At 52.8% G+C, this 57,671-nt stretch carries 44 protein-coding genes (2 of these 44 running past the window's edge); 18 read left to right on the top strand and 26 right to left on the bottom strand.

Annotated elements, in window-relative coordinates; translation table 11 throughout:
• On the top strand, positions 1 to 877 hold the 3' portion of the coding sequence (locus AAC086_RS03225; protein ID WP_339775213.1) for a bile acid:sodium symporter family protein. 74 nt of this gene lie to the left of the window's left edge; only the last 877 of its 951 coding nucleotides appear in the window; the start codon falls outside the window, past its left edge; it ends in the stop codon at positions 875 to 877.
• Between the two features lie 137 nt (positions 878 to 1,014).
• Here the strand turns inward: AAC086_RS03225 and AAC086_RS03220 are convergent, their stop codons facing one another.
• The 5 genes from AAC086_RS03220 to AAC086_RS03200 all read right to left on the bottom strand — a co-directional run bounded on the left by AAC086_RS03220 (position 1,015) and on the right by AAC086_RS03200 (position 10,646).
• Positions 1,015 to 3,534 (bottom strand): hypothetical protein, encoded by a 2,520-nt coding sequence (locus AAC086_RS03220; protein ID WP_339775210.1) that lies wholly within the window; start codon positions 3,532 to 3,534, stop codon positions 1,015 to 1,017.
• A gap of 28 nt (positions 3,535 to 3,562) precedes the next feature.
• Positions 3,563 to 5,509: a hypothetical protein gene (locus AAC086_RS03215; protein WP_339775207.1), complete on the bottom strand. Its 1,947-nt coding sequence runs from the start codon at positions 5,507 to 5,509 to the stop codon at positions 3,563 to 3,565.
• 204 nt (positions 5,510 to 5,713) lie between these two features.
• The gene (locus AAC086_RS03210; protein WP_339775205.1) at positions 5,714 to 7,945 is read right to left on the bottom strand and encodes a ricin-type beta-trefoil lectin domain protein; all 2,232 of its coding nucleotides are present in this window, start codon (positions 7,943 to 7,945) and stop codon (positions 5,714 to 5,716) included.
• Between the two features lie 214 nt (positions 7,946 to 8,159).
• A complete protein-coding gene (locus tag AAC086_RS03205) occupies positions 8,160 to 9,140 on the bottom strand; it encodes a helix-turn-helix transcriptional regulator (RefSeq protein WP_339775202.1) in 981 nt (326 codons plus the stop codon).
• Between the two features lie 129 nt (positions 9,141 to 9,269).
• Positions 9,270 to 10,646 carry a PLP-dependent aminotransferase family protein gene (locus AAC086_RS03200; RefSeq protein ID WP_339775199.1) on the bottom strand — a complete coding sequence of 459 codons (1,377 nt, stop codon included), beginning with the start codon at positions 10,644 to 10,646 and terminating at the stop codon, positions 9,270 to 9,272.
• Positions 10,647 to 10,924: 278 nt separating this feature from the next.
• Here AAC086_RS03200 and AAC086_RS03195 point away from each other — a divergent pair, with 278 nt between their 5' ends.
• Positions 10,925 to 11,311, top strand: coding sequence for a DUF983 domain-containing protein (locus tag AAC086_RS03195; protein WP_339775196.1), 387 nt, complete (start codon positions 10,925 to 10,927; stop codon positions 11,309 to 11,311).
• A 102-nt stretch (positions 11,312 to 11,413) separates the two neighbouring features.
• Here AAC086_RS03195 and AAC086_RS03190 read toward each other — a convergent pair whose 3' ends face one another.
• From AAC086_RS03190 to xylF, 4 genes are all read right to left on the bottom strand, one after another.
• On the bottom strand, positions 11,414 to 12,697 hold the full coding sequence (locus AAC086_RS03190; protein WP_339775194.1) for an ROK family transcriptional regulator: 1,284 nt from the start codon (positions 12,695 to 12,697) through the stop codon (positions 11,414 to 11,416).
• Between the two features lie 344 nt (positions 12,698 to 13,041).
• Positions 13,042 to 13,854: an ATP-binding cassette domain-containing protein gene (locus AAC086_RS03185; RefSeq protein WP_339775192.1), complete on the bottom strand. Its 813-nt coding sequence runs from the start codon at positions 13,852 to 13,854 to the stop codon at positions 13,042 to 13,044.
• 12 nt (positions 13,855 to 13,866) lie between these two features.
• Positions 13,867 to 15,132 (bottom strand): sugar ABC transporter permease, encoded by a 1,266-nt coding sequence (locus tag AAC086_RS03180; protein ID WP_339775189.1) that lies wholly within the window; start codon positions 15,130 to 15,132, stop codon positions 13,867 to 13,869.
• A gap of 97 nt (positions 15,133 to 15,229) precedes the next feature.
• Positions 15,230 to 16,261: a D-xylose ABC transporter substrate-binding protein gene (xylF, locus tag AAC086_RS03175; RefSeq protein WP_339775186.1), complete on the bottom strand. Its 1,032-nt coding sequence runs from the start codon at positions 16,259 to 16,261 to the stop codon at positions 15,230 to 15,232.
• A 238-nt stretch (positions 16,262 to 16,499) separates the two neighbouring features.
• Between xylF and AAC086_RS03170 the strand changes: the two genes are divergently transcribed.
• Together AAC086_RS03170 and AAC086_RS03165 are read left to right on the top strand one after the other, a co-directional pair.
• On the top strand, positions 16,500 to 17,261 hold the full coding sequence (locus tag AAC086_RS03170; protein WP_339775183.1) for an SDR family NAD(P)-dependent oxidoreductase: 762 nt from the start codon (positions 16,500 to 16,502) through the stop codon (positions 17,259 to 17,261).
• Positions 17,262 to 17,354: 93 nt separating this feature from the next.
• The gene (locus tag AAC086_RS03165; protein WP_339775180.1) at positions 17,355 to 19,517 is read left to right on the top strand and encodes a dihydroxy-acid dehydratase; all 2,163 of its coding nucleotides are present in this window, start codon (positions 17,355 to 17,357) and stop codon (positions 19,515 to 19,517) included.
• Positions 19,518 to 19,635: 118 nt separating this feature from the next.
• On the opposite strand, the gene AAC086_RS03160 is transcribed toward AAC086_RS03165, so the two are convergent.
• From AAC086_RS03160 to AAC086_RS03145, 4 genes are all read right to left on the bottom strand, one after another.
• Positions 19,636 to 20,394 carry an ABC transporter ATP-binding protein gene (locus AAC086_RS03160; RefSeq protein WP_339775177.1) on the bottom strand — a complete coding sequence of 253 codons (759 nt, stop codon included), beginning with the start codon at positions 20,392 to 20,394 and terminating at the stop codon, positions 19,636 to 19,638.
• On the bottom strand, positions 20,391 to 21,383 hold the full coding sequence (locus tag AAC086_RS03155) for an iron chelate uptake ABC transporter family permease subunit (RefSeq protein ID WP_339775175.1): 993 nt from the start codon (positions 21,381 to 21,383) through the stop codon (positions 20,391 to 20,393). Before AAC086_RS03155 ends, AAC086_RS03160 begins: the two co-directional genes overlap by 4 nt.
• Positions 21,384 to 21,427: 44 nt before the next feature.
• On the bottom strand, positions 21,428 to 22,504 hold the full coding sequence (locus tag AAC086_RS03150; RefSeq protein ID WP_339775173.1) for an ABC transporter substrate-binding protein: 1,077 nt from the start codon (positions 22,502 to 22,504) through the stop codon (positions 21,428 to 21,430).
• Between the two features lie 174 nt (positions 22,505 to 22,678).
• A complete protein-coding gene (locus AAC086_RS03145; RefSeq protein WP_339775171.1) occupies positions 22,679 to 23,788 on the bottom strand; it encodes a mandelate racemase/muconate lactonizing enzyme family protein in 1,110 nt (369 codons plus the stop codon).
• A 70-nt stretch (positions 23,789 to 23,858) separates the two neighbouring features.
• Here AAC086_RS03145 and AAC086_RS03140 point away from each other — a divergent pair, with 70 nt between their 5' ends.
• The 5 genes from AAC086_RS03140 (at position 23,859) to AAC086_RS03120 (ending at position 27,791) form a co-directional block, all read left to right on the top strand.
• A complete protein-coding gene (locus AAC086_RS03140) occupies positions 23,859 to 24,032 on the top strand; it encodes a hypothetical protein (RefSeq protein ID WP_339775169.1) in 174 nt (57 codons plus the stop codon).
• 271 nt (positions 24,033 to 24,303) lie between these two features.
• On the top strand, positions 24,304 to 25,284 hold the full coding sequence (locus tag AAC086_RS03135; protein WP_339775167.1) for a GntR family transcriptional regulator: 981 nt from the start codon (positions 24,304 to 24,306) through the stop codon (positions 25,282 to 25,284).
• Positions 25,285 to 25,715: 431 nt separating this feature from the next.
• Positions 25,716 to 26,777, top strand: a complete 1,062-nt coding sequence (gene rfbB / locus AAC086_RS03130; protein WP_339775164.1) for a dTDP-glucose 4,6-dehydratase — start codon at positions 25,716 to 25,718, stop codon at positions 26,775 to 26,777.
• On the top strand, positions 26,774 to 27,685 hold the full coding sequence (gene rfbD, locus AAC086_RS03125; RefSeq protein ID WP_339775161.1) for a dTDP-4-dehydrorhamnose reductase: 912 nt from the start codon (positions 26,774 to 26,776) through the stop codon (positions 27,683 to 27,685). Before rfbB ends, rfbD begins: the two co-directional genes overlap by 4 nt.
• On the top strand, positions 27,666 to 27,791 hold the full coding sequence (locus AAC086_RS03120) for a sugar phosphate nucleotidyltransferase (RefSeq protein WP_339775160.1): 126 nt from the start codon (positions 27,666 to 27,668) through the stop codon (positions 27,789 to 27,791). The genes rfbD and AAC086_RS03120 overlap by 20 nt, the downstream gene beginning before the upstream one ends.
• 56 nt (positions 27,792 to 27,847) lie before the next feature.
• Here the strand turns inward: AAC086_RS03120 and AAC086_RS03115 are convergent, their stop codons facing one another.
• On the bottom strand, positions 27,848 to 29,053 hold the full coding sequence (locus tag AAC086_RS03115; protein ID WP_339775159.1) for an MFS transporter: 1,206 nt from the start codon (positions 29,051 to 29,053) through the stop codon (positions 27,848 to 27,850).
• Between the two features lie 316 nt (positions 29,054 to 29,369).
• On the opposite strand from AAC086_RS03115, the gene AAC086_RS03110 reads away from it, so the two are divergent.
• The 4 genes from AAC086_RS03110 (at position 29,370) to AAC086_RS03095 (ending at position 38,265) form a co-directional block, all read left to right on the top strand.
• Positions 29,370 to 30,149 carry an FCD domain-containing protein gene (locus AAC086_RS03110; RefSeq protein WP_339775157.1) on the top strand — a complete coding sequence of 260 codons (780 nt, stop codon included), beginning with the start codon at positions 29,370 to 29,372 and terminating at the stop codon, positions 30,147 to 30,149.
• Between the two features lie 603 nt (positions 30,150 to 30,752).
• Positions 30,753 to 31,646, top strand: a complete 894-nt coding sequence (locus tag AAC086_RS03105) for a hypothetical protein (protein WP_339775155.1) — start codon at positions 30,753 to 30,755, stop codon at positions 31,644 to 31,646.
• 59 nt (positions 31,647 to 31,705) lie between these two features.
• On the top strand, positions 31,706 to 32,251 hold the full coding sequence (locus tag AAC086_RS03100) for a hypothetical protein (protein ID WP_339775152.1): 546 nt from the start codon (positions 31,706 to 31,708) through the stop codon (positions 32,249 to 32,251).
• Positions 32,252 to 32,373: 122 nt separating this feature from the next.
• Positions 32,374 to 38,265: an SDR family NAD(P)-dependent oxidoreductase gene (locus AAC086_RS03095; RefSeq protein WP_339775150.1), complete on the top strand. Its 5,892-nt coding sequence runs from the start codon at positions 32,374 to 32,376 to the stop codon at positions 38,263 to 38,265.
• 64 nt (positions 38,266 to 38,329) lie between these two features.
• Here AAC086_RS03095 and AAC086_RS03090 read toward each other — a convergent pair whose 3' ends face one another.
• From AAC086_RS03090 to AAC086_RS03035, 12 genes are all read right to left on the bottom strand, one after another.
• Complete coding sequence (locus tag AAC086_RS03090; protein ID WP_339775147.1) at positions 38,330 to 39,130, bottom strand: ABC transporter ATP-binding protein; 801 nt, start codon at positions 39,128 to 39,130, stop codon at positions 38,330 to 38,332.
• Positions 39,124 to 40,191 carry an iron ABC transporter permease gene (locus AAC086_RS03085; protein WP_339775144.1) on the bottom strand — a complete coding sequence of 356 codons (1,068 nt, stop codon included), beginning with the start codon at positions 40,189 to 40,191 and terminating at the stop codon, positions 39,124 to 39,126. Before AAC086_RS03085 ends, AAC086_RS03090 begins: the two co-directional genes overlap by 7 nt.
• Positions 40,188 to 41,324, bottom strand: a complete 1,137-nt coding sequence (locus AAC086_RS03080; RefSeq protein WP_339775141.1) for an ABC transporter substrate-binding protein — start codon at positions 41,322 to 41,324, stop codon at positions 40,188 to 40,190. The genes AAC086_RS03085 and AAC086_RS03080 overlap by 4 nt, the downstream gene beginning before the upstream one ends.
• Positions 41,314 to 42,552 carry an MFS transporter gene (locus AAC086_RS03075; RefSeq protein ID WP_339775507.1) on the bottom strand — a complete coding sequence of 413 codons (1,239 nt, stop codon included), beginning with the start codon at positions 42,550 to 42,552 and terminating at the stop codon, positions 41,314 to 41,316. Before AAC086_RS03075 ends, AAC086_RS03080 begins: the two co-directional genes overlap by 11 nt.
• A 33-nt stretch (positions 42,553 to 42,585) precedes the next feature.
• Positions 42,586 to 44,961: a TonB-dependent receptor gene (locus tag AAC086_RS03070; protein WP_339775138.1), complete on the bottom strand. Its 2,376-nt coding sequence runs from the start codon at positions 44,959 to 44,961 to the stop codon at positions 42,586 to 42,588.
• A 168-nt stretch (positions 44,962 to 45,129) separates the two neighbouring features.
• Positions 45,130 to 46,089, bottom strand: coding sequence for a FecR domain-containing protein (locus AAC086_RS03065; RefSeq protein WP_339775136.1), 960 nt, complete (start codon positions 46,087 to 46,089; stop codon positions 45,130 to 45,132).
• 280 nt (positions 46,090 to 46,369) lie between these two features.
• A complete protein-coding gene (locus tag AAC086_RS03060; RefSeq protein ID WP_339775134.1) occupies positions 46,370 to 46,900 on the bottom strand; it encodes an RNA polymerase sigma factor in 531 nt (176 codons plus the stop codon).
• Between the two features lie 185 nt (positions 46,901 to 47,085).
• On the bottom strand, positions 47,086 to 47,958 hold the full coding sequence (locus tag AAC086_RS03055; RefSeq protein ID WP_339775131.1) for an isocitrate lyase/PEP mutase family protein: 873 nt from the start codon (positions 47,956 to 47,958) through the stop codon (positions 47,086 to 47,088).
• A gap of 5 nt (positions 47,959 to 47,963) precedes the next feature.
• Positions 47,964 to 49,394, bottom strand: coding sequence for a TRAP transporter large permease (locus AAC086_RS03050; protein WP_339775129.1), 1,431 nt, complete (start codon positions 49,392 to 49,394; stop codon positions 47,964 to 47,966).
• Positions 49,391 to 49,879, bottom strand: coding sequence for a TRAP transporter small permease (locus AAC086_RS03045; protein WP_339775127.1), 489 nt, complete (start codon positions 49,877 to 49,879; stop codon positions 49,391 to 49,393). The genes AAC086_RS03050 and AAC086_RS03045 overlap by 4 nt, the downstream gene beginning before the upstream one ends.
• A gap of 143 nt (positions 49,880 to 50,022) precedes the next feature.
• Positions 50,023 to 51,012: a TRAP transporter substrate-binding protein DctP gene (gene dctP / locus AAC086_RS03040; protein WP_339775125.1), complete on the bottom strand. Its 990-nt coding sequence runs from the start codon at positions 51,010 to 51,012 to the stop codon at positions 50,023 to 50,025.
• Between the two features lie 234 nt (positions 51,013 to 51,246).
• Positions 51,247 to 52,176: a LysR family transcriptional regulator gene (locus tag AAC086_RS03035; RefSeq protein ID WP_339775123.1), complete on the bottom strand. Its 930-nt coding sequence runs from the start codon at positions 52,174 to 52,176 to the stop codon at positions 51,247 to 51,249.
• Positions 52,177 to 52,314: 138 nt separating this feature from the next.
• Here AAC086_RS03035 and AAC086_RS03030 point away from each other — a divergent pair, with 138 nt between their 5' ends.
• The 5 genes from AAC086_RS03030 to glpD form a co-directional block, all read left to right on the top strand.
• Positions 52,315 to 53,283 carry a TAXI family TRAP transporter solute-binding subunit gene (locus tag AAC086_RS03030; RefSeq protein ID WP_339775121.1) on the top strand — a complete coding sequence of 323 codons (969 nt, stop codon included), beginning with the start codon at positions 52,315 to 52,317 and terminating at the stop codon, positions 53,281 to 53,283.
• A 63-nt stretch (positions 53,284 to 53,346) separates the two neighbouring features.
• Positions 53,347 to 55,212, top strand: a complete 1,866-nt coding sequence (locus tag AAC086_RS03025) for a TRAP transporter fused permease subunit (RefSeq protein WP_339775120.1) — start codon at positions 53,347 to 53,349, stop codon at positions 55,210 to 55,212.
• Positions 55,209 to 56,546, top strand: coding sequence for an acyclic terpene utilization AtuA family protein (locus tag AAC086_RS03020; RefSeq protein ID WP_339775118.1), 1,338 nt, complete (start codon positions 55,209 to 55,211; stop codon positions 56,544 to 56,546). The genes AAC086_RS03025 and AAC086_RS03020 overlap by 4 nt, the downstream gene beginning before the upstream one ends.
• 3 nt (positions 56,547 to 56,549) lie before the next feature.
• Positions 56,550 to 56,861 (top strand): hypothetical protein, encoded by a 312-nt coding sequence (locus tag AAC086_RS03015; protein WP_339775116.1) that lies wholly within the window; start codon positions 56,550 to 56,552, stop codon positions 56,859 to 56,861.
• Between the two features lie 754 nt (positions 56,862 to 57,615).
• Positions 57,616 to 57,671: the beginning of a glycerol-3-phosphate dehydrogenase gene (glpD, locus tag AAC086_RS03010; protein WP_339775115.1), read on the top strand. Its footprint extends 1,486 nt past the window's final position; only the first 56 of its 1,542 coding nucleotides appear in the window; the start codon lies at positions 57,616 to 57,618; its stop codon lies beyond the right edge, outside the window.

Genomic DNA, 57,671 nt, shown 5'->3' with positions numbered 1-57,671 from the left:
TTCGATGAGTGCGGGAATTGTCCCGTTGCTGACCGTGATTATGCTGTCAATGGGGCTGACCCTGACAGCCAGGGATTTTGCCAACGTTGCCAAAAGCCGCAAGGCACTGATTGTTGGCGTGTGTTTACAGTTTCTGATTATGCCGGTAGCTGCCTGGCTGGTGGCAAAACTGTTTGGCTTCGATGACGATTTAACGGTTGGGATGTTGCTGGTTGGCAGTGTGGCAGGCGGCACATCGTCCAATGTGATGTGTTATCTGGCAAAAGGCGATACCGCGCTTTCGATTTCAATGACAGCAACTTCAACCATCATTGGCGTGTTTCTGACCCCGGTTCTGGTCGCATTTCTGGCGGGTCAAAGCATCGATGTGCCGGTTCAGCCAATGTTGATGGCACTGGTTAAAGTGGTTTTGCTGCCGGTCGTGATTGGCGTTGTCTTAAACGAAATTGCCGCCAAATGGGTTCGCAAAATCGATATGATCTTTCCCTATGTGTCGATGTTTGCCATTTTGTTGATCATAGCGATTGTCGTGGCACTTAATGCGGGCACCATTGCCAGCGTTGGTTTGATCGTTGCGTGTGCCGTGATCCTGCACAATGCCATTGGTCTGTGTCTTGGTTATGGTGTCACCGCACTTTTGGGGTTCGACCGTAAAATCTGCCGGACCATCGCCTTCGAGGTTGGCCTGCAAAATTCCGGTCTTGCCACCGCACTGGCCATGAAGTTTTTCAGTCCTGTTTCCGCCCTGCCGGGAACGTTGTTTAGCGTCTGGCACAATATTTCCGGCTCGCTTTTGGCCGGGTATTGGAGCCGCAAACCACTTGACGGTTCAAGCGATAAGGCATCGTGGGAAAAAAGTGGGACAGAGTCTGCCTGATCAAACATCGTAAGGGCCGGAGGTATGCGTTTTAAAACCTCCGGCCCCAATTTTCCAACCTGAAAATAGGGATCAATCGGCCACAGGTGTTCTGCCTGTAATGTGCTGCCCCGACTTTGGCCTGGCCGACGACAATGTCAGTTTTTTGCTTTTTTGATGGCGCCAGCTGATCCATCGCTGACCCATGGGCGGCCGTCGCCATCAACAGCGACATACTGGGCCGAAATATTATTCACCTTATCAAAACTTTGATTGATGCCGTTCCATTTGCGCAGGGTATTGTAGATTTCGCTGACGTAAACCGTGCCATCTTTTTTCCCGACACCGATCCAGTTTGCCTTTTGTCCACGCGCAGGGCGGGGGGAGAATTTTTTTCCCGTCCATTGTTTGACATTGTTGTTTGTATCAATGATCCAGACATTATTTCCCGGCCCGACAGAGACCTTGAATATGTCGCCGTTGGTGCTGAATTTTGTGAATTTTTCGGAATTGGCCGGTTTGCTGTAAAGGTATTTACCTGAACCAAAATCAAATATGGCAAAGACGGTTCCGTCCGGGCTAACTGCGACCCCGGCGACAGAAGCACCGTTAACCGTGTATTCCTTCCAAACGCGGTTTCGTTCCCGAATTAATTTCCGTCTCTGGTTAACAGAGGCATCGGCCCAGATATCGCCGTTAGGCGCAATATCGAAATTATTAATATTGGCGTGATCGGTTTCAAATCGGGTATTGGCATCCACAAACTGTTTTGTTCGGGGATTATATTTTTCAACGGCATCATAGCCCGCCGCCCACACGATGCCATCATTGTCGCTGGCAAGGATGCTATATTGACCGGAACTTAAACCCGGAGCCGGAACGGTTTCAAAGACGATGTTTTTTGAAAATGTGAAACTTGACGTGCTGTTGTCGGTGACCGTTCCCGTGGCACCGGTGCCTGTGGTGCCGTTTTCCGCTGTCGATGCCGCCACGATCTGATCGCCGGTTTCATCGCGATCAAAAAATGTTGCCGCCAACACTTTGCCAGATACGGCGGTTAGCCACGGATACCCCATCGGACCGACGGCGACAGTGGCCGGTATATGGCCTGGTGTTTGGATAATTTCGAAATTTCCATCCTTGTTCAGGCGCATCAGACGGTTGATGCTGGAAACAATATAAACGCTGCCATCCGGGCCGACCGAAATGGCGTTGGCCTTTTGCGGATAGATCTTGCAAGGGGTTACATCACAGCGTTGAACAAGTTTGTCCTTGCGGATGGTCCATGCTGTACCGTCCGGGCCCGTTGCAACATAAGCCACACCAGTGCCCGGGATCGGTTTAAAACGGGTTTTTGCGTCATTAAGTTTAAAAAGGCGCCCGGCGGCGTTAGACGCCAGGACTGTGCCATCAAACCCGACCGACAGATCTGATGCCGTTGCGTTATAAATTTGTCGCCATTGGTTGCCGTCATGGCGAAATACGCGTCCAAGTGCCGATATCCCCCAGGGGTGACCTTGGGCATCAACGCTAATACGCATTAATGCACCGGGGAAACTGTCGAACTTGTTTTTTCGATTAGACCAGCGCAGAATATTGCCGCCACGATCAAGGCCAAAGACGCTGCCATCCGCACCAATGGCGATACTTTGCGCTGTTTGCCGGGTGTCAACAAAAGTGATGCTGTCATTGGTGGTAACCGTAACAGGATCGACATAGCCAGGGGCAGACGCGGATGATGTGCCGGTTTTATCGGTGCGCTGATCCGGTGTTGTGTCGGAAACAACCGGGTTGGCTTCGACATTGGTGGCCACCGGAGCGAAGACAGTCGGAACCGGTGCCGTGGGTGTCAGGGCAATGACGGGCCTGGCCTGTTCGACGGGGGCCTGTGGTTCGCCGGGGCTGTTTTCTTCTTCTGTTTTTTCATCGGCTTGCAAGGTGCCATTGGCAAAAATAGCCCCATCTTCGACAACAGCCCATATCTTGTCGTCCGGGGTAACGGCAACGGCAGTTACATCTGCCACGCCATTGACCACGTCCCAGTGCTTTGCCGTATTGTTCCATCGCCGGATCACACCTGCCATGTCGGCAATGACCGTGCTACTTGCACCCCCTAACGCAATATCACGCGCAGCACCAGGCAACGGCATCCAGGCTTTGCCATCAAATGACTGTATTTTGCCGTCTTGGGCAATCACCCATGGCTGGCCTTTGTCATCAATGGAAATGCGTTTGGCCGTTCCTTCTACAACCTGCCATTCACTGCGCAGCGAATACCATTTTTTAATTTGCCCGTTGGCCATGGCGATAAAGACATTGCCGTTGACGTCGGCGGCGACATCGACAACATCAGTCGCTTTATCCTCCCACCATAGGCCATTGTAATAAAATACTATACCTTCCGCATTAACCGCCCAGGGCCGGTTGCCCAAAGCCGCAGAAATACGTACAAAATTGCCTGACATACGCCGCCAGCGCTGTTCTGTCCGATCCCATCGCCAGGGGGTTCCGTCGGTGCCAACTGCGTAGGCCTGGCCATCTGCGTTAATGGAAATATCTGTTGCCGTGCCAGGCATGGGTTGCCAGGCTGGCTTGTTTTGGCCTTGTGCGCGTGATTGTTGCGGCAACAAAACCATGACAAAGGCAAGGAATATCCATAGCTTTTTTAAATGGTGCATCGTGCAGTGCCCAACTTCACCCTGAATTTTAAAATGCGGCAGTGATCTGGTTGCCAAGCAATCTGTTGCGGACAGAGGCAATATGCTCCTGTCCCTTCGGATCATTTTGCCATGCTTCAATGTTGACATCGCCAGCCCGGAATTCCTCAAAGAAGTCCTGCCCTTCAAGTTTTTCGCGCAGTTCGTCGAATGTCGGGCGCGGCGTGTACCAATCGCCATGTCGTTGTTCGAGATGCTTTAATTCACGTTCCAGATCGGTCATTTTTTCATTGGTTTTGGCCCGGTCTGCCGCATCCTGACGGGCATATGTCGGTCGACGCGGGGTCATCAATATCAGAATGGACCGTTCAAATTGCCGTTCGACCCTTTGCGAGAAAAGGTAGTTCACCAGCGGAATATCCATCAGGCCTGGCACGCCATTGGCCGATTTTGATGTTTCACGTTCACTTAAGCCACCAAGAACAAGTGTTTCGCCAAATTTCATGGTAACGGTGGAATTGACATTGGTTTTGGTTGTATCGAGGCGAAATTCAAAGACGACCGAATTTGACGGGTCGGTCAAAAATGTGCGTTCAGCAACCACATGCAAGCGGATCATGTCGTTTGGCAGAATTTCGGGGGTTACGGCCAGTTTCACCCCGACTTCCTTTTGCACTGAAACACTGTCGCCATTACCGCCAGAAACCGCAGCGGCGAGAATTTCTGTGCCAGAAAAAAACTCGGATGTCTGCCCGGCTTGCGCCACCAGACTGGGTTTTGCCAGGATCTGGTTGTTGGCATCGGTTGAATTTGCAATATTCAACGAATATGTTACCGCCGGAATGCTGATTTGGCGGGTAATTGTCTGCGTACTTTCTGCCAGGCCCGTATTAAGAAAGTCTTTGGTTCGGGTGCTGCCATATCCAAACCCGGCGGCTCCGGTCAGGGGGTCGCCAAATTGCAATTGCAAACCGTTTAGCAGGTTTATACCGCGCGAGTTACGCACATCTTCCTGCGTGCCAATCAGCACGACATCAACGACGACCATTCCGGTATCGATGAATTCCCCACTGACATTGCCAACCTGCGCCGGGTCCGGGGTCTGCCCGGTTTGCCCTTCATACGGGTTCGATGTTCCATAGGGGGTATTATCTGAACCATAGGGGTCGGCGGGGGGCGCATCGGGCGGTGGCGCAGGGTCATAATAAGGTTGAGCGGGGTCGGGGTCGATATAGGCATCGCCGTTAAACTGGGCTTCGATGATTTTGGCATCAGAATCATAAAAAGACTGCCAGCCCGCAATTCGGCGTTCAAGATTTCGGTTGGCATCAACACTGGTAACGGCATTGCGATAGGCCGATGCAAATTCCTGCGCGCCTTCCCGGTCATCCATTGCCGACAGTGAAAGGGCCGCAGCCTTGAGAATGCCGGGATCTTTCCTGGTATCGGGCGCAACTTCCATCAAGTGGCGCAATGCGGCCTCGGCTGTTTTGGGATCACGTGCATAATAAGATGCAGATGCCAGGCTATAAAGAACAGCGGGGTCATCACCGTGATGAACGGCAACGGCCACAAAACTTTCCTGAGCCAGCCCATATCGACGCTGATCCATATAAAGCAGGCCCATTTGATAGCGTGCTGAAAGATTACCCGGATCAAACTTCAACGATTGTTTGTATCCCTGTTCGGCCAGTTCAAATTTGGATGCATCCCCCTGAACCCCCATCAGGTGATAGGTCAAACCGTTTAAAAACTGCAAATCCGGGTTGGTAACGTCAAGTTTCAGGGCCAGGTTGATCAGCCGGGATGCCTCGGTCAGCTTGCCGTTTTGCAGGGCTTCGACACTTTGACGCACCAGCAAACGGATCGCATTTTCTCCGGCGGGTAAATCAACGACTGTTTTGGGTGTTTGCCCGGTTGTTGTCGCTAACGGTCCTTGGCCAAGCCCCGTTGTTTGACAGCCTGCCAGCGCAACAAGCGATACACCCATCATCATGTTGATACAAAATCGTCTATGATTTTTGCATTCTGACTTACGCGAATAATATACCATTTTAAGTTCCCCATTTCCCCGGATCTGCCCCGAAATCAGCTTATTAGGTCGGGACATGTTTTTATCGTCACGATCAGATCGGGGCGGTTCATGCTGCATTATGGAAATGCACCATGATCCGCCGCCAACCTGTTGATTACAGAATGATTACGATTGCGACCAAACGCGCCAGATCTGCGATGGCGTTTGTTTAATCCGACAGGCCCCAAGCGTTACCGCTGATCCCTTTGCCGGTTTTGCATCATTGACGTTCAGGCACATACGGGGGCCAGGATTGACAAGGCGAATTTGCCCCATTTTTTGCAAAGCCCAGGTTTTTACTTTCGCAACCTTGCATTTCCTGAGCATGACCTCTGCATTGGCAGACGGCCTTGCACCCTGAATGCTGACGCAATAATCTCCGGTGACATTAAGCTCGCCCGATGCCTTGTTGGGCGCGATCCATGGTGTATCGGGTGCTTTGCAGTCGCCCAGTGCCAGGCGTGCTAAATTGTCGCCCCGATTGCTCAGGCACAGGCCCGGTATTGCGGTAAATTCAAACCGAAAACCGCCTTCGGGTTGTTTTGCCTGTTGGGTCGGTGCGACAGTTGTGTTTGACGTGCTGCTTGATCCAATAACGTTTGAAGACAAAGGCTTGCCGCCTGAAATGGTCGGCATTGGTGGCGCTGCATCGCGTTTTTCGTTTTGAATAGAGGCCAGTTTTGTCCGGAATTCTGGGCTGGGCGGCGTTTCAGCATTGGTTAAAGCCATCCAGTGAAACAGGAACTGTTCCTGGCCGGTTTTTTCCTGCAACAGCAAAGCAATGTCGGCCGGTTTGCTGGCGATGTTTTCGGCCTGGCGAATTTTACCTTCGGTTGCTTCGATCTTGATATATTTATCAAGTTCCATTGCCACCGTGATGGCCGTGCTAACAGCGGCAAGAGCGGGGCCTGCCGCGGCACTCACGAGCCGTGAGCCTGTGACGGAAAGTTTACCCAGTGGTGTGGCGATTTTTAAAAGGACATTTGCTGCCTTGGCACCTCGAACATAAGGCGCAAGCAACTTGAATGATTTTGCCAGGAAAATTGTCCCAACACTGGAACCCAGGGTTGTCGCCATCGACCCTGCCTGCATTGTTGCACTGACAATTTTGTTGAAATCAGGCGGGGTGTGTACCGCGCCGATAAACATTGTCATGTTGTTTTTGGATCGCGTCGCCTGGTCCACCGTTCTGGTCTTTATCCAGATGTCAAAAGCCTGTCGGGTCTGTGCGGCGATAAATTGACGGTTCCACTGAATTTGCCTTCCAAGATCTTCCAGTATTTTCTTTTCAGATGCGGTGCGCCTGCCAGCCGGTTTTTGGGCTGCATCAAGGATTTTCCCGGCAATAACAGCGGCGAGGACTTCGCTCTTCCACGGTTCGTTGTCCAAAATCAGCCATTCGGTTTTGGCAATGTCTTCCAGATTGGCGCCTTTGACGCGGCCCGCACCATCGGCGATCGTCGCATCAATTTCTGTGCGGTTCCGGATCAGCTCAATCGCCATGTCTTCCACCGCAGGACTAACCCCGAACAGGCCCGGCATGTCGCGGGTTGGCGTGATCCATTTCATTTCCTGGGTTTCACATGCCTTGTTGGTTTTAACACCATAAACAGTACGGATGAAGTTTTGCGGGCAGGACCAGCACGTACCCCCATCAATAAAATCAAAATGATCACCAGCTTTGCACGTTAAGGCTTCGATTTTGTTGGCAGGCTGGAAATCAAGAACCTGAACGCAGGCTTTGGCACCCGTGACATTGTTAGCGGTGCGATTAAAACCTTCGGGGCAGGTCCAGCATTCGCCGCCATTGCGCGGATCGGTAAAAGCACCGGGCGGGCAGGCGCGACCTTTGAAAGTGGCGCTAACGGCCTTTTTCAAAACTTTGCCACAGGCATTCCATTTATCAACACCGGCGGCTGTGCGCCCGTAACCCGACGGGCAGGTCCAGCATTCGCCGCCATTACGTCCATCCATAAACGACCCTGGCGGGCAGCTTTTTTTCTGAAGATAGGTGGCGGCAACGCTTTGTTTTGAAACCTTTCTATCGCAGGCTTTTTCGCTGGTGACAGCTTTTGCATTACGATTATAGCCGGTGGGGCAAGTATAACACGACCATGTACCAATATCGAAAAACGACCCTGGTGAACATTTGCCAACAGCCTTGGATACAAATTGGGCCGGTTCAAACCCGCAGGGCGGTTGTAATTGCCCGTTTTTGCCAAGGCCACCGCATTCGGAATAACCCTGTAATTGTTTCCAGTTCGGGTTGGCCCGGGCCGTATGTGCCCAGAACCCGCATATCATTAGAACTATTATTAATAGCCCAACCTGTTTTAGTTGTGCCCTCAGATCAGTCATCTGCATAGCCCCCGATTTATCTGATCCAGAACCCTGCCAATGGCGGCATGGTTGACGCCATTTTGGGTTTTGACGAGATGAAGCAGGCTTCACCCGTAATATGTTTGTCAGGGATAGGGGGATAGCAGGCGGGTATCCATGTGAAAAAACGGTATCAATCCGTTTCCTGACCATAAGTGGATAGAGATTGCGTGACGTGGATAGCGGGGGTCAATTACTGCTTTTGACGGAGCGTTTCAGACGGCAATACACCAAACTGACGCGCATAGTTTTTTGCAAATCGCCCCAGATGAATGAAACCCCATTTTAGCGCGACATCGGAAACGGTTGTCCCGTTTTCGGCGGCAAGCAAGTCGCGATGGGCGTGGATCATGCGCATCGATCTGACATAGGCCATTGGCGACATGCCATAGGATGTATTAAAGGCCGCCTGTAAGGTTCGATAGCTGCAACCGGCATGTTTTACCAGATCATCAAGCGTGATTGGTGTTGATGCATGGGCATGGATGTAGTCGCGGGCGCGTTTGACGTATCGTGGAACCGCCGAGGATTGAGGCGTGTTATGTAATGCTGCTGAACAGGAGTTTGGCAGCAACATCAGGATGTTGGTTAACAGTAAATCGCGAAAGCCGTTTAAAATGATATCGTTGTTCCGGGTCTGAAACGGATTGTCCAGCGCATTGGCGATGTAATGCAATGTCTCGCGGATATGGCGCCCGCCCGGGGTGCGAAAATCCAGCCCGGTCTCAAATTCAAGATCTTCGACCGGTTTGATATCGTCAATCAGGTTGCGGCAGTGGCGTTGTAAACTGTGTAACGGCAAGTGTACACCAAGGCACGAGAACTTGTCTTCGCAGGCCGACATGGGTTTGCGCATATCGCGCATCAGCCCTTTATCGATTGAGATGTCATGGTCCTGCCCCTGATGATTTACCGCGCCCACACCGTTGGTCAGGGCAAGCAGGAAAAGCGACCTGTTATCGCTTTCCGGGGCCTGGATTTGCAGGCGGACGTCACCAAACGATGCATGTATGAAATTTAGGTCGCTAAAAGAAGCCTGGTGAATAACAGCATCAACTTCGCCCATTTTTCCAACAACATCAATGGTATCAATGCAGTTCAAATCAGAAAGCAATGCGCGCGTTTCATGAAGATTGCGGGATGCTAAAACCTGATGGCTTTTAAGGTATGTCATCGAATTGTCCCATAGTTGGCAATCTGGATCACATAATGAATCCTTGGGTTATATTGTGCTGCCAGCGCTATGGGGCTGATCTGGATAATATTGGCTTTATAAGATGTAAAAGTATTCCATTTAAACGCTTTAGACAATTGTTTTGATAGAAGACATACCGGGTGCCAAAAGGCGTGCCAAAAGGGCAAGCCCGTTTTCCAGTATAGTGCGGTCCGGCGTGACACCTAGCGAAATTCTAACGGCATTTGTCGTGTTTGGCCCAACTGCAAATGCCGACGCCGGCACAACGGCGACACCGGCCCATTCAGCCTGTCGGGCAAAGCCGTCGGCCTGCCAGTGATCGGGCAGGTGTAACCACGCATGATGACCATTGCGATCCGCCGCGATTGCGGGGCCCAAATATTGTGCCGCTAATGTTTGACGTGCCACATTTTCCGCGCGGATTTGCCCGATGATTTTCGCAAGCAGGCCTTCTGCGATCCAGCGGCTGGCAAGAGCACACATCAAGGGCGGGGGCATCAGCACGGTGGCACGCAATATCGCCGCAAGTTGCCGGGCTTGCGCTGTACCCGGTGCGACGACATAGGCAACTCGCAAGGCGGGCGTTGCACATTTGGAAAGGGTGGCGATATGCCATGTAATATCAGGGCCAAGGCTGGCCAGTGCGGTTGTTTTGGTTTTTAACAGTGGCCAATAAGGATCATCTTCAAGGATGGTAACGCCATATTTTCGCGCCAGACGCACCAGATCGGCCCGGCGGTCATCGGGCAGGGTGGCGGTGGTCGGATTATCAATATTGGGAACCAGATAAATCGCCTTGGGGGCGTTTTCAACGCAGGCCTTTTCAAAGGCATCGGGAACAATGCCGTGACAATCCATACTCAGACCCAGCAGGTGCAGGCCCATTTGCACGGCGATCGCCTTTAACCCCGGATAGGTCATATCACCGGCAACCAAAACATCGCCGGGTTGCAGCAGTAAATTGCAAATTGCATAAAGTGCTGTTTGCGCGCCGGCGGTTACCAGAATACGATCCGGGTCCACATTTTCAATGCGCGGCTGTAACCAGCCAGCGGCGACTTTACGGTCAAAATCCGACCCGCTGCTATCTTGATATTGCAAGTTTAGCATGCCGCCTGCGTGCGATAAAATGTCGGACATGCCTTGGGCAAAATGTTTGCGGAAATCCATGCTTTCAAGTTGAGGCGGGGTGTTCATGCCGAGATCGACAAAGGGCTGGCGTTGACTGACCACGCCGCCAACTTCAAATCCCTTGCGAACGAACGTGCCGCGCCCCGGGCTGGCATCAACAAGGTTTCGCCGCCGTGCTTCGTTAAACGCGCGGGTAACGGTGGTTAAATCAACGCCAATGGCCTGGGCAATAACACGCTGGGACGGCAGCCTTTCGCCGCGCGCGACCAGACCGTTTTTTATGTCGTCCTCAAGGGCATCAACAATACCGACATATTTAAGTCGGGCATTTTCTTTCACCCATGGCTGCCACATATGCTTGCCTTATTGTATGTCTTTAATGCCTGCAATGTTTATGTTATGCATGCATACAAGTACGCGATTACGTGGTGAAACAGGATGATGTTTCGGCGAAAAGTTATGCATTTTCAAGTTTATAATTATCTATTAAATATCTGATATATTTTATGAATGTAACAAATTTTTGAGAATATATAACTTTAATGCCACAGCTTGATACCATCGTCGCTTCATTTATAACATTAACCCATACAATGTCCATACATTAATGACATTATACCGGAGAACCTGGCATGTTGAACGATGATGAATGGCCGCCGATCCCGCCAATCAAGGTTGGTATCCTCGGCAAATGTCCGCGTTGCGGGCAAGGCCATATGTTTGATGGGTTCCTCAAAATCGCTAAAAATTGCGAGGTTTGCGGACTTGATTTTTCTTTTGCAGACCCGGCAGATGGCCCGGCATTTTTCGTCATCTGTTTTGCCTGTATCCCCTCGCTGATCATGGGGATTTGGATCGAGATGGCCTATCAGGCCCCCTATTGGGTGCATGTGTTCACGACCTTGCCCTTTTTGTTGCTGACCTGCATTCCGCCGCTTCGGCCCATGAAGGGATGGCTGATTGCCAGCCAGTATTATTACAAGGCAACCGAAGGCAAGCGTGTGGCCGAGGAAAAATAGCTGTCATCAGCAAGGCCAGGGCGGCGGCGATTTGCCGGAAATACCCGCACCTTTTGCCTTGGGGTATGCGCAGGTGATGCAAACAAGATGAAACAATGTGCTTTAGCGCGTTGTTCCGGCGGCAAACATGTTTTCGTCATGACGCAGCAGGCTTTGGCCGATTGCGCCCTGCATGGCAATGTCCTTGTCCCATGGCAGGTGCAATATTTGCGGCCCTCGGCGCAGTTCTGGCACCTGGGCATCTTCGAGGCTGCGATGAATTTCTGGTGCCATCAGGTCGTAAGCTCTGGCACCTGAGCCGGTAATGAAAATGCGTTCCGGCCCCAAAAGGGCAATCAGATTGGCAATGCCATATCCCAAAACCTTGCCCGCATGACGAAACAGGTCGGCAATGTCTTCCTGCCCTTCATGTGCTTTGCGAACCAGATCCATCATCTGGTCTTCGCTGGGGTGTAATCTGTTTACGGTGTCTGTACCCGTTTCGGCGGGAAGGTCGATTAATGTGCTGGCGTCGCGCAGGATGGCATAGTCACCGATATAGGCCTCAAGGCAGCCGCGCTTGCCGCAATTGCAGAGCGGGCCATCAGGCTGATACTTCATGTGGCCAAATTCGGCGGCGGCGCCAAAATGGCCATTATAAACCGCCCCGTTCAAAACCAGCCCCATGCCAATGCCATAGCCCAGCATGATGACGGCAAAATCACCACTGCCGCGAATATTGGTGTTTTGGGTGATGGCGGTGGCGATGCAGTTGGCATCATTGGACATTTGAACAATGCCGCCATAACGTTGCCTTAGGGGTTCGGTCACGGCCAATTGGCGATGGCGCAATGCCGGTGACCACATGATGTCACCGCTATTGCTGTCGGCAACGCCTTGCACGGCAATGCCGATGCCAACCGGGGGGTGGGGGGTTAAGTCCCGGTGCTCTTCCATAAAGCCATCAATCAGGCGGCACAGGGTTGTAATCAGCGATATTTGATCAAGGTCGCGGGTGTTGACGCGATGTTGGCGGCTGGATTCTATTTCTCCCTTGAAATTGCCCAGGGCAACCTCGATCAGGTTAATAGTAATTTTCACCCCGATCACATAGGCCGCCGACGGCACCAGATCGAGCAACACCTTGGGGCGTCCCCGTGTCGCGCCGTGTGCCGCTTGCGGGCTGTTTGATCCGTTGGGACCAGTGCTGCCATGGGCCGCACCCTGCATTTCCTGTACCAAGCCCTGCGTCATCAGTTCCGCCGTTAACGAGGTGACCGTGGCGGGGCTTAGCCCGGTGGCATTGCCAATGTCGATGCGGGCGGCTGGTCCATGCACCCGCAAATACCGTAAAATGGCAATTTGCGAGGGCTGGCGGGGCATATCGGCGGGAGTGCTGCGGCTCATGCAAACGGCCTGTTCTGACGTAAAAAGTTTGGAGCTTGTAACGATTGATGGTTTGCTTTCTGACATGGCATTTTTGGCGCTGCTTTGGCAAGGGAATGGGCAATGTTATGGCATGTCAGGTGGCGTGGCGTGACGTGACGATGGCGAGATGTCATCTTCTGGCAATGCGCCCAAGGCAGAGCGTGATCCTGGAAATTAAAGGAAATATGCTTTGGGTGAGAAGGTCCTTTCAAGGATTGATCGTAAGGAAATATTGCACATGTTGGCGTGCAAGTAAGGTGGTGCCAACACGCGGGTTCCTGGCTTGCTGCTTTTAATTCACCTGATAAAATATTTTTGTGTGATCATGATGTCTGTGCCGCAACATTGGTTGCTCCGGGCCCGGCGAGATGCATAAGATGTTCAGGCATTTTGCCCAGAATGATCATTCCTAAAACATCATCGTGGGTCACATCCTTTGTCCGCACAGTCCCCACCAGTTTGCCGTTTTTCATCACATGCAACCGGTCGGAAAGGTCAAACACATCGTGCAAATCATGGCTGATCAGCAAAATGCCCAGGCCGTCTTTTTTTAACTGGTCAATCAGTTCGCCGACCATGCGGGTTTCCTGAACACCAAGGGCGGCACAGGGTTCATCCATGATCAGGATGCGGGCCTCGAACAGCAAGGCGCGCGCAATGGCAACCGCCTGGCGTTGCCCGCCTGATAACGCCGAAACCGGCGAATTGAATTTTTTGAAATTCGGGTTCAACCGATGCAGCACTTCACGGGCTTTGTGCTCCATCGCGCCATCATCCAAAAACCCGGCTTTGGTGACAATTTCGCGGCCCAAAAACAGGTTTTGTGCGGCGTCAAGGTTATCGGCAAGGGCAAGGTTCTGATAGATGGTTTCGATCTTGTTGTCCCGGGCAGCACGGGCATTTTCAATTTTGGCTTCGCGCCCGTCAACAATGATCTGCCCGCTTTCAGGTGTGTAGGCCCCCGACAAAACCTTGATCAGGGTGGATTTTCCGGCCCCGTTATGGCCCAAAACGCCAACAACTTCACCGGGATAAAGATTAATTGAAACACCGTCAACAGCCTTGACCCCGCCAAAGCTGATATGAATATCGCGCATTTCAACCAGTGGCTGCGTGCCTGCAGTGCGATCTGACATGATTTTTGCCCCTTATGCCGTCGGGTCGCTATAGCGACGGTGGAAATATTTGTCACTAAACACGGCCAGCACCAAAACCAGACCAATGACGATGCTTTGCAGGGAGGTATCAACGCCCAGCAACGCCATCCCGCTTTGCAGGCTTTGCATCACCAGTGCGCCAATCAGCGCACCATAAATGGTGCCAAGCCCGCCCGCCAGCGAGGTGCCGCCAATGACAACGGCGGCAATAACGCGCAATTCATCAAGTGTGCCCAGATCATTGCCTGCCGATTGCAGGCGTGCCGATGAAATCGCGGCACTGATGGCGCAGAGGACTCCCATCAGGGCAAAAACCGCCACCGTCATTCGTTTGACATTAATACCGGCCAGTTCTGCTGCCTGCGGGTTGCCGCCAATGGCAAAAACATAACGGCCAAATCGGGTTCGCTTTGCCGCAATGGTCAACACAATGGCGACCAGGGCCACAATCAATAGCGGAATGGCAATGCCATGCGAAATTTCAAGGTTTTCCGGCGTGGCGGGAATGCCGCGCTGTTCCAGGACTTTTTCTGCCGCACGTGTGGGCAGGTAGTAAGCATTTAAGGTAACAACTGCAATCAGAACCAGCCCGGCCTTGATAACGGCGTTGGTATATTCGGCCCATATCGGTTTAACGGGAAATTCAAATGACAATCGGCGTCGCCGATCCTTGATTGCGGCATAAATGATCGCCGCAATGGCAATGGCCGCGACAATCCAGCTCCATGTTGCGCCGATGGTGCCGTTAATGCCGCCGCCCAGCAAAATGAAATTGGCATCCAGCGGGGCAACCGTGCGCCCCTGTGTTACCCACCATGCCGCCCCGCGCCACACCAGCAAACCGCCCAGCGTAACGATAAAGGCTGGCACACCAAGATAGCCAACCGCAACCCCCTGAATGCCGCCAATCAACGCCCCGATGATAAGACCAACCAGCAAGGTGATGATCCAGGTCATCGGGTGGTTATAGGCCAGAAATTGCGGCAGGATGTCGGTTTGCACCACCCCCATGATCATGGCCAGCACGCCAAGGATGGAGCCAACGGACAAATCAATATGGCGGGTTACAATGATTAAAACCATGCCACAGGCCATAACAGCCACAGATGCCGTCTGTACCGACAGGTTGAAAATATTACGCGGGGTAATAAAACGCCCCCCGGACGCCAGGTCAAAGCCGATCCATATAATCAGCAATACGGCGGCCAATCCGACCAGGCGGCGGTCGATTTCCATTTTGGCAAGTATCTTGGTCATGTGATGTGCTCGTCAGGCAGCGGGGCCGGTGCTGCTGGTGTCCGGCCCCGTGGTTTCGCAAAGTCGAAAGGAAGAACAGGCGGGCAAAAGCCACGCCTTAGTTGCAGGCAGCGACCGTGCCGCTTTCAACGCCTTTGCAGACGACATCCTTGCTGACCCATCCGGCATCAATCACCAGATTAAGTTTGTCCTGGGTAATGGCAACCGGTTTTAGGAAATAGGATTTCATGACGGTGCCATTGGGGCTGGTCCAGTCCTGTGTGCCTTCAACATCGCCCAGTTTGGTGCCTTTGGCCAACTCAACCGCAATTTCTGCGGCGCGCTGCCCCAAAACACGGGCGTCTTTCCAGACTGAAACGGTCTGTGTGCCCAAAGCAACCCGGTTAAGGGCGGCATGATCGCCGTCCTGCCCGGAAACAGGAATACCCTGCATGCCCTGTGCGGCCAGGGCGGCAATTGCGCCGCCTGCCGTGCCGTCGTTCGAGGCAACAACCGCGTCAACCTTGTTATCAGCGGCGGTCAAAAACTGTTCCATGTTGCGCTGGGCAATGGCGGGTTGCCAGCTTTCGGTGTAGGCCTCGCCAACGACCTTGATGTCGCCGCTGTCAATGGCGCTTTGCAATACTTCCAACTGCCCTTGATGCAAAATATCGGCATTGGGGTCGGTTGGTGCGCCCTTGATGAAAACGTAATTTCCCTTGGGCTGTTTGGCATAAACTGCTTCAGCCTGAAGGTAGCCGACTTTTTTGTTGTCGAACGTAATGTAATAGACGTTCGGGTTTTCAATCAGTCGGTCATAGCCGACAATCGGAATGCCTTCGTTAATCGCCTGGGTAACGGCGGCACCGATGGACGATGAATCCTGCGCCAGAACGATAAGGGCATTGGCCCCGCGTGAAATCAGGCTTTCAATATCGCTCAGCTGTTTGCTGGGCGAGCTTTGGGCATCGGCACTGATATATTCAGCGCCGGCGGCATTTAGTGCCTTGACGATGGCGGCTTCATCGGTTTTCCAGCGTTCTTCCTGGAAATTTGACCAACTGACGCCAACGATCAAATCGGCAGCAAATGCATGTGAAGATAGCAATACAGCACCCGCAAGGGCGACCGAGGATAGGAGCTTTTTCATCTGTTTCTTCCCTGAATAAAATTGCCTTGGGCCGACATTTATTTTTGTTATCGAAAAAATGTTGACGTGTTGAACCGGGCCTGTCAAATTTTTTTTGAATATTGCCACAAAAAATGTGCGTAAAAGTTTTTATGCACTGCCATAAAGGTATCATTGATTGAATTTTCGCCGCAATGCACATGCTGCGGTGCAAAATTTAATTTACTCAATAAAAATAAACATCAAGACAGGAAACGCCATGTCAGCGACCTATCACGACATAGACGGAAAAGCGGTCCTTGTGACCGGTGGGGCATCGGGCATTGGCGCAGCTATCGTGCGTGCCTTTTGCGCCCAGGGGGCAAAGGTTGGCTTTTTCGATATCGACGTTGCCGCCGCCACGACCCTGTGTGACAGCATCGAAAAGGATTTGGGCATGCGCCCGGTTTTTGCCGAACTTGATTTGCGCGATCAACGGCAAATTCCCATAGCGATTGATCAGATGGCGGCGGAAATTGGCACGATTGATGTGTTGGTTAATAATGCCGCCCGCGATGATCGCCACAGCCCGGCAGAAACCGGCCCCGATGAATGGCGCGACCGGCTTGATGTGAATTTGTCGCACCAGTTTTTCTGCGCGCGCGCCGTGGCTGCTGGCATGGCACAACAGGGGCGCGGCAGCATTATTAATTTCAGTTCCGTCAGTTATTTGATGGGGCTGCCCAATCTGGTGGCTTATGAAACGGCCAAGGCGGGCATTGTCGGCATGACCAGGGCACTGGCACGCGACTGGGGTGCAGATGGCATTCGTGTTAACACGGTCACCCCGGGTTGCATCATAACCCAACGCCAGCTTGATTTATGGATCACCCCCGAAGATGAAGCCCGCATTTTGGAAAACCAGTGCGTAAAACGTCGGCTGGTTGGCGATGATGTTGCCCGGATGGTTCTGTTTTTGGCATCCGATGTGTCATCGGCCTGTTCGTCACAAAACTTCATTGTTGATGGTGGGCTGGTATAACGCGTATCACGCTGTTATCTTTTCCATTCTGCCTCGACAGAACTGCGTTTAAAGTGGTTCATCCGTCTTTGCCTCCAACATCCGAGCCCCATTATGTCCCGCCATATTGCGCCAAACGAACCTGTCACTATTAACGAACAGGCCAATCCTTATCGTGACTGCATTCAAGGATTGGCCAATCAGCCGATCACGGTTGTGCGCCTGTTACGAGATGCGGTAAATGAAAACCCGGCCGTTGCCCGGGATCGCAAATTTAATGTGCCGGAAATTCACGATATTGTGGGCCGTCTGGTAGAAAACCGGCCACGGGTGGCGATTATTGCCGGGGCACCAGACCACCCCGCCCATCTGCTGGATCGGCCACAGGCATTGATGGCGGCATTACGGATATGGGAGCAGGGCGGGGTGCCGTTTTTGTTTCATGTGCCGGTCATTTGTGATGGTACGGCGCAAAACAATATCGGCCAAAGCTATTCGCTGGTGTCGCGCAACAATACGGCAGCGGCGGTTAATATCACCTTTGAAGGCCACAGCTATCATGCGGCCTATGTTATTGCCGGGTGCGACAAATCGCCTGCCGCTGTGGTGGCCGGTCTGGCAGCGGCCGATCTGGCCCGGGCCCATCGTGGTGACCAGGCCCCGGTCTGGGCGGTATTTGCCCCGTCGCATGTGCTTAAAGGCGGTGAAATACCCGATGGCACCCGACGGTTGCTTGATAAAATCGCCAATGATGCCGACCATGCCGGGCATGATGATCTTGGCGGCGATATTCGCGAAAATATGCGCTATATCCTGCAATGCACGTCGGACGAGGCCTTTGCCGGTTTGCTTGAACGCGCCCGTTTGAGTGGCGTCATCGACGGCGCAATGGAACGTCGCGTGCTTGACCAACTGGCCGCTGCGACCTGTGATTCCAAAGGCGGCATTTGCGCCTTTAACGGCACCGGCAATTCATCTCGCACTATGTTAGCGGCATTCGGGTTAACCCCGCCCGAACTTGAACTGCTGACCGATGTGCCGCCCTTTGCCGCCGTTGCCGCGGGGATTGATGCGCTGTTTGCGGCCTTTAACAAACCGGAATATGCGATTGGCAATTTGTTAAAGCGTAATTTTGCCAATTTTGTCCGTGTTCATAATGCCACCGGGTCAAGCAGCAATATGTTGCTGCATCTGCCTTTCATGATGCGTTATGCCGGGTTTGACATCACCATTGACGATTATCAGGATGTGCGCACCAAAACCCCGGTGCCCGAAATTTTCGCCCATAGCCTGACGGAAAACCGCGATACCTTTGTTCTGGCCCAACAAATGGCCGACGGCAAAAACCGGGGCATGGAAAGCATTTACCGGGTGCTAAGTGACCTTGGCGTCCCTATGGACCTTGATGCCCCCACCATTTTAGGCAAAAGCTGGGCCGAGCGGATTGTAAATCTTGATAACCCTGTTGATCTTTCCCTGGGCGATAAATCGGTTATTCGGGCAACGCCGGTGCGGGCGCGGTCCGGGGTGGATGTGATCACCGGCAGCTTTTTTGAAAACTGTGCGGTTAAAACATCGGGCATGAGCGATCATTTGCTTACCCATTTTAACGACCATGTTTTCATCGTGCGGTATTACGAAAACGAGCATCTGTGCAATGCGGATTTCGCCGCCGCCGACATGGTTGATCGTTTGATGAAAACCGAGGGTGTTGACCCTGAACTGATTGCGGCCATCGTCAAACGAAACGGCGGAGCTATTATCGACGGGATGTCATCGCGCGACATGCTGGCGCAGGGCCTGTTATCTTTCGCCTTTGTCATTGGCGGGCAGGGGCCTGAGGCCTATGGCATGCCCGAAATGTTTGCGCCCTCGCAAAACCTGCGCCATCACCGCATTCTTGAAGCATCCAGTATGCTGATCACCGACGGGCGTTATTCGGGTGTCACCAAAGGGGCGTGTATTGGCCATATGGTGCCCGAGGCCTTTGTTGGCGGCGGCATTGGTCATTTGCAAAATGGCGATGTCTTACGCCTTGATTTAACGAAATTAACATTGGATTGGCTGGACCGTGCAGCGTTTGTGGCCGGGCAGGAAATTGTCGCAAACCCGGCCGATTTACCCGCCCGTGCCCCGTTATTTACCGAACGTCAACATCGTATGATCAACCGCCAGCAAGATATTGCTGCCAGCAATGTGATGGACCATGTTTCAAATGCGGCACGCGGCATTGTGCCAGGTGTGGTTGACCGGCGCGCTGTAAAGCCCTGGCGATAATTGCGATTCTCACGAGGTAGCTGAAAAGGGCTTTTCGTAATTTATCCGTTGCCTTTCTGCCCTATGCCAGGCGGGCAGGAAGGCATTTTGTCGGGGCATTGCATCGTGGTTCCAGGTTTCATTTTCTGAAAAGAATATGAAATGCGTCATCCTGCGGCGCATAGAAATCGCATTCTACCTGGAAAACATTCTTCAGGAGATCGGGGGTCAAAACGTCGGTCGGTTTACCGTTGGCGATAACTTTTCCCTGATCAAGGACCAGCAAGTGATCGCAAAACATTGCAGCATGGTTCAGGTCATGCAGCGCGACGATGCTGGTTAACCCCAACCGGGTAATCAGTCGTAAAATTCCCAATTGATGCTGGATATCAAGATGGTTGGTTGGCTCGTCAAGAAACAGTTCGCGGGGTTGCTGTGCCAGCGCACGCGCAATATGAACGCGCTGCCTTTCTCCCCCAGACAGGCTCTGCCAACTTGCCTGCCGGAATTTACTCATACCCACTTGCTGTAAGGCAGTGTCGACAGCGTTGGTATCAAAATGGCTCCATCCTGCCAACGGGTTTCGGTGGGGGGTCCGTCCCAGTCGCACAACATCTTCAACCGCAACATTTATCTCGGTTGTTGCATGTTGCTGTACCAACGCCACACGTCGGGCCAGATTGCGCCGGGGTATGTTTGATATATCGTTCCCTTCCAGGGTAATTTTACCCGAGACAGGACGTCGTAACCCGGCCAGCAATCGTAACAATGATGATTTTCCAGACCCGTTGGGGCCAATCAAACCCAGTACTGTACCGGGTTTTACAGTCAGTGACACGTTATCAACAATCGTTTTGCGGCCAATGCGCCACACCAGATTCTCTGCCTGAATACTCATACAGCCTGTCTCGCACGGTAAAGTATCAACGAGAAACACGGCACACCAACCAGCGCGGTCACAATTCCGATGGGGAGGGTTTGTTGCGCCATTACACTGCGCGACACAATGTCAGCCAATACCATGAATACAGCCCCCACCAGCGCACATGCGGGTAGCAGACGCATATGCCCCGGTCCGATCAGAAAACGCACGGCATGGGGCACAACCAGCCCGACAAACCCAATCGCACCGACCATGCTGACGATTGTTGCGGTTATTAATGCTGTTACACTAAAAAGTATGAACCGGACGCGTCCGATGTGAATCCCAAGAGATGCCGCCGCGTCATCGCCAAATGTAAATGCGTCAAGTGCTTGCGCATGCCAGATACAAATCGTCAACCCGCCAATGATGATGACAATTAAAAGCTGAAATTCAGGCCAGCGCACGCCGCCAAAGCTCCCGAGTAACCAGAACATGACGTCTCGTGCTTGCTGCGCGTTGCCCGATGTCGTTACGATATAGGCAGTCAAGGCGTTAAAGAGTTGTGCCGCAGCGACACCCGCCAAAATGGTTCGGTCCGGCCCGCCACGTCCGCTGTTTGAGAGTATCGCGACAAAGACAAAAGCAGCCATTGCCCCGGCAAAGGCCCCCACCGACAACGAAACGGTGCCCGCACCAACCCCCATGATCACGATTGCGACGGCCCCGGTCGATGCCCCGGCCGAAACGCCAAGAACATAAGGTTCGGCCAGCGCGTTTCGCAACAGAGATTGCAAAATAGCCCCGCATATCGCCAACCCGGCCCCACAAAGTGCTGCGACGAGGGCGCGGCTCAGGCGCAGGTTCCAGATGACGCTGTCCTGTATTTGACTGATATTGACGGCACTGAAACCCAAATGATTGCAGATCGACAAAGCAACCGTGCGTATGGGAATGCGCATTTCGCCAATCCCGACGGCCATTGCAATGGCAAAAGCCAAAACAACGACTGAAACCAGAAGCAACAGTTCAAACCTGAATGTTCTTTTTGATATTCCGGACGTAATCGTCACTTATCGAGCCCAAGTTCTTCAAGTTGTACCGCAATTTCTTCCGCACCATAGATCGTGCGGAGGGTCGGGTTCATGGCAGCACCATTCATGGTGACGATATGATTTTTGCGTACCGCGTCCATCAGTTGAACCGACGGATCATTTTTCAAAAACGCGATTTTGTTTTCTGCCTTGTCGAGATCCCAACGATTGCGATCCAGCGAAGCTGCAACAATTACCGTGGGTTTGGCCGAAATTATGCCTTCCCAGCTTACTGTTGGCCATTCTGCCTCGGTGGTAATGGCATTATGGCCCCCCAGCAAATCGGCAATAAAGCCTGACGCGCCGTTTTTGCCACCCAGATAAGCGTTGTCCGCAGCAGACGCACTGGAAAACCAGAATAAAAAGCTTAAATCCGGGTTCGGTTTGAACCGTTCGCGCAAGGCAGCTTCACGCTGTTTAAATGTGGAGATAATTTGCTGACCTCGATCAGAAACATCAAAAATGCGCGAAAGCTCGTCGATCTCTTGATAAAGAAGATCCATATTCCACAGTTTTTCCCGACTTCCGTAAATATCATTTGTATCTTTGCGGGTATTGCAGATACCGGGCGACAGATAGCTGGGAATGCCAAGGGATGCGAAATCTTCGCGTTTGGCAACCTTGCTGTCAGGGCCGAGCAATAACGGCAATTGTGCCACGACAAAATCGGGCTCTTCTGCCAGGATGGATTCGAGCGTCGGTTTCTCGACCGTCAGCAATTTTACTTTTTCATTGGCCTTGGCAAGCTCAGGCAGAACTTGCGTTGGCCAGAAAGCCGATGCCTTTACCCGATCTTCAAGTCCTAGCATGAGAAGAATTTCAGCACTGTTCTGGCCAAGAGCGACAGCTCTTTTAGGGGCTTTGTTGAATGTGACCTCAACGCCGCAATTTTCTATCGTTAAGGGATATCGGGTTGCGTCTGCTTTTGCAGGTGCACTCGCCATAAAAAATGTCAGAAGGCAAAAAGGTACAATCAAAGATTTAGAGCGTGTCATAATGGCCACCAAACTGGTCAATGAATTTCGACGAGTAATACGCTCCGTGAAACTCAAAACACAAGCATATTTTGCGAATAAATCTTAGTTTCATTGTTGGCGGATTTGATATGGCTGGAAACACGCTGTTTTGTGCGCCAATCACGCTGAACGGATCATCGTCGGGCATATTAAGTCTGGCGCGGTGACGAATAGGGTCCTCATCTGCTTTTTTCTGATTAATGTCTTGCGTTACGCCACGCCGAACCGCTCAAGGGCATCATCGCGTAATGTCGTGCCCGCACCGGGCTGTTGCGGCACAAGGAAATAACCATCCTTAACCGTTGCCGGGTCGGTAAAACAGTCGCGCAGCCACGGGATATATTCCAGCATGGTGTTGGACGGATGGCCGATGGCGGTATGGATATGGGTTTGCATCATGTCGCCAACATGGGAAACGACCGGCAATCCGTAATTCAGGGCCATATCGGCAACCTGAATCCACGGGGTGATGCCCCCTAACCGTGCCACATCGGGCTGGGCATAATGCAGCGCCCCGGCCTCGATAAAGGTGGCAAAATTGTGCGGCAGATAAAGCTGCTCGCCCAAGGCAATCGGGGTTGTGATGCTTTGCGCAAGGCGCTTGTGGCTTGCCACATCGTCATACCAAAGCGGTTCTTCAAACCACATTACATCAGCATCGGCCAGATATTTGCCAAACCGCATCGCTGTTGGCAAATCCATCAAACCATTGGCATCAACCGCCAGGGTAACATCGGGTCCGATGGCTTTGCGCACAGCCTCAAGACGTTTGATATCGGTGCTCAGGTTCGGGCTGCCCACCTTGATTTTAACCCCGGTATAACCTTCATCCTGCACCAGACGACGGCAATCATCAATCAGGGTTTCCATCGGCCAGTTCAGCCAACCGCCATCGGTATTATAAGCACGAATTTTACGCGCATTGCCGCCCATTTCCTGCCACAGCGGCATCTCGCATGCCTTGGCTTTTATATCCCACAGGGCCACATCAATGGCACCAAGCGCTAATTGGGTAATGCCGCCACGTCCGACCCATTGCACCGGTGGGAAACGTTCCATTTCGCGCCACAGGGCGGTAACCTCCAGCGGGTTGCGCCCGATAATCAAACCGGCAAAGCAGGTTTCAATGCATTGCGTGATCAGACGGTCGGTCGGCAAGTGGGCATGGGTGCCCGAATAGCCATAACCGGTAATACCGGCATCGGTTTCAATCATCACCCCCGGAGCCCCCCAATGGGTCAGGGTGTGGGTGCTGTCTGAAACGCCGTTCCGGGTGACAGGAACATGCAGGATAAAGGTTTTAAGAGCGGTGATTTTCAATTTACCAGTTCCTTTAAAGACAGATCTATGACCCGTGATGGCGGGCAGGGGAAGGAAGGCCGCCTAAGATGTGACCCTGAAAATGAAAGAGCAGAAAGAGCAGAAAGATCCGGATATATGCCGGGCGGATGTGTTTTTATCTTTGCTGAAGTCAGACTTAACAAAAATGGATATTGAGCGCAATATCCATTTAAATGAATTGACGCAGTATGACCTGACAGGGGATAAAGCATGTTTCCTTTAATATGACCCATTTTGTTTGTTTTTGGCGTGTTGTTTGGTAAGGCACAGCGCGCTGCGCGATGCGGCGCATCGGGCGAGCGGTGTAACGCCGCCAAACACCGCCAAAAACAAACCCTGTGGGCCAGCTCAGTCTGCCGCCTGGCCGCGTCGAAATCCTTGTCCGTAAACCCATTACGCCCTGCGGACTTCTCCTTACCAGGCGGCAGACTGAGCTGGCAAAATGGATCATATTAAAGGAAATATGCTTTAAATCGGGGAAAATGAGGACCCGGATGAAAACCGAACCGCCCCGCATTAATGATGCGGTCTATAAAATTCTGAAATCAAATATCGCGCAGGGCCGGATACCTGGTGGCGTGCGCATTCGTGAAACCGATGTGGCCCGGCTGCTTGATGTCGGCCGGGTGCCCGTGCGCGTCGCCCTTGCCAGGCTAGCAGGGGAAGCAATGCTGGTTAGCTCGCCGGGGCAGGGCTATGTCCGCGTCGGAAATGCGCCTTCTCGTGCCATTCGATTTGCGGATCTCGACCTTGATATTGACGCCGAGCTGCTTGACGTGCTGGGCAATCGCAACTGGCGCATGCGCATTTTTGACGAGGCCGAATTGACTGTGGCATCGGCCCTGGTTTTTGGCACATATCGCATTAGCGAGGCGCGGCTTGCCGACCATTATGGTGTTAGCCGTACCATTGCGCGCGAATTTCTAAGCCGGATTGAACGGGTCGGGCTGGTAGCGCAACTGCCCAATGGTCGCTGGCAGGCCGGCCCCATGACCGAGAAAGACATTTGCGACCACTATGCCATGCGCTGCGCGCTGGAGCCATTAGCCTTGCGCGACGTTGCCGGAACCCTCAAAAAATCATCCCTTCTAAAAATGATCTCCCGGCTTGAAGCCGCCCGGAACCAGATTGAAACGATAACGACGGATGACATTTTAAGGCTGGAAAAGGATTTGCACGTTGATATCGTGCTTGGCAGCGATAACTGGCCCATGAACGACGCCATTCATCGCAGCCAGTTGCCGCTGATTTCAACCCATATTTCCTTCGTCGCAACCCGGTCCTGCGACATCGTTAAAAGCACCATCAACGAACATCTGGCAATTGCTTTTGAACTAAAAGCCGGAAACGCATCGGCGGCGTCATCACTTCTTGAACAGCATTTGATACGCGCACGCGAAACCACCTTGCGCCGTCTCTCTGATTTGCGCGACAGCCATCTACCCAACCGGCCAGACTTTATGGTGCCGTTGTAAAAACGGCCCGGTAAGCTTCAGGCATGGTTTAACCGACAACCCTGACGTCGCGCATCTGATATGTCATCATTTGCACGCTGCGGGAATCAGGCTCAAGCGCAGTCTTAATGATCTGCTATTGAAGGATGGACTGGACCGTAGCAGATGGTCGTATTGCGCAGACAGTTTGATCGATACATGCGGATTTTAAGAGCGTTGTTCGGCCTTATCCCAGTTCCAATAACTGGTTTTAAACTGGAAAATTTTCGGTTGCACCAATTCGGCGTTGGGACACAGACCCGGTGCCCTTCATGAAGGAAATGCTGATCGATCATGTGACGGTTCACAAGGGCACAGATGTTGGTCGTCTCACCATCTCGCTAAATTGGGTGACAAGGTCGTCATCTTCAATTATTCGTAGCCCATGATATATCCACAGTAAAAGAGATGACATGAAAGTTATCGTTACCGGTGGTGCTGGTTTTATCGGGTCCGCTGTTTGCCGTCTCCTTGCAGGGCAAAAGGGCTGTCAGGTTCTTAATCTTGACAAATTGACCTATGCGGCAGATTTGCGCACTGTTGAGGTGGTTTCCGGACGAAGAAACTATGCCTTTGCACAGGAAGATATTTGCAATAAATCCTCAATTGAAAGGGTGTTCGAAGACTTTCAACCCGATGCGGTGATGCATTTAGCAGCAGAAAGTCATGTTGACCGTTCGATTGATGGGCCTGCTGAGTTTATCCAGACCAATGTTGTCGGTACATTTACGCTTCTTGAAGTCGCTCGTGAATATTTCAACAGGCTAGATGATGTCGCAAAAAGAGTTTTCAGATTTCATCACGTTTCAACCGACGAGGTTTTCGGGACGTTGGGCAATGAAGGACTGTTTACTGAGGAAACACCTTATGCGCCGAATTCGCCTTATTCGGCGAGCAAGGCCGGGTCTGACCACCTGGTTCGCGCATGGCATCATACGTACGGGCTGCCGGTGATTATCAGTAATTGTTCGAACAATTATGGGCCTTATCAGTTCCCCGAGAAACTGATTCCATTGATGATCCTTAATATTTTGCATGGAAAGAAACTGCCGGTCTATGGCAGTGGGCTGAACACCCGAGATTGGTTATATGTCGAAGATCATGCTGAGGCTTTGTTTACGATCCTGACAAAAGGCAAGGTTGGTGAGAGATATAATGTTGGTGGTTGTAACGAGCTAAGCAATCTTGATGTCGTCCGGAAAGTTTTTGACACGGTTACAGCACTTGTCCCCGAAACGGGTTGCCATAGCTTTGATGATGTCGTTGAATTTGTTTCTGATCGACCAGGGCATGATTGGCGTTATGCAATCGATCCAACCAAAATCCGCACAGAGCTTGGTTGGACCCCGAAACACAATTTTGACGCCGGTCTTTTACAAACCGTTAAGTGGTATATCGCGCATCGCGATTGGTGGGAGCCGATTCTGAAAAACAAATATTCTGGCGAGCGGCTTGGCAAGGGTAGCGTTGAATGATTAAGGTCCTGGTCTTTGGTAAAGATGGCCAACTTGGTCGAAGTCTTGCCTTGCGCGGTGAGGGGGGCGTCGGCCTCAGCTTACAGTTCCTTGATCGCAGAATGTGTGATGTGTCAGACTCAAACAGTATCATCAGGGCGATTGACCTGTATCGCCCGGACATCATCATTAATGCAACAGCTTATACAGCAGTTGATCTTGCCGAGAGCGAGGTGGAGATTGCGCAGCGTGTAAATTGTGATGCTGTTCGAGTTATGGCTGAGGGGGCAGCACGTCAATCTTTGCCGTTTATCCATATTTCAACAGATTATGTTTTTAACGGCACCGGAAAGGCGCCTTATCGGGAAACGGACCCTGTTTCACCTCTTGGTGTCTATGGCAAAACAAAATTGGCTGGTGAAGAAACGGTTCGCTCAATCAGCGAAAAGCATCTTATCTTTAGAACCTCCTGGAGCTATAGCCCATATGGCAAGAATTTTGTTAAAACGATGCTGCGCTTATTGAGCATTAAAAATGAAATAGCTGTGGTCGACGATCAGCAGGGTTGCCCGACAAGTTCTCTTGATCTGGCGTCGGCAATTTTGCGCGTTTTGCCGGAGGTAACGCGAAGTGGGTTCGAAAAATTTGGCACCTACCATCTGTCTTCGGATAGCCAGATGACATGGTGCCAGTTTAGCCGGGCGATTCAGTTTGAAGCGACCAACCTGTTTGGGGAAAACTGGCCGGGGGGGCAGTGCAAGATCAAAGGTGTCACAAGTGCGCAATACCCGACAATTGCACAGCGGCCTGCCTATTCTGTCATGTTGACGGAGAAGTTTAAGGCCAATTTCGGGTTCGGGTTGCCTGATCTTGGCACTAGTCTTGTCGAAGTTTTGCAAAATGTAACAAATGGCGAAGACTATGCGTAAGGGGATTATTCTCGCGGGTGGTACGGGATCACGTTTGCATCCGTCGACGTTGGTTGTCTCCAAGAAGCTTCAATTCCACGCTGTTGAAAGCAGGAAAGAGCTATAATATATCTTATGACAAATTTTGACCGTTAACGGAGAAATCAAAGATCAGCGTATTTTCTAGCCGCGCACCAACCCGGAGCGGACACTTAAAACGCGCAACTGTGTACCGATGGCGAGCACCGAAAAGACCACACCCAATCCGGCAACCATGATCCAGCCGCCCGAAACCCACGCGGCACTGGCAAGTGCCGCACCAGCAGCGCCGCCAAGGAACATACTGCCCATAAAAATGGTGTTTAACCGTGCACGGGCTTCGGGTTTTAAAGCATAAATGATGTGCTGGTTCGATACCAAGGCGCTCTGAACGCCGAAATCAAGCAAAATAACACCCGCAATCAGGCCCGGGATGGTTGGCAACAACCCAAACAGCACCCACGACGCCAGCGTTACGACGGACCCGGCGATAACAATGCGGTGCGGGCCTTTTCGGTCGGCAATTTTCCCGGCAACGGGGGCGGCAAGAACCCCGACCAGCCCGACGATCCCGAATAGCCCGGCGTCAGCCGCCCCCATATTATAGGCAGGCTGTTCGAGCAGCAGGGCCAGAATGGTCCAGAATGCTGAAAAGGATGCAAAAAGCAGGGCCTGTGTCAGTGCAGCAAAGCGCAGTTCAACCAGGTCCCCCCACAACCCCGCCAGCGAGCGCAACAATTGCCCATAACGCATTTGGGTATCTGGCTTGCTATGGGGCAAGGTCACCCACATCGTCAGCCCGGCGACAACGGCCAACGGCACTGCCAGCCAAAACATTTCCCGCCAACCGGCATAGTCGGCGACAAACCCGGCAAGTGTCCGGCTGAGCAAAATGCCCCCCAAAATACCCGCCAGCACCGTTCCAACCACCGATCCACGTTTTTTCGCCGGGGCCAAATGCACGGCAAATGGTACTATTTGTTGGGCTGCGGTGGCACTTGCACCAACCATTATTGATGCAACAACCAGAACCCAAACATTGGGTGCCGCAGCAACGCCAGCCAATGAAACCGCCAGCACCAGAAATTGCGTCACAATCAGTCTTCGCCGCTCAATCACATCGCCCAGAGGCACCAGCAAAAAAAGCCCTAATGCATAGCCCAGCAATGTCAATGTGGGAATAAAACCAACCACGGATGACCCGGCAAAATCCCGCACCATCGACCCCAGCATGGGCTGGTTATAATAAATATTGGCAACCGAAACCCCGGCGGCGGCGGCCATAACAAACGCCATACTGCGTGAAAGACCGTTCGCCGCCCGCGACGGTGTCGAAAAAACCTGTTCCATAACCGATATATCCTGACATATCTGATGGGCTGCCCATCGCAGCCTGATGTTGGAACCAGCTATAGAACGGTTGTGGATATTGCGGAATATCAGACAAAATCATAAGGTGTATTCCATTTTGGAATAACCAATTCGATCAACTTGCCAGAATGTTGCCTGCGTGAAACCAGAGACATGACTGGCGGCGTTTACGGGGGACTTTGATCAGACCTGTCATGGCTCAATTGTTACGCCTTCAAAATCTGCCTTTCAGGGTTGGCAACCTTGTCGCTGATTATTTATAAGATCATCACATAAATAATCAGGGCAAACGATCATGCGCAAAACCAAAACGCTGAAACGTCTCACACCGATTGCTGGTACAATTGAAGTCAGGGGAATTTTAGGGTCTTCGGTCGCCAATCTTGGCGCGCGGATTGTCGGGGGTGAATGGCCGATTGGTGCGGTCATCGCCAAAGAAGCCGACCTTGTCACCGAACTGGCTGTCAGTCGTTCTGTCATCCGCGAGGCCTGCCGGATTTTGAGTGCCAAGGGTTTGATCCGTAGTCGGACATCCGATGGCACCCGCGTTCAACCCCGTTCCGAATGGCGCCTGCTTGACCCCGATGTCATGGATTGGCGCCTTCAGGCCGGTGATCGCGAAGGATTATTGCGCGACCTTTTAAAATTCCGCCTTGTCCTGGAACCGGGCATTGCCTATAGCGCAACCGTGATGGCCAATGATGATGCCCGGCAAAAAATCGATGCTGCATGGCACGCCAAAAAAGCTGTCCTGGAAGATACCACCGTTAATGAACATGACAGGCGTGCAGCCTTCATTGAAGCCGACCTCGCCTTTCATCAGGCTTTTGTCTCAGCTGTCAGTTCTGAATTGTTAGATCAGGTTTTTCCTGTCATCAGTTCCGCACTTGAGCTTTTGTTTGAAAAGCAAGTACAAACCCTTGGCCACACCAACCGCATGACGGGCATGGATGGCAGCCACAAATTGTACGAACGCCTTTATCACGCCTTTATCGACCGTGATGCGAGCGCGGCACAAACCGCCATGCGTGATCTCGTCAAGCACGCCATCAACGATGCCGAGCGCCGCTCTTAGCTTTCGTCTAAGACAACAGACACGCCAAAATCAACCTGTCTTCTATTTTAAGGGGTAAATTGCCCTTTGAAAAATAAAAATTAATGCCCGCGTATCCCCGTCTGATGCGGGCCAGTCCCGGCCTCGTTTGTGGCCGGTTTAACTGGCGCAATTGCGTCATTTATAGAGCCACTATCCACCGTAGAATCCTGTTAAACGTCTTGGCAAACACTGCCAGATAACGCCCGTTTTACGAGCGTTTCATCAATTTGCGCAATTTTTTCGGCACGTCACCTGTCACAACAGCAGCATGCCTCCGTCTCAATAGGGCAGATGGATGGGGCACAAGTGCCGCCGCTAAATCCTTCAGATCAAACGTATAGTTGTTGGTTTTCAACACACTGAAAGAAGCCGGGTCGCCGTTTTTCGGGGCTGTTTTGTCATGCCATCACCGGATGCAAAACAGCCTTCAGCGCGGATTAGTGTGCGTAGGCGTTCGACCATCCTCCGCCTGCTTATGCGTATTTTGCCGATTTTTAATCAGCACATTTCATTTGGGCATTCACACCAGCCAATTTCCGGTGCCCCAACACTAAAATCCATTCAATCAACAGGAGTTTTAAAATGCCATTCGGTCCTGGTGCTAAAATCAAAGTCGGAACGCTGAACAAGGCAACACCGACCCCGTTTGACAATGCGTCACTGAAAAAAAGCCTGGAAAATATCGGGCTTAGCTGTGCGCAGATCAACGATCAAAACCTCTCCACCTACATCACCAATGTAAAATCGCAATTGCCCGATGGGGCCATTCAGTCAATGGCCATCAAGGCACCCCACACCAGCCCGTTAAATGCCAACCGCCTGAAAGCCGCGGCACCTGTTACATTGTTTACGGCGGCAACTGCTGTTCCGCAAATGACCAGTGCCGCAACCGGCAACTGGACCATTCCCGACAATAACGATGCCGAAGGCTATGGCCCCAACCTCGAAATCATCCAGTATCAGGATCATTTCAACTGGCTGTTCGACAACAAATCGAGCAACGGTTTCACCGGCGTTAAAAACTCGCCCCCGGCCACCAGTGGCAACTATCCCAATGCCGAAGCCATTCAGAAACTGTTTGTCCAGGTTGGCCTGACGGCCTCGTCCACCCTGGTCAAGGGGCTTGATAAACCCACCATGACGGCAACACTTTCAAACGTGATCCAGCCGTTAAACGATTCAAATATCTCCAATTATGACGTCTCTGACAGCCGCGTGATTGACCTTGTTGATAATTACGACCCGACAACCGGCATGGCCGATGGTATCGGCGTTCTAACGGTTTCATGGCATCTGACCATCGAAGACTACAAACGCAAAACCAAGGACGGCGGCGATACCCACGCCACCTACCTGAAAATGAATGCGTGGTCGGTGCTCTACACCGATCCGGTGGTTTTGTGCCAGCAATATGATGCTGTCTTGCAGCATTTTGCCATCAACACAGCAACCGCGCCTTCCTGCCGCACCAGCTAAATCCGCGATCATCGCAACCGTTCAAATTTGTATTCACCCATCCTTTTTGGAGACTTCACATGCCATTCGGACCTCCTTCCGCACATGAACTGAAAATCTTTGACGTCATGCCGGTGCCAAACGAAACCACCTTCAACGCAGGTGTTCCGGCCCAAAGTACGACTAACGAAATGCTGTCGATCATCCTCTACAGCCCGAACCTTGAAATCATTGCGTCGCTGGACAATACCAAATCGACTGTCACCAGCGATTACAGCGCGTCGGTGACCAATGGTTTCACCTTCACCACTGAACAAAGTGTCAGTGTGAAAACCTCGGTTGGTATTTCCATCGAAATCGTTACCGCGTCCGTTGAAACAACCTTTGCGTTGTCGTTCAGCGAACAGTGGAACACCACCCGCACCCAGGGCATGTCGTTTTCATGCCCCCCGGGCAAAAAAGCCTTTGTCTATCAGGGCACGCTAATTTCGCGTGTCATGGCGCTTAATGCCCAAACCGCCCAATACGAATGGTTTTCGGCAGCAGGCAAAGCCCTGACCCAGGTGCTTGTCACCACCGAAACCCCGATTGGCAATGCGCCGTCCTCGCCGGTCACCATGAAATAACACCAGCCTGAACACCGATGACCCATCTGGTTATAACCCCCGCCAGATGGGTCATCCACGGGCAGCTTGCCCCCCAAGAAATTCATCCCCCGCCTCATCCCAAAACGCGCAGGATAAAAGCCATGCAGAAAACCGCAACACATTGCCCAATTGCCATTGTTGGCATGGCCTGTCGTTATCCTGATGCTGATAATGCCGATCAATTATTTGAAAATGCCCTGGCCCAGCGCCGGTCTTTTCGCACCATTCCCGCCGAACGCCTTGCTGCGGGTTATTTTGACAGCTCCGGTCGTGCACAGGACCGTGCCTATACCAATCAGGCCGCCGTGCTTAAAGGCTTTGAGTTTGACCGCAACTGGTTTCGCGTCTCAAACCAAAGCTATAATGCCACCGATCTTACCCATTGGCTGGCTTTGACGGTGGCGCGCGAAACCATCGACAGTATTCGTTTTCGCAAAGGTCGCCCCATAGTTGCCAATGAAGGCATTCGGGTCATACTTGGCAACACATTGACCGGCGAATTTTCACGCGCCAACCTGATGCGTTTACGCTGGCCTTATGTGCGCGGTGTGATCGAACGTCAAATGCGCACCGAATATCCCGATATCACCGAGGATACCCTTGTTCGTTTTTTGCGCGACCTTGAAGGCAATTACAAAGCCCCCTTCCCGGTTCCAAACGAAGATACACTGGCAGGTGGGCTTGCTAACACCATCGCCGGGCGGATCTGTAACCATTTTGACTTTAAGGGGGGCGGCTACACCGTTGATGGCGCGTGTTCTTCATCGCTGATCTCGGTAATTGATGCCTGCACAGCCCTGACCATGGGCGACGCCGATATGGTTCTTGCCGGTGGCGTGGATCTTAGCCTTGATCCGTTTGAACTGACCGGTTTTTCGCGTACATCGGCGTTGGCACACGACGATATGCTGGTTTATGACGAAGGATCACAGGGCTTCTGGCCCGGTGAAGGGTGCGGTTTTCTGGCCTTGATGCGTTATGACGACGCCCTTGTACAATGCGAGCATATCCACGCCGTTATCCGGGGGTGGGGTGTGTCATCCGATGGCAATGGCGGCCTGACCCGGCCCGAGGCCGAAGGGCAAATTCTTGCCCTGCAACGTGCTTATGATCGAGCGGGTTATCATATTGGCAGTGTTGGCTATTTTGAAGGCCACGGCACAGGCACAAAGGTTGGTGATACCACCGAGCTTACCGCGCTGATGACGGCACGTGAAAAATATGACGCACCGATCCAGCCCGCTATTATCAGTTCGATCAAGGCCAATATCGGCCACACCAAAGCCGCAGCAGGCGTTGCCGGGTTATTGCGCGCCAGCAAGTGTCTTTGCGAAAATATCCTGCCCCCCACCACGGCCTGCAAACGCCCCCATGCCTTGTTTGAGCAGAATTTGGCACATCTTACCCCATCCCATCGCATTCGGGATTGGCAATCAGACGGTGTTGAACGCCGGGCCGGTGTCAGTGCCATGGGGTTTGGCGGCATTAACACCCACATCACGCTGGCCAAGGCCCCTGCGCAAACCAAAATATCGGTTTATGTCGCAGGCAGTCAGAAAAGGGCGGACCTTGACGCATTTCAAGACAGCGAAATTTTTGTTTTCGCCGCCGCCAGCCAGGACGATTTGTTATGGACCATCCGCCACGTTGCCAATTTTGCCAACAAATGCTCGCGCGCTGAATTAATCGACCTTGCTGCCGAATTGGCACATCGGGCGTCGCTGAATTCCCAATTCATCTGGAAGGCTGCTATTGTCGCTGCGACCCCCACGGCGCTGGCGCAAAAAATCGGCATACTTGAAACGACTGTGTCGGCGATGGCGGATAACAGCATTAATATCGCCTCCGCGGAGGGCATTTTTGCCTCCAGTAAACCCGAAACCGGTAAAATCGGCTTGCTGTTTTCGGGTCAGGGTGCGCCGGCACGGTGCCATGGTGGCATTTACGAACGTCGTTTCCCTGCCGTCTGTCAGGCGTTTCACGATGCCAGGCTTGAGATTTTCAAAGACCGCAGCAATACCGACTTTGCCCAGCCTGCTATCGCCGCAGCCTCGCTTGCCGGGCTGGAAATGCTTAAACATGTTGGCATAAAGGGCGATGTTGCTGTTGGCCACAGTTTGGGCGAACTTGCCGCCCTGCATTGGGCCGGGCATTATGACGGGCAAACATTGCTAGACCTTGCCGCCATGCGCGGGTTGGCAATGGCGTCCGATGCCAATATATCAGGCGCGATGGCCGCCATTGCCACCGATGAAAACGGGGCCACACGCGCCATTGGCACCCGCAAAGATATCGTTATCGCCAATCTCAACGGCCCCCGGCAAACGATTGTTTCGGGCAAATATGATGCCATCCACCAGTTTGTCGCGGATCTTCGGGCGTTGGGCACAGCCTGCACCGTTTTGGGCGTGCGTCAGGCATTCCACTCCCCGGCGATGGCAGAGGTTTCAATCCGCCTTGCAACAATGCTGGCAAACATCCCTTTTTCCCCGGCACAGCGAACAGTTATTTCAACGGTTTCAGGCACCGCCATGCCCAACAATGCCGACATTGCGGGTTATCTGTGCCAACAAATTTCGGCACCCGTTCTGTTCATGGACGCGGTAAAATACGCGTCATCCGATATTGACCTGCTGATCGAGGTTGGCCCCGGCACGCTGCTTGAAAAAATCACGGCGAGCTTCTGCGATGTTCCTGCCATCTCGCTCGATGTGGGCGGTGCCAGTTTCGAGCCCTTTTTACGTGCGGCGGCGGGTGCCTATATCCTTGGCTGTGCGCCCAATATTGGCCGCCTGTATCAAAACCGCTTTAGCAAAAAATTCGATTGGGACTGGAACCCGCATTTTATCGCCAATCCGTGTGAAACAATTCCGGCCGCGACACAGGCACCCGTTGATGCCGAACCACCCGCGGCAAGCCCGCAAACAGTGCAACCGGTTGCCGTCACGCGCGACCGTGTCAATATCCTTGTTCATTTACGCGCCATCATCGCGGATCGCACCGGCCTGCCCTCGTGGTCGTTGGAAGAAAGCAGCCGGATGTTGTCTGATCTGCATTTAAATTCGATCACTGTTGGCGAAATTGTCACCCGGCTTAGCACCGCTATTGGCGTGCCCTTGCTGGTTGACCCAACAGAATTTGCCGATGGCAAAATTGGGGATATCGCAACGGCCATCGCCGAAATGGCTAATTCTGAAAACAGGGATCGCAACACATATCAGGGCGCGCCAGCCGGTATTGCCAATTGGGTGCGTTATTTTCAGTTTCAAAATCACGATGCCCCAATGCCCACCCCGCACGCGGATACTATTTTCGGCGAATGGGAAGGATATGGCAATTTCGGGCCGCTTGAAAATGCCGTGCTGGCAAAGCTTAAAACCGGTCCATATAACGATGGCATTTTACTGCGCATTGGCAATCAGGCCGACCTTGATGATGTTGCCATCCTGCTAAAGGCCGCGCAAAAGGCAATTATCCGGCGCAAATCTTGCCAAAATCCGTTGCAATTGGTTGTTTTGCAAAATGGCTGGTCGGTAAGCGGCTTTGTGAAATCGTTTTTCCTTGAAAACACCAATATCGACATTCTGGTTTTAAACCTGCAATCTGGTATATCTGAAAATGCGGTATCTCGCATCATCGCTGAAATCCGGGGTGCCAAACCCGGCTTTGCCGAAGTTTTCCTCGGCTCATGCGATCAACGTCAAATCCCGATCCTCAATGTCATAACACCAAACCACATGCAACCTCCCTGCTTGCTTGGCCAGGATGACATCTTGCTGGTCACCGGTGGCGGCAAAGGGATTAGTGCGGAATGCGCCTTTCAACTGTCCCGGCAATCGGGGTGCGCGCTTTTGGTGTTGGGGCGGTCTTCAGCGACGGATAATGCCGAACTGGCGGCAAACCTGCAACGCTTTGCCAATGCCGGCATCAAAGCAAGCTATCAAATCGCCGATATCGGCCAAAAAACCGCTGTTATTGCCGCAATTGCGGCTGGTACGGCTGAACTTGGCCGTCCGGTGACCGCCATATTGCATGGTGCCGGTGTCAATAACCCTAAAACCGTTGCCAATTTAACCCTGCCCGACATTCAGGCGACCATTGGTCCTAAAATCGGCGGTTTTGAAAATGTGTTGGCTGCGATTGATACCGACAAACTGAAACTTGTTGTCGGTTTTGGCTCCATCATTGGCCGCATGGGCCTGCATGGCGAGGCCGATTACGCCTTGTGTAATGAATGGCTCAGCCAGAAAATTACCGATTTTCAGACGCGCCACCCGGCCTGCCATTGCAAAACCATTGAATGGTCAGTATGGGCCGGGGTGGGGATGGGGCAGCGGATTGGCAGCATGGATGCCTTGCTGGCCCAGGGAATTGCGCCTCTTTCCGTTGACGATGGTGTGCGCGAGTTTTTACATATTGTAAACAACGTTAACTTACCAACAAACATCGTGGTATCAGGCCGTTATGGTGCTCCCGCGACCCTACACCATTTCCCGTTAATCACGGACCAATACCGCTTTTTACAGAACATCCGGGTTCATACTCCCGAAGTTGAACTGATCTGCGATTTTCAAATCTCGGCTCAATCCGATCCCTATCTTGGCGATCACACTTTGAACGGCGAACAGATATTCCCCGCCGTTATGGCGCTTGAAGCCATGAGTGAGGCTGTTCTTGCCCTAAGTCAAAACAGTGAAAACACCCTGGCCCCGGTCTTTAGCGATGTGGTGTTTGCCAAGGCTGTTGTTGCCGCACCCGATGTTGCGATTACGCTTCGTGTGGCGGTGTTGGCCCTGGCTGAAAATGATTTTTCAATCGCCCTTCGCTGCTCCTCCACCAATTTTCAGGTCAACCACATCTCGGCGCGCTGCCGCCTTGAAGGCGCGCCTTCAATTTGCCAGATCCGTCCTGAAATTCAGTCTCTTGCAAGGGCGAAATTGATCCAGCCATTCGACCCCGCATCTGACCTTTATCAGAATATCCTGTTTCAAAACGGCCGTTTCCAGCGGATACACGGCTATCAGCTTATCGAAGCACGGCGCTGCCTTGTGTCGCTGTCATCGGGCGATACACATGCATGGTTTAATGCCAGTTTGCCGCAAAAACTGGTTTTGGGGGATGCCGGTGCCCGTGATGCCGCCCTTCATGCCGTTCAGGCCTGCATTCCCCATCAAACCGTTATCCCGGTTTCGGTCGATGAAATTGCACTATCAGCCTTAAATCCGGGCCAATCCTATCGCGTTTTTGCAACCGAAATTGCCGACCTCGGCACCGAACTGATCTATGACATCGTTATTTTTGATGATACGGGCAAAATAGTTGAGCATTGGCGCGGCCTTAAACTTCGGGCAATGGGGCCTCCGGCCAACTTGAAACTCACCGCCCTGCCTCTGATCGCGCCCTTTGTCGAACGTAAAATGGCAACAGAACGACCTGGGGCCGACCTGCGAATTTCCGTGTTCCCGTTCCAGGACCGCTGGCAGAACCGCCATAATCGCAAAAATGACACTTACCGCCCTGACGGCAAGCCGGACCCTTCAGAAAATGCCCGCTTCAGATCGGCATCTTATTGCGAAGACTGGAAATGTGTGGTCGATAGCGCGCAGTCGGTGGGGTGCGATCTGCAAAATGTCCTGCAAAAATCCGAGGCGGACTGGCGCGCCCTGTTAGGTGAAAACGCTATCGCACGGGCAACATTCATCCAAAAAACCTTTGCGGAACCCTTAAACCTGTCTGCCACCCGTATTTGGTCGGTGTGCGAAGCTCTTAAAAAAGCAGGACTGAACAGCCATGCCCCGCTGGTTTTTGACCCCGCTTCAACCCAAAACTGGATCAGGTTTCATTGCGGCGATACCACCGTTATCTCTTGCGCGACAGATGTAAAAACACCTGGCGATATATCCGTCTTCTGTTTGGCGATTGCAGTTACAGGCACCAACGCAGAAAGCCACAGTGTTGATCAGGTTTCGTCAAAATATCTTGCCGTAACCTGATCCGTTAATCACGAAGGCAGGCGACAGGTCTTAAACCCCAAGCCGTCGCCTGCCCTATTTAAAATTATTTCTGAAATCCAATCCGCGATTTCAACGTGCCGTCGACCATCACATGGCGAATACCCAACCGGCATTCTTCAAGCCGTGCGCGCACACCATAAACATCCGCCAGCATATCGTTGGTGATCACATCATGGCTATCTCCGCTGGCCACCAGCCGGCCATTGGCAATGATCATGGTTTTATCGGCATAGCGTAAAACATGGTTCAAATCATGGATGGCGATGAAAATGATCATGCCCTGCTGTTTGGCCAAATCGCGCACAAACTCCAGCACTTCAAGGCTGCGCGACAGGTCCAATGCCGATGTTGGCTCGTCCATCAGCAAAATATCAGGTTCACGCACCAGTGCCTGCGAAATCCCGACCAGTTGCTGCTGACCGCCACTTAACGCGCCAATATTGCGTTCCGATAACTCAAGGATGCCAAGGGCCGCCAGTGTTGCATCGACAATTGCAATATCATCGTCACTAACCCGCCACGACGCCCCTTGTTTGCGGGCCAGCAAAACCGCTTCGTAAACCGATAAAACCGCATTCGCGGCCAGGTTTTGCGGCATATAACAAATGCTGCTGGCCGGTGGGGTGGCAGTTTGGCTGCCCGTTTCATTTTCAATGGCGTGTTCTACCGTGCCCGCCCCTGCCGTCAAACCGGCAATGCGTTTAAACAGCGTCGATTTCCCTGCGGCATTGGGGCCAATTACGGCGATAACATCCCCACCCCGAAACGGTCCTGCCGAAATATCGGCCAGTATGGTGCGTTTGCCAATTGTCGCGCCCAGTTGATGTAGTTGCAATGTCACCATGATTTTTTTGAATTCGACAGAATAAGGGAAATAAAGAACGGAATGCCCACCAGGGACGTGACAATACCAATCGGCAATATTGCGCCAGGAATGACCATTTTACTGGCAACCGAACTGACCGATAATAACAACGCACCCGACAATGCCGATGCGGGCAGGAAAAACCGTTGGTCTTCGCCAATCATCAGGCGTGCAATATGTGGCCCAACCAGGCCAACAAAGCCAATTGTGCCGACAAACGCCACCGGAATGGCCGATAACAGACTGACCAATAACAAGGTTTCAAGTCGCAATCGCCCAACATTAACGCCAAAACTGGCGGCCTTGTCATCGCCCAGCCGCATGGCGGTTAAGGCCCATGCCCGACGCACAAAAAACGGCAAAATGACAATCAGCAAACCCGATGTGACAAAAAATTTCGGCCATGTTGCCTTGGTCAGGCTGCCCATGGTCCAGAATACAACCGCGCTTAGCGCCTCGGCCGATGCCAAAAACTGCACCAGTGCCAATAAGGCGTTAAAACTGAACACCAGTGCGATGCCCAACAGCACGATGGTTTGTACACTTACACCCTGGCGCATACTTAAAACATGGATCAGCAAAGCCGCCAGCATCGCCATGAAAAATGCGTTTAGCGGCACCATAAAGGCGCTGGCAACCGGCAATACCGACACCCCGAATGCCAATACCAGGGCCGCACCAAAACTGGCTGCGGCTGAAATGCCCAGTGTAAAGGGGCTGGCGAGCGGATTGTTCAATATGGTTTGCATCTGGGCACCGGCAATTGCCAATGCCGCCCCGACAACAACCGCCATTGCCGCAATGGGCATCCGAATATCCCATATCACCACGGCAAGCTGGTCTGAAACATCCGATGGCGTGATAACGGCACGGATCACATCGGCCAGGGCAAACCGCGCTGGTCCCAGCGATAAATCCAGGCATATTGATATAAACAGCAACATACCCAGACCGGCCAGCAACCACACCCGCCGACGCACCGATTTGCGATAATTGCCGCCGCCAACCATGCCCGTTGCCCATGTTTTCATCCCGGTCATGGTGAAACCTGCAAGGTGGCGAAATATCCCGGTTGATACTCAATCGGCAAAAATCGTTCATGCAGCACACGGAATGTTTCATCGGCATCAATGTCGGTAAACAGGTCGGGGTGAAACCATTTCGCCAGTTGCTGAAGGGCAACAAATTGATAGGGGCTGTTGTAAAACTGATGCCAGATGGCATGAAAACCATGCTGTTTTTGCGCATTAATCCCGCGATAGGCGGGGCGGGTTGGATAAAAAGCCAGCTTTTTTTGCACCTCATCCCGATTGGCCCCCGGCCCGACGGGTACCCAGTGCCCGCCGGGAACATAGGCTTCCCAGTTCGCACTGGTGACAATCACGTGGTCCGGGTTCGAGACCAGCACCTGTTCGGCATTTAGCTGGCCAAATGTGCCCGGAATAATATCACCGCCAATATTATGCCCGCCCGCCATATCAACCAGGGCCCCGAAATTGCCATTGCCAAACGAATGGCAGCAATCGTCATAAAAGCCACCTGCGCGGTCGATAAACACCTTGGGCCGGGTGACTGCGCCTGACGCTAATCTGTCCGTCACACGGCGGATCTGTGCTGTCCGGAAGGCAATAAAGGCCTCGGCCCGTTTTTGTTGGCCAAATAATTCGCCAAACAGGCGAATGGAGGTGTTGGTGTTTTTTTCCGGGTCATGGCGAAAATCGACATAAACCACAGGAATACCCAATGCGCCCAGTTTTTCAACATAGCGGGCTTCTTCAACCGCCTTTTGCGTTTCAAGGTTTAGAAAAACCACATCCGGCTTTTGTGCGATGGTGGTTTCGATATCGATCAGGCTTTGTTCAAGCCCGGAAAAGGTTGGTATTTTGTCAAACGCCGGAAATTTCTCGCGATATTGTCGATAGGTTGCCGGGTCGGCCTCGATCATGTCGTTGCGCCAGCCAACAATGCGTTTGGCCGGGTTTTCACGGTCCAGTGCGGCAATAATATAAAGCTGCCGTCCTTCTCCCAGCACAACCCGTTGTACCGGTGCATCAACCGTCATCGTGCGCCCGGCAATATCGGTGATGGTGATCGGCCTGGCACATACCATGCCTGCGCCGGTCAGCATAAAACCTGCCGTAACGATCAGGCACTTGGTTAATTTAACGATCATGTATCGCCTCCTGCCCTGGGTCTGTTATGGTAGCCTTAGCCCGTGCCAGTAGGGTTACTGCCAGACCAAGGGCGTAAAAAACTGCCACTAGAAAATACAAGTTTGAAAATCCTGCCACCTGGGCAAACCAGCCCCCAATGGCAATGCCGCCAATGGACGAAAATTGCGACAGGCTTTGTGTGAAGCCCAAAATGTGCCCCTGTCGGTCGTGGGGTGTTGCGCGCGATATCAGGGTGGTTAAAACCGGGGTCGTCGCACCCAGCAACACCCCCCAAGCGAAATACAGGCTGGCAAAAACCGCAATAGACCGGGTTAGCCCCGCCAATACTGTTACCAGAATGCAACCGGCAATCACCAAACTTAACCGGGTTAAAACCGCTTGCCTGTTTCGGCCTTCAAAATACCGCGCCCATAGGGATGCCGAGACGACAAAACCCAATGCCAGCAAGCCATAACAAAAACCGACAAGCCAGTTTTCAACCTGAAAAATCGACAGCATATAGATCGAAAATGGCGATTGGGTCACCATGCGCGACAGCAATAGCAGGCCCAAAATTACCAAAAGCGATAAAATTTGGGGTGATTTTAAAACGCTTCTTGTCCGTGCGTCGGCAGACAGGGCAGTTTTTTGCGCCTTTGCATCGATTTTTGCATATTGTGGGGCAACCGCAGGCAAAATTTGCCAAACAGCCGCCAGGCAGGCCAGACACATCAGGGCCGCAGAAAAATTGATCCAGAAAAACGCGGCATGATCAAGGATAACGCCACCAATCACGGCACCCGCAAGCGACCCCAAATTGGTTGAAACCTGCAAATAGGCAAACAGTTTTGCCCGGCGCGCCGGGGCTTCGATGCTAACACCATAAGCCTGGGCGGGGGCGATGAAGCCCGCACACGCCCCTTGTAAAAACCTTAGAGCCAGAATGGCTGACACATCATTGGCATAAGCCAGGGCAAATTGCGTTGCCGCCAGACCAAACAATGCCCGCATCATCATGGCTTTATGGCCATAACGGTCACCCAGCCGCCCCCAGAATGTACTGGTCAGCATAATGCCCAGCATCGGGCCGATATAAACCGCGATACTGGCAAAGATAAACTGGCTGTCGGATGTGGCAAGTGAACGCAAGTGAACGGGCCAAAAAGGCCCGCTCATTTCCATCGCCCCCATTGATGTCAGCTGGATGGCAAATAACACATGTATTTGCCATCGCACCGAGGGCCACATATCAGGTTTGAAAATCATCCTGTATGGGACCGGTTAAAAATCCGCAGTGATGGAAAGCAATGCCGTGCGCGGCGCGCCAAGTGCCACCATGCTATAGCTGTTCACACTGGACCAATAATGTTCATTGGTAACATTCTGCACGGTGGCGCGCACCGTAATCGGTGTTTGTGAAACAACGGTTTTATAACGCACGCCAAGGTCAAGCGTGGTCCAGTCGGGAATTTCCTGTGTGTTCGCACTGTCGATATATTGGCTCGATGTGTGCGTTACCGTGCTGCTAAGCGTAAGTCCGTCAACAAAAGGCGTATCCCATTCGGCGGTCAAATTGGCCTGCAATTCCGGCACACCAACCGGGCGATTACCTTTGTTCGCCGCTGTGCTGCTTTTGGTCAGTTCCGCATCAAGCAACATGATGCCGCCCAACAGACGAACATCCTCGGTAACCTGGCCAAACAGGCTAAGCTCTAACCCGCGGTTTCGTTGTTCGGCATCGCTGTTATAGACGTTGTTGGTTGTCTGGCCCGATGGCTTGGTAATCTGGAAGGCTGACAAACTGCCGCCAATGGTGCCGAAATCCAGCTTCACACCGGTTTCATATTGTTTGGCAACATAGGGCGCCATCGCTTCACCGGCATTTGATGCCGTGTTTGGTGCGATGTCACCTTTGCTAAGCCCTTCAATATAGTTGGCATAAAGCGAGACATGTTCCCATGGCTTGACCACCACACCCACCATCGGCGTAATTTTGCTTTCGTCATAAGATGATGAAACCACACCGGATGTGTAATTGTCCGATTCAACGCGCTGATGCCGTGCGCCAAGGGTTAGTAACACCCGGTCATTTAACACGCCCATGGTATCGGCAAGGGCAATGCCGGTCAGCGAGGATTCCGATAATTTCGGTTTTGAGGATGGCGCGCTGACGCTGACAGCAGGGTTTGCCAGCGGTGCGTAAATGTTGGATGCCAGGCTGGTATTGTCATAAACCGCCCCGCGGCGGAAAATATCCTGATACCGGCTGACCTGAAATGTCGCGCTATGGTCAATGGCACCGGTTTCAAACCTGCTGCGAACCCCACCATCGGCGGACCACCGTTCGGTCTGGAATTTCATATAGGATACACTATCGAGTGTATCCCCGGCGGAATTCTGAATCTTCGGGTACCCGAACAAGCGATCAACCTGGGTTTTGCCCCCGCCGACATGACCAAACAGGGTGATATCGTCATTCACATCATATTCCGCACCGGCGGCGGCAGATTGATCAACTGCTTCGGACCATTCCCAGGCATGACTTACATTTTTGGTGCCATCGGGCGCGCCGGGCATGGCAATGCCGCTGGCGACCAAAAATTCCCGTGAGGGCGCATTTAAATCTTCGCGCTGATCAATCAGGTCCAGTGTGGCGCGAAAATCATCGCCCCGGTAATCCAGTGCCAGGGCCCCGAGTGTACTTTCGCGGTGTTGATGATCCAATGCCGTATCACCGCCCTGGTAACCACCATTAAACCGGACACCAAATTCTTTATTCTCGCCGTATCGACGGCTGAAATCAACACGTCCCCCTGCCTGCTCACCTGGCCCATAATCCGCCGTTACCCGGTTTAAATCGGTGTCACCCGCGCGCTTGGGCACAATGTTGATCACACCGCCAACACCGCTATTGGGGGCCATGCCGTTTAACAAGGCTGCCGGGCCTTTCAGCACTTCTATGCGTTCGGCAAAGCCCGACAACGCCCGATATGTTGGTGCCACCCCATACGATCCGTTAAAGGCAACTTCACCCGAATTACCCGTATTTATGGCAAATCCGCGAATGGAGTAAGCATCGAGCATCCCGCCACTGCTGCTTAGCGTGCGGACTGACGGATCATTTTTTAAAACGTCCGCAATAGTTGTTGCTTGCTGATCGGCAATTTTTTCACTGGTATAGCTGGTGATGCTCACCGGTGCGTCCATGATATCGGTATTGCCCAGCAGGCCCATCTGGCCGCCTGTTGCTACCTGCCCTCCGGCATAAACGGGCGGCAGATCGGTTGTTTGTGCATCGGCTTCCACCCGGATCGGGTCCAGCATGGCACCATCGCCTTGCCCCGCCCCTTCAGCGGGATCAATCAGGATCAAGGCATTTTCACCGGTCAAGCGATAGCCAAGGCCGGTGCCCTTTAACAAAGCCTCCACTGCTGCCGGAACGCTCAAATCACCGCGAATGATCCGCACATTTTCAATTGCGGGCAGGTCAATCGTATAAGCAATACGCCAGCCTGATGCCGCACCGATCCCGGCAATTCCCCCTGCCAGTGACTGTGCTGTAATATCGAAATGATAGGTGGCTGTTTGCCCCTGTTGCCGGGCATCGGCCTGGACCGGTGCGACCAGCACAGGAATGACCAGCGCGCTTGATATCAACAGTGCTGCTATAACGGAACGTGATTTTTTTGTTTCTTGTGCAGATCGCAATTTCCCACTCCTCAATATCTGTCTTCCCAAGCAGATCCCCTGCTTCTAACAAGACAAACGAACGGGGCTTGCAAACCCTCACATCGAAAAGTCACTTTTTGCGAATTTTTCGCAATCTCAATATAAAAGAGTGATCCAGGGCGATGTTTTGATCACTTTTGCCCCAACGGCATCCGCCACTGTTTTTAGGGAGCCCCCGACATCACGGGTCGGAAAGCTGCCAGAAACCCGGCTATTGGCGACATCCCCCAATACAATTAAACGGGCTGTGCTGTAATTTTGCAGCTTTGCCACAACATCACTGACACGGCTGTTTTGCACGCTTAATCGTCCTTCCATCCATGACAGGGCCAGGGCACTATCAACATGGTCACGCATCGCCACCCGGGTGCCGTCGCTGCGTGCCTGTTGGTCCGGGCCTAGCAGCACGCCGCGCGTGTCTTTTTCGTTGGTAACACGCACCGCCCCGCGTTCAACCGTCACAATTGTTTTGTCGTGCAAACGATCGACGTTAAACCGCGTTCCAACCACTTCGATGTCGGTATCGGGTGTGTGCACACGAAAGGCATCGCCATCGCGATGAACGACGTCAAACAACACCTGCCCGCGCAAAAGGCCAACCTCGCGATGATTTCCGATGAAATCTGTGGTCAGGGCACTGTTCGCGCCGAGAAAAGCTGTTGATCCATCTGGCAAGGTTACTTTGGTAACGTCGTTTGTTGTGGCAACAATATCGGCCTGCCAATTCACGATCAGGTCCGGGTTGGCGGCCCAAATCAGTCCGCACATCATCGCCATGGCGGCCATGCCCGCAAGGGATCGCCGTACTGTAAAACCGCGCTTCAAACCCGATAAACCAAACCGTTTACGGTTTTGTGCCGCGCGTTGTGCCGGTTGTTCGATCCGGGCCCACAAAACCCGCATCTGGTCAAATGCAAGCCGATTGGTTTTATCGGCATTCATCCATGCGTCAAAATCGGCTTCATCCTGTGCAGACATGGACCCACCGGCACGTTTGGCATGCCAAAGTGCGGCTTCATCCTTTTGGTCTTCACTGGGTTGGTAATTGTTTCGCATGGGCTTCCGGGTTAAACAGCACTAAAACCGGTCATAGCCTGAGAGGCCTATTTCCGATTGTTCTTCTATAACCGAAAACGAATGACGAGAAAATAACCGCATCCATGCAATAAGAACTGACCGAAAAACATCTTCGCCCCGGTTTCTATAAAACCACCCGAGCGATAACAGGTTGGGCGCAACGATGCCGCGCGGCCTCTGAAGCGACTGGCAAGGGTTTGTCAAGCCCGACCGCCGATTAAAGGCCTCGCTGGTCGGTTCTGATCAACCAGATTTGCTATCAGGACCGATCGAGATGGTCTGCCAGTTTTTCCTGGCAATGGCGCATGGTGCGCGCCAGTTGTTTTTCAACGGCACTCACGGTAATGCCATATTTTTTGGCAAGGTCGGCGTTGGAAATGCCCTCAACCCGATGCGCAATAAACATGTCGCGGGCCTGAGGTGCAATTTCTTGCAATGCGGTATCAAGCGCGGTTAACGCCTGACGTGCCTCGGCATGGTCCTGCGGTGAACTTGTTTCATGTACCCACATCTGACTGGGCATTAAATGGTCCATAACCCGGTTGCGTGTCGCCGTACTGCGATGATGGTCAATCACGGCATTACGAACCGACGCATATAACATTTTGGTGTCGGCGTCATTGGCACCGGCACTGCCTGCCTGCATCAGGCGCACATAAACATCCTGCACCAGCTCTGCGGCAACGTCTCGGTCACGCACCCGTCGCACCGCCATCGATACCAGTTGGCGGCGATGGTCTTCAAACAGCCGCGCAAGGTTTTTGCGCCAGAACGATATCGCCAGTTTCATTTTAAACCCAGGGCATAAACCAATCCAATCCGGACCGGACAATATCAGTAATGATAATCACTTGCAAATATCAATATCATGCAAATTTGGCCCCTGCCAAATATCGCGCATACCTTCACGTGCTGCACACAAAAAGCCCCGCAACTATTTGTCATACGGGGCTTATCGAAAAAATTGACCGAACTTTATTTATCGCGGCGCGACGAGGCATAGCGTTCTGATTGTTCATAATACGCATCAAAACCGATCCGCTGGCGCAATTCAGGCCATTTCATCAACATCTGGTCGCGTGGTGATCCAGCTTTTAACAATTGCAGGGTATCAACCATCGCCTTCATCGCCGCCGCCATCAAAGACAGCGGATAAGCGGCAATTTTAAAGCCAATTTCCTGAAGCTCGGCAGGGGATAAATCCGGTGTTTCACCGCCTTCCAGAATATTTGCCATTTTAGCCCCCGGCAGGGCATCGCAAATCGTTCGCATTTCATCAACCGATTTGGGGGCTTCTACAAACAATATATCTGCGCCCAGTTCGGCAAATTTCGCGGCCCGGTCAATGGCTTCGCTCAAGCCATATTCATGGCGGGCATCGGTGCGCGCCAAAATCAGAATATCGGCCCCGGCGTCTCGTGCATCAACCGCGGCCCGAATGCGATCAAACGCTTCGTCGCGCCCCACCACTTCCTTGCCTTTAGTATGCCCGCACCGTTTGGGGGCTACCTGGTCTTCAATCATGATGGCAGCACAACCGGCCTTGGCAAAGCCGCGCACCGTGCGCTTCACATTCATGGCATTGCCATAACCGGTATCGCCATCGCCAATCACGGGAATCGAAACCGCATCGGTAATATTGCGCGCCTGGTCCAGCACTTCGCCATAGGACATCAATCCAAGGTCAGGTGCGCCAATTCGCGCCGCTGCGGTCGAAAAGCCGGACATAAATGTCAGACCAAAGCCTTCCTGTTCAATCAGTTTGGCCGAAAGCGCATCAAAGCAGCACGGCATGGTAATCAGTTCATCGCGGGCAAGCATTGCCCGCAGGGTATCTGCTGGTGTCATTTTCATCACATTTTAAACGGAATATACAGGGCCAGATCCGGCCACACATACAAAAGGAAGGCGGTAAAAAACATCAACAGGATGAACGGAAACACCCCTTTTGAGACCTCGCCCAAGGCTGTTTTTGCCACCGACTGGATTACATACAAATTCATGCCAACAGGTGGTGTAATCAGCGCGCATTCCACCATGACCACCATATAAACACCAAACCAGATCGGATCGATGCCAAGGGCCACTGCCGCAGGCAACAATACCGGCGTCATGATCAGCACCATCGACAGGGCTTCAAACACCAGCCCCATCAACAGCAACACAACCGATACCACCAGCACAAAGCCCAACTGTGTATCGACATTGTGGCTGATCAAAACCGAAATATCCTGCGGTATACGATACAGGGTAATCGCCTTGCCAAATACTTTGGCCCCGGCAATGATCAGGATCACCGCAACCGTGGTCGCCATGCTTTCAAAGGCGGCCCGTTTAATGCCATCCCAGTTAAGCGCAGGCATCGTCACGCGGATATTCATGCGGGTGGTCAGCCCGCCAAAGGCACGAAACAAGCCAAAAACCAGCACCGGTACGATAAAGTAGCCAATAACCGGCCCCTGCCCGCCAAAAACCAGATAATAGACCGCATCTGCCACCAGCATCGTCGCAGGCAGGCGCAAAACCGGCACGGTAATTGCGAGGGACGCCGAAAAACCAATTGCGGCGGCCTCGGTCGGGGTAAAGGCCCCGCCGTAAATGCCGGCAATGATCAAAACCGCCAGCAAAATCGCCGGAAAGGCCTTGAATGTTGCGCTCCAGCGTTCGTTCCAGCTTTTTTTCGGCTCCGGTGTTTGCCCGCCAAAACGGGCATAAATCATCGAAAAAATGATAAACAGCACCAGCAGGGCAATGCCCGGGCCAATCCCGGCCAAAAACAGCGAAATCACTGATTCTTCAGTGACAAACCCGTAAATAATCAACGGAATGGACGGCGGGATCAAAATGCCCAGCGTGCCGCCAGCAGCCAGCAATCCGTAAACAAACCGCTTGTTATAGCCACGGTTGATCATTTCGGGGATCGCCACCGTGCCAATGGTCGCCGCCGTTGCCACCGATGACCCGGAAATGGCAGCAAACACGCCGCACGATAAAATCGTCGCCACAGCCAGCCCGCCCGGCCAATGTCCGACCCAGGCGCTTACGGCGGCAAACAGGTCCTTGCCCACCCCGGCCTGCAATAAAACGTTGGACATCAGCAGAAACAACGGCACAGCCAGCAGGATAAACCCATCCAGCGTTGATAAAATGGCCTGGGGGGCCATCAAGGGCGAAAAACCGCCCAGCATCAACATCGCCAGACCCAAACTGCCCAGGGCAAACGCCACGGGCACCCGGATCAGTAAAATGGCAAAAAGCGCAATCAGCGTTAGAATAATGGTCATTCGTGCGCCCCTTGCGGAATTTCCCTGCCCCGCAGGACATTCACAATTTCGATCACCGCCTGAATACCCAGCAAGGTAAAGCCAACAAAAACCGGCAATTCGGAAATCCAGGTCGGCAAATCCAGCATCGACCCGGTTGTGCGTCCGCGCTCCAGACTTTCAAAGAAAATGCCAAAGCCCTTCCACGCCACCATAACCGAAAAAAGCGCAATAATGATCATCGCCAGAATTTCCAGCACCCGTTGCATTGTCGGGCTACAAAGCCGGGTTATGGCATCAACTGCAATATGGCGGCGTGCTGCCAGTGCCCACGGCATCCCGATAAGTGCGCCCCAAATCAGGCAAAGCTGCGATAGCTCGGCCGCCCAGATGGTTGGCTTGACAAAGAAATATCGGGCAACCACTTCCCAGCTCAGCATGAAACCCGACGCCACAAACAGCAGCGCACCGATCCAGGCCAGCAAAACAATAAATCGATTATACATCGTGGGACAACGCGTGACGGGTGGCCAATGTCGGCACCCTCACCTTTCATATGCTAAAAACAGATAATAACAGACAGGAACACCGCCATCCTGATGGTGGCGGCGGTGCTCCCCTCGTCATCATTCAAAAGAATGACAGATGCCTAAAGTTTCTTCGCGGCGTCAAAAACTTCCTTGCCCAGCGGCCCGGCATCTTTCAGGAAGGAATCATATACCGGCTGGGAAACGGCACGCCACTGTTTCACTTCTTCGTCGGTCGGGGTGTAAATCGTCATTCCGGCGGCTTCCGATTCCTTGAAAGCCTCGGCTTCAATCGCGCTCATACGGTCGCGAACGTCCTTTTCGGCATCCCGGGCCGCAGCGGTAATAATACCACGCTGGTCTTCGGTCAGGCCCTTCCAGAAATCGGTATTGATCATGACCAGAAACTCGACATCGGCCATGTTGGTAACGGTAACCGTGTCCATCACTTCCCACAATTTCCGCGATTTCACACCCGAAATACCGGTCATGCCGACATCAACCGTGCCGCGCTGATAGGCCAGATACTGTTCCGAACCGGAAATAAGCGTCGGCGCGCCTTTGGCCGCTTCCACAAACTGGCCCAGCGATTTGCCAAATACGCGTACTTTTTTACCTTCAAGGTCTTTAGGTATGTGGATCGGCGCCCCCTTGGACAGCATCACGGTGCCGCCATATGCCTGCCACCACAAAACCGTCGATCCGGTATCGGCAATGGCGTTATCAAGCGGGCCGCGCACCGGCGACCCAGGGCTAACAGCCGCGCGTACCTTGGCATCGGAATCGATCAGGAACGGCTGATAGAAAACATCAACAGCAGGCACATCACCGGCATAGCGGGTCAACGAGGCCGATCCCATTTCGATGGAGCCTGACCCAACCGCGCTGGGAATTTCCTTGTCTTTATAAAGGGTCGCTGAATCATAAATCTCTACGGAAATATCGCCGTTCGATTTTTCTTCAACTTCTTTTTTAAACAGCTCAAGATTCTGAACAATATGGCTTTTGGGCGGAAGCTGCGATGCAATCCGCAACGTAACATCGGCGGCCTGTGCCGCACCGCCAACCCCTATCGCGGCCATCAAGGCTGCGATCACGGCAATTTTTTTCATAATGAACGCCCTCTGAGTTTTTTAATTACAATCAATTCCAATCCTGCGCGAAGATGGTCCAAATCCCCCCTTTTGTTCAACACCTTTTCGACCTTTCGCCAAATTTTACTAATTTGTTGCACTTATGATTGAACAATGCACTGCACCGAAAACGCATTAATCGGGCCGACTGCAAAAGAGTCGCATCGGATAACCATATAAATACGGTTGTGATTTGTTATTTTGTAAAATTGCCTAGTTCGCAAACGGGTCCGGGATCTGTGCGGCCAGGTTGGTTTTGCGCACCAGTTCCAAAAATGCGACGGCCGCAGGTGATAATGTGCGCCCCGACCGCCAGATAAGGCCAATATCGCGCAACAATTCCGGTTGCCCCAAGGGCCGAAAAATCAGAGGCTCGCGCCCTAAAACCGGCAAGGTCAGGGCAGGCAATGCCGTCACCCCCAACCCTTGCGATACAAATGCCCCTGCTGTTGCCAGGTGCGATACTTCAAATCGGGGCCGAAACAGCAATCCTTGCTGGGCGCAGGCAGCATCGGTCAATGTTCGCACACTGGTGCCCTTTGCCATCGCGACAAAGGGTAAGCACACCAGTTCATGCCAGCCATATGTCCGGCGTTCATCCAGTGGCCCGCCCGGTGCCCCCACGGCGACAAAACGGTCAGTTAACAGTTTTTGGAACGACAAACGTTCCGAAACCTCGACCGCACCGGCGGTAAAGCCAAGGTCGGCCTCGCCCAGTTCAACTTCACGAATGATCCCGTTGGAAAGCACATCATTAATCTGTACATCCACATCGGGATGGGCATCTAGAAATTGCTGTACCAGTTTGGGCAATAACCCCGCCGTCACCGACGGCAACCCGGCAATGGTGAGCCGGCCCCGCCGCGCTGCCTGATAGGCCTTGAATTCGACCATGGCATTTTCGGTGGTGTTTAAAATCCGCTCGGCCAGCCGTAAAAATACCTGCCCTTGCGGGGTTAACGCCACATTGCGGGTATCGCGGTCAAACAGGCGGCTGCCCACCCGGCTTTCCAGGCGCGTAATCTGGCGGCTTAAAGCCGATGGCGATACACCAATATCTTCGGCAGCCGTGCGAAAGCTGCCGGTTTCGACCAGGGCGCGAAAGGCCCGCATGTCGTCAATATCAACATTAATGCGTTTCATGCATTAATTATGTCGTTTTTTTCACTTCAAGCAACAAAACTTATCAGGCACACTTTTGAACGTTACGAAAAACAAAACCAATAATCTGTCGTAATAAACAGAAAAAGCCCGCCAGACGGGCATTAGGGAGGATTAGCTATGAAATTCAAATCACTGGCACTTGCGGGTGCGCTGGCCATTGGCCTGTCTTTTCCGGCCATGGCCCAGCAAAAACTTCTTATTGGCTCCACCTCTGCCTCGTCCAGCCACTATGGTTATTTCGTTGCGGTTTCCAAACTGATCAACGAGAAGGCGGACGGGTTGGAAGCATCGGTTGTTGAAACCGGTGCCACGATGGATAATTTGCGTCGCATTGAACGCAACCAGATCGACCTTGGCCTTGTCACCACCAATGTGGCCCAGCACGCCAGGGCCGGGACCAACAAATTTGAAGGTCATCCGCTCGATATCGGGTTGTTGTGGGTTTATACCGGTGCGCCGCAAAACGTTATTGTCCGCCAGGATTCCGGCGTTAAAACCCTGTCAGACCTTGCCAATGTGCGCTTTAACCCCGGCATTAAGGGTTCAGCCACCGAAAGCACCACCGAAGCCGTCTTTAAAGCCCTGGGCCTGTCAGCTGATTATGTTCGTGGTTCCACCACCGATATTGTCGACATGATCAAGGATAACCGCCTGGCGGGGTATGTAAAATCCGGTGCCGGTGAAAAACTCGATAGTTCCACCATCGATATTGCCACCTTCACCCCGATCCGGGTTCTGAGCCTGAACGATGATCAAAAGAAAATCCTGGGCGAAAAAATGCCCGATATTTCTTTGGTCGATATTCCGGAAGATGCATCCAACAACATCCCGGCTTATTCCACCTGGAGCTTCGGCGTTGGTGTTGCGGCAGGCATGAAGCTGTCCGAAGATGCCGCCTATAAAATTGTTGATGCCATTATGAGCGATAAAACCGTTCAGGGTGAAGCCATGGCCAGCGTGAAAGGCGCCGATCTGGCAAAACTGACACTGCAATATGGCACCATCCCGTTCCATCCCGGGGCGGCAAAATGGTTCCGCGAACATGGTTACGACATTCCGGCCCGTCTGGACCCTGCCAAAAGCTGATCGCGCTTAAAGTACCACGACCCAGAACAATAAAAATAACGACCAACCGGGAGGAAATTCGCCGTGCTATTGCGTGTGCAAAACGGGCTTGCTGTGCTTGTGGGGGCCTTTGTCTTTTACACTGCCGCATCCGGCCCTTTTGAAAGTCTGATACAGCGTGCGATTTTCCTCGCCCTGGTGGTTTGTCTTGGTCTGGCGATTTATCCGTTGGGCAAAGACACAAAATGGCGGCCAATGGGGCTGTTGATTGACATCCTCATTGCCGCCCTCACGATCACCGCTTGCGGTTACATCGTTATCAATTACGATAAAATCATGACCACCCTGCCCTGGGCGACACCTTACGACATGGTGCTCACAACCTGCCTTGTGGTCTCGGTTCTTGAAATTGGTCGCCGGGCGGTGGGCATTATCTTTCCATTGCTGGTGGTCATTGGTCTTGCCTATGCCCTGTTCGGGCAAAACCTGCCCGGCATTCTGGGGCATCGCGGGTTTGACAGCGCCTTTGTCACCGAAACCATTTTTCTCGGCGATCTGGGCATCTGGGGTATGCTTACCGGCGTTGCTGCCACGGTCATTGCCGCTTTCGTGCTGTTTGGCGCGCTGTTGCTCCATACTGGCGGCGGGCAAAGTTTTATGGATCTTGCCATGCGCATCGGCGGACGCCAACCCGGTGGGGCGGCCAAAATCGCCACCATCGCCAGTGGTTTGTTTGGCATGATTTCGGGTTCCGCTGTTGCCAATGTTGCCACCACCGGCAACTTCACCATCCCGATGATGAAACGGCTGGGCTACCCCGCACCGTTCGCCGCCGCGGTCGAGGCCGTTGCCTCCACCGGCGGGCAAATCGCCCCGCCGATTATGGGTGCTGCCGCCTTTGTCATGGCCGAAATTCTGGGCATTTCCTATGTCGATATCATGGTCGCTGCGGTCATCCCGGCCTTGCTGTTTTATCTGTCGGTTTTTGTCACCGTGCATATCATTTCGGTGCGGCGCGGCTTGCGTCTTGTCCCTGATGATGAACTGCCTGCCTGGTCGCATATTTTGCAATGGCGCCGCGTTCTGCCCATTATTGCGGCTCTTACCGGGCTGGGCATTGGTATTTTCCTGGGCCGTTCGGTTGCCACCTCCGCCTTTTACGGCATTGTCGGCCTGCTCGTCGCCTTTGTCGGCACATCGCTTGGCAAACTCACCACGGCTGAAATGGTCCGCCGCGTGATAGACGGCATTGCCGATGCGGGCAAGGGCATGGTCATTATCGGTGTGTTGCTGGCCGGAGCGCAAATTCTGGTTTCCATGATCAACATGACCGGGATTGGCGTATCGCTGAGTTCCATGATTGTTGCCATTGCCGGTAATTCCATCATCCTTGTTGCGTTGATTGTCGCCCTTGTCTGCCTGATCATGGGCATGGGCCTGCCAACAACCGCGGCCTATGTGCTGGTCGCCGCTGTTTTGGCCCCTGCCATGATCAATGTCGGGGTCGATCCGTTAACTGCCCATCTGTTCGTGTTCTATTTCGCCACCATTTCGGTTATCACCCCGCCGGTCTGCGTCGCGGTTTTTGTCGCCTCCGGCATTGCCAATACCAACTGGCTGCCCGCTGCGGTCGAGGCGGTTCGTCTGGGTGCTGTTACCTATATCGTGCCGTTCCTGCTGCTGATCTATCCCGGTATGACCGGGCGTGGCGGTGCCCTTGAAATCATCAATGCCTGCATCTCCGGGCTGGTGCTGGTTTTTGCCATTCCGGCCCTTCTGGGGGGACAACGTCTGTTGGGGCATATCTGGCTGGATCGCGCCATTTTGCTGGGTTGCATCGCCCTTGCCATCTGGTCGTTTGTGCTGGCCCCGATCATTGCGGTTGCCATGTTGGCGGGGTGTTATTACTGGTCCCGCGCCCATAAACCACGCCAGGAGGCCCGGTTATGAAAACTTTGCGCATTGGCACCGGGGCGGGTTTTGCCGGGGATCGTATCGAACCTGCCGTTGAACTGGCCCAAAATGGCAATCTTGATTATCTGGTTTTTGAATGTTTGGCCGAACGCACCATCGCTCTGGCCCAACAGGCCCGTATGGCCAATCCGCACGCGGGCTATGACCCCTTGCTGGAACGTCGAATGCGGGCGGTTTTGCCGATTTGCTATCACAACAAAACCCGGATCATTTCCAATATGGGGGCGGCAAACCCGGTTATGGCCGGTCAACGCACGCTTGAAATTGCCCGCGAACTGGGCTTGGCCGGTCTGCGCATTGCCGTGGTCTGCGGCGATGATGTTCACGACCAGCTAAATACCAGCAGTTTTATCTTGATGGAAACCGGCGACACACTGGCAGCCTTTAACAAGCCAGTTGTTTCCGCCAATGCCTATCTCGGCGCCGGACCCATTGTTGAGGCCCTGGCACAAGGGGCCGATATTGTCTTAACCGGGCGTGTGGCCGACCCGGCCATGTTTTTGGCCCCGCAAATTTACCAGTTTGGCTGGTCGATGGATGACTGGCAAAAACTGGGTTGCGGCACGCTCGTCGGCCATTTGCTGGAATGTGGCGGGCAAATCACCGGTGGTTATTTCGCCGATCCGGGGTTTAAAGATGTGCCCGATATTGCCCGGCTAGGTTTTCCCTTGGCCGAAGTGTCGGAAAATGGCGATGCCATCATCACCAAAACGCCGGCTACCGGCGGCATTGTCAGCGTCGCAACCTGCAGCGAACAATTGCTTTACGAAGTCCACAATCCCGCCTGTTACCTGCAACCCGATGTCATTGCCGATTTTTCCAATGTCAGGATTGAACAGGCCGGACCAGACCGTGTTGCCATTACCGGGGGGGCGGGTCATGCGCGGACAGGCACGCTTAAGGTATCGGTTGGCTATGTCGATTCATTTATTGGCGAAGGGCAAATATCCTATGCCGGGGCCAGGTGCGTTGCGCGCGGACGCCTTGCCCTTGATATCGTTCGCGAACGCCTTGACATCACCAAGGTCAATTGCCAGGAAATACGCAGCGATTTGATCGGCCTTGACGCCATTTTAGGGGCGTTTAATGGCGACATCAGCCAAATCCCTGAAATTCGCGCCCGCTTCACCGCGCGTACATCGTCAATGGCCGACGCCCGGCGGATCGGCGAGGAAGTTGAAAGCCTGTATCTCAACGGCCCGGCAGCGGGTGGCGGTGTCACCCGGTCCGCCCGGCAAATTGTTGGCATTGTATCGGGCCTGCTTGACGAAACCCTGATCACCCCTACCGTGACCATGCTGGAGGTTTAACCCATGCGCCTGCACCAGATCGCCCATTGCCGCACCGGCGACAAGGGCAATATTTCCAACATTTCTGTCATCGTTTATGACCGGGTAGATTATGACCTGCTGCGCACAACCCTTACGTCGCAACAAGTTGCCATGCGCTTTGCCAACATTGCCAGCGGCCCCGTCGAACGCTACGAACTGCCCCAACTGGGCGCTTTGAATTTCGTTCTGCACAACGCCCTGGGCGGTGGCGTCACCCGCTCTTTGGCGCTTGACGCGCATGGCAAATGCCTTGCCTCGGCCATGCTCGACATTGAAATTCCAGATTTCCGATAATCGATATTTTCGGTATCACTTTATTTAAATGAAAGAGATATTGCCCCGCCCCAGCCGGTCGAACGCCTTTCAGAAAATCCCGTGACAGGTCGTGTCAAAAGCGTCAACTGGCCGTAAAATTTCATTTTCGAACATTTTGAGGCACACTGGGATCATTCGGTCAAAACCTAAAATCCGGATCGTCGAATCGCCCCGCCAGATTGCTTGCACCGCAAACATTCGTGGCTTTTGCACGACGCGGCATTACACAACATCCCTCTTGCCCGCCTGAAGTGGTCAAATGCCCGGACGTTAAATCTTATGGCGAAAATTTCCAATCAAACATCGACCTATCTTTGGTTCCTAACCTCCCAGACCGCCAAATCTCTCGGGGCTGGCGGGCGTTACTTGCAGCCCATGCGCTGTTCTGACTGTGCTGTCACATCACCGGGTTCACTCAAGCGAGAAGCCGGAAGGCTAAACAGCACACCCGAAACGGTCCAAATATTTTTTTCATTTTTCAACGATTCAAGCAGTTGCAGCTTGCGACAAGACAATCTGCCGTTGATTTCCTTAAATTCAATATTCAGTGTCATAATTAAAAATAAAGCATATTCAATTGCTTAGGCTGGTTTTTCTGCATCAAGCTGCTGAAAATTTCGCGAATGAAATATTTTCACTTGCGTTTAATTTCTCTTGTTTGTAACGTTTGTGAAAATAAAGAACGACAGCTAACACCAGTTGTCATCAATCAGGGCAATCAGGGAGGAATCGGTTGCTCAATTCAAACATATATGACGTTGCCATCATTGGCGGCGGCATCAATGGCAC

This window comes from uncultured Thalassospira sp., from assembly GCF_963976115.1.
GTDB lineage: Bacteria > Pseudomonadota > Alphaproteobacteria > Rhodospirillales > Thalassospiraceae > Thalassospira.
This window is presented reverse-complemented; position numbering and strand designations above follow the sequence as displayed.

Bases quoted from the DNA above. Each gene is read 5' to 3' on its own strand.
- AAC086_RS03200 (WP_339775199.1), bottom strand. From the start codon at position 10,646: ATGTGGCAGCCATGGGTGAAAGAAAATGCCCGACTTAAATATGTCGGT.
- AAC086_RS03195 (WP_339775196.1), top strand. From the start codon at position 10,925: ATGTTGAACGATGATGAATGGCCGCCGATCCCGCCAATCAAGGTTGGT.
- AAC086_RS03015 (WP_339775116.1), top strand. From the start codon at position 56,550: ATGCGCCTGCACCAGATCGCCCATTGCCGCACCGGCGACAAGGGCAAT.
- AAC086_RS03215 (WP_339775207.1), bottom strand. From the start codon at position 5,509: ATGATGATGGGTGTATCGCTTGTTGCGCTGGCAGGCTGTCAAACAACG.
- AAC086_RS03055 (WP_339775131.1), bottom strand. From the start codon at position 47,958: ATGACACCAGCAGATACCCTGCGGGCAATGCTTGCCCGCGATGAACTG.
- AAC086_RS03030 (WP_339775121.1), top strand. From the start codon at position 52,315: ATGAAATTCAAATCACTGGCACTTGCGGGTGCGCTGGCCATTGGCCTG.
- AAC086_RS03115 (WP_339775159.1), bottom strand. From the start codon at position 29,053: ATGGAACAGGTTTTTTCGACACCGTCGCGGGCGGCGAACGGTCTTTCA.
- AAC086_RS03045 (WP_339775127.1), bottom strand. From the start codon at position 49,879: ATGTATAATCGATTTATTGTTTTGCTGGCCTGGATCGGTGCGCTGCTG.
- AAC086_RS03085 (WP_339775144.1), bottom strand. From the start codon at position 40,191: ATGACCGGGATGAAAACATGGGCAACGGGCATGGTTGGCGGCGGCAAT.
- AAC086_RS03110 (WP_339775157.1), top strand. From the start codon at position 29,370: ATGCGCAAAACCAAAACGCTGAAACGTCTCACACCGATTGCTGGTACA.
- AAC086_RS03210 (WP_339775205.1), bottom strand. From the start codon at position 7,945: ATGACTGATCTGAGGGCACAACTAAAACAGGTTGGGCTATTAATAATA.
- AAC086_RS03220 (WP_339775210.1), bottom strand. From the start codon at position 3,534: ATGCACCATTTAAAAAAGCTATGGATATTCCTTGCCTTTGTCATGGTT.
- AAC086_RS03205 (WP_339775202.1), bottom strand. From the start codon at position 9,140: ATGACATACCTTAAAAGCCATCAGGTTTTAGCATCCCGCAATCTTCAT.
- AAC086_RS03105 (WP_339775155.1), top strand. From the start codon at position 30,753: ATGCCATTCGGTCCTGGTGCTAAAATCAAAGTCGGAACGCTGAACAAG.
- AAC086_RS03180 (WP_339775189.1), bottom strand. From the start codon at position 15,132: ATGACCAAGATACTTGCCAAAATGGAAATCGACCGCCGCCTGGTCGGA.
- rfbD (WP_339775161.1), top strand. From the start codon at position 26,774: ATGATTAAGGTCCTGGTCTTTGGTAAAGATGGCCAACTTGGTCGAAGT.
- AAC086_RS03120 (WP_339775160.1), top strand. From the start codon at position 27,666: ATGGCGAAGACTATGCGTAAGGGGATTATTCTCGCGGGTGGTACGGGA.
- dctP (WP_339775125.1), bottom strand. From the start codon at position 51,012: ATGAAAAAAATTGCCGTGATCGCAGCCTTGATGGCCGCGATAGGGGTT.
- AAC086_RS03090 (WP_339775147.1), bottom strand. From the start codon at position 39,130: ATGGTGACATTGCAACTACATCAACTGGGCGCGACAATTGGCAAACGC.
- AAC086_RS03135 (WP_339775167.1), top strand. From the start codon at position 24,304: ATGAAAACCGAACCGCCCCGCATTAATGATGCGGTCTATAAAATTCTG.
- AAC086_RS03095 (WP_339775150.1), top strand. From the start codon at position 32,374: ATGCAGAAAACCGCAACACATTGCCCAATTGCCATTGTTGGCATGGCC.
- AAC086_RS03165 (WP_339775180.1), top strand. From the start codon at position 17,355: ATGTCCCGCCATATTGCGCCAAACGAACCTGTCACTATTAACGAACAG.
- AAC086_RS03190 (WP_339775194.1), bottom strand. From the start codon at position 12,697: ATGAGCCGCAGCACTCCCGCCGATATGCCCCGCCAGCCCTCGCAAATT.
- AAC086_RS03075 (WP_339775507.1), bottom strand. From the start codon at position 42,552: ATGTGGCCCTCGGTGCGATGGCAAATACATGTGTTATTTGCCATCCAG.
- xylF (WP_339775186.1), bottom strand. From the start codon at position 16,261: ATGAAAAAGCTCCTATCCTCGGTCGCCCTTGCGGGTGCTGTATTGCTA.
- AAC086_RS03080 (WP_339775141.1), bottom strand. From the start codon at position 41,324: ATGATCGTTAAATTAACCAAGTGCCTGATCGTTACGGCAGGTTTTATG.
- AAC086_RS03035 (WP_339775123.1), bottom strand. From the start codon at position 52,176: ATGAAACGCATTAATGTTGATATTGACGACATGCGGGCCTTTCGCGCC.
- AAC086_RS03060 (WP_339775134.1), bottom strand. From the start codon at position 46,900: ATGAAACTGGCGATATCGTTCTGGCGCAAAAACCTTGCGCGGCTGTTT.
- AAC086_RS03020 (WP_339775118.1), top strand. From the start codon at position 55,209: ATGAAAACTTTGCGCATTGGCACCGGGGCGGGTTTTGCCGGGGATCGT.
- AAC086_RS03065 (WP_339775136.1), bottom strand. From the start codon at position 46,089: ATGCGAAACAATTACCAACCCAGTGAAGACCAAAAGGATGAAGCCGCA.
- rfbB (WP_339775164.1), top strand. From the start codon at position 25,716: ATGAAAGTTATCGTTACCGGTGGTGCTGGTTTTATCGGGTCCGCTGTT.
- AAC086_RS03185 (WP_339775192.1), bottom strand. From the start codon at position 13,854: ATGTCAGATCGCACTGCAGGCACGCAGCCACTGGTTGAAATGCGCGAT.
- AAC086_RS03100 (WP_339775152.1), top strand. From the start codon at position 31,706: ATGCCATTCGGACCTCCTTCCGCACATGAACTGAAAATCTTTGACGTC.
- AAC086_RS03170 (WP_339775183.1), top strand. From the start codon at position 16,500: ATGTCAGCGACCTATCACGACATAGACGGAAAAGCGGTCCTTGTGACC.
- AAC086_RS03160 (WP_339775177.1), bottom strand. From the start codon at position 20,394: ATGAGTATTCAGGCAGAGAATCTGGTGTGGCGCATTGGCCGCAAAACG.
- AAC086_RS03050 (WP_339775129.1), bottom strand. From the start codon at position 49,394: ATGACCATTATTCTAACGCTGATTGCGCTTTTTGCCATTTTACTGATC.